Source organism: Rhodanobacter thiooxydans (assembly GCF_021545845.1).
Classification (GTDB): Bacteria; Pseudomonadota; Gammaproteobacteria; order Xanthomonadales; family Rhodanobacteraceae; genus Rhodanobacter.
The window spans coordinates 1,363,617-1,417,535 of sequence record NZ_CP088923.1 but is presented as its reverse complement, the minus strand read 5'-3'; the positions used below and the strand labels follow the sequence as shown (position 1 = coordinate 1,417,535).

Below are 53,919 nucleotides of genomic sequence, written 5' to 3'. Positions count from 1 at the left end.
TGACCGCCAGCACCGTGGATACTGTTGTCGTCAATGACACCAACACGCAACGCGCGCCCGGCTATGGCCTGGTCGACCTCGACGTGAACTACGCATTCATGCTGGATAGCGGCACTCGATTGCAGCTCAACGCACGCGTGGACAATGTCGCCAACCGCCGCTACATCGGTTCGGTCATCGTCAATGATGGCAATGACCGCTACTTCGAGCCCGGTCCCGATCGCACCTATATGCTGGGCGCGCGGCTTGCATTTCAGGAGCCTGCCGGGCTTGAGTCGGTCGCGTAGCCGAATTTGACCAGCTTCGCTGTTGTGAAGCTCCTCGCCTCGACCACTCAAGTCTGACAGGCTCCTACCATCCGCTCAGGGAGAACACCATGTCCGCATCCGCAACCATCACCAAGGTCACAGCCACTAACGCCGCCGAGGCACTCATCGAGCAGTTGCGGGAAAAGCACGGGCCGGTACTTTTCCACCAGTCCGGCGGTTGTTGCGACGGTTCGTCGCCGATGTGCTACCCACAGGACGATTTCATCGTCGGCGACCGCGACGTCAAGCTGGGCGAGATTGCCGGTGCACCGTTCTACATGAGTCCGTCGCAGTACGAATACTGGAAGCACACTCAGCTGATCATCGACGTGGTTGCAGGTCGTGGCGGCATGTTCTCGCTCGATAACGGCGAGGGCATGCGCTTCCTCACCCGCTCGCGCCTGTTCACCGACAGCGAAATCGAACAGCTGAAAAGGGAGGAGCGGTTTTGAGCGGCATGCGCAGCGAATGAGTTCCCACGCTAGCCGGTGTGGAAGCCGTGCAGATCCTGCTCCGGCAGGTCCTCGCGGCTGACCGTTTCGACCCGCGCCGCGGACGGTCCCTGGTGCAGCCAGCGTTCCAGCGCATCGAGCGCCTCCGCCGTGCCGCAGGCCAGCACCTCGACGCTGCCGTCCGGCCGGTTCCTCGCGTGTCCGGCCACCCCGAGCGCCAGCGCCTGTCCGTGGGTGCTGGCGCGATAGAACACGCCCTGCACCCGGCCGCTGACGATGAAGCGCGCGGTGGGCATCACTTGCCCCCGATGATCGCTTCCAGCGACGCCTCGGTCACCGGCCCCACGATGTGTTTCGCCACCTTGCCGTCGGGGTTGATCAGGTAGGTGGTGGGCAACCCGCGCGGCTCATCGAAATCCTTCAGCGGCTGGTCCAGGCTGACCTGGGCGATCGGATACACCACCGGGTGCTTGGCCAGGAACGCCTTGATGTCGGCCGGCTCGCTGTCCTCGTAGGCCAGGCCGATCGCGGTGGCGTTCTGGTGCGCGGCGACGAAGCGCGAGATGTCCGGCATCTCCTTGATGCACGGCACGCACCAGGTCGCCCAGTAGTTGACGATCACCCACTTGCCGCGCTGCGCGGCCAGGTCGAAGGTCCTGCCGTCCAGCGTGGTAACGTGCAGGGTCGGCTGCGCCGGCATGGCCGCCTGCACGGGTATGGCGAACGCGAGCGCGATGGCCAGCGCGGCGGCCGATCGGCACAGCGATGTGAACAGTGTCATGCAGGGAGTTCCTCGGGGTCGGCCGCCGGGTCGGCGGCAGGGGGATAGATCTCGTCGAGCCGCGCGCCCAGCTTCGCCCGCAGCACCGCGGCCAGTTCGGTCAGCATCGCCAGCAGCTCCGGCGGCAGCGCGATGCCCAGCGCGGCTGCCTCATTCTGCGGCTGCAGCGGCAGGCGGTAGTCGGTGTGCCGGTATACGCGCAGCAGGTCGGTGCTGTCCAGGCTGCGGCACAGCAGCCAGCCGCCGGTTTCGCCGCGCCGGATCAGCTCGGCCCGCTGCAGGTCGTCGAAGTAGTCGGCGATCAGCGCGCTGCGCAGGTACGGCTCGCTCGCACGCAGCTCGGCGGGATCCACGCAGCCGCCACGGCGTTGGGCCTCGACGAGGTGGCGCAGCACCACCAGCAAGCCGAGGAACTCGGCGCCTTCGGGCAGCGTCTGCATCGGCGCGTGGTATTCGAACGCGGAGGCGGCCGCAGCGACCGACGCGGCCAGGATCACGATCACCCACGACAGGTAGATCCACAGCAGGAAGATCGGGATCGCCGCCAGCACGCCGTAGATCTGCTGGTAGGTCTGCGCCTGCTGCACGAACTGGCCGAAGCCCCAGCGCGCGATCTCGAACAGCACCGCGCCGAGCAGCGCGCCGATCGCCGCGTCGCGGCGCGACACCTTGCAGTTCGGGATCACCGAATACATCAGCCACAGCGTGAAGAACGTCACCACGAACGGCAGCGTGCTCAACAGGCCTTGCGCGACCCCGCCGAGCTGGTCGGCGGCGCTGTGCAGCAGCGGCGCAGCGATCAGGTAGGAAGTCACCGCGATGCCGCCGACCACCAGGATCGGCCCCAGCGTCAACGCCGCCCAGTACAGCAGCAGCCGCGAACTCCAGCTGCGCGCCTGCTGCACGCGCCAGATCCGGTTCAGCCGGTCCTCGATGCTGATCATCATCGACAACGCGCTGAACAGCATCACCAGGATGCTGATGCCGGTGAGCTTGCTGGCGTTCGCCGCGAAGCCGAGCATGGTCGCCTGCACCGCCTCACCGGTCGACGGCACGAAGTTGCTGAACACGAAGTCGATCAGCGTGTCGCGCGCCGGCTGGAACACCGGGAACGCCGAGAACATCGCCAGCACCGCCACCGTCAGCGGCACCAGCGAGACCAGCGTGGTGTACGACAACGCGCCGGCCGTCTCGAAGCACTTGTCGTCGACGAAGCGCCGCCAGAGGAAACGGCCGAGGCTCTTCGTGCGGTCGCGGTTGAAACGCCGGATCATCGCTTTCCTGTCAGTGTCGGCATGGGCAAACCACCGACATCGTGGGTACCGGCCGGTACACTAGCGCACTGGCTGTGAATGCCTCAAACGCGCGGGTCGACGCCACATGAACCAAGAAATCCTGGTCCTCTACTACAGCCGCAGCGGCCACACTGCCCAATTGGCGCGGCTGGTCGCGCGCGGCATCGAGGAAGTGCCCGGCATGCGCGCGCGCCTGCGCCAGGTGCCGCCGGTGGCGCCGGTCACCGAGGTGGCCCAGCCGCCCGAGCCCGAGGACGGCGCGCCGTACGCGACGAAGCAGGACCTGCTCGACTGCGCCGGTCTGGCCATGGGCAGCCCTACCCGCTTCGGCAACATGGCTGCGCCGCTGAAACACTTCCTCGACACCACCGGCGCCGAATGGGCCAGCGGCGCGCTGGTCGGTAAGCCGGCGGCGCTGTTCACCTCCACCAGCACCATGCACGGCGGCCAGGAATCCACCCTGCTGTCGATGGCGCTGCCGCTGCTGCACCACGGCATGCTGCTGCTCGGCGTGCCGTACACCGAGCCGGCGCTGACCAGCACGCAAAGCGGCGGCACCCCCTACGGCGCCAGCCACGTCGCCGGCGCCAAGGGCGACAACCCGATCAGCGAACACGAACGCGAACTGGCCCGCGCACTGGGCCACCGCCTCGCCGATACCGCGCGCAAGCTGGCGGCCAGCGCATGAACGCACGCCCCGCCCTGCCGACCGAACAGCGCGTCGGCCTGTTCGCCTGGGCCGCGCTGGTCACGCTGCAGTTCGCCTGGCACGTCTGGCTGTTCCCGCCGAGGACCCTCCCGCTCTGGCTGGTGCTGGCGCTCGCCGTCGTCCCGCTGTTGCTGCCGCTGCTGGCCATCCGCGACGTGCGCCGCGCCCTGCTCTGGGTCGGCATCCTCAGCCTGTTCTACTTCTGCCACGGCGTGTCCGAAGCATGGAGTTCGGCCGGCGAGCGCTGGTTGGCGGTGACGGAAATCGTGCTGACCGTGCTGCTGATCGCGACGCTGGGGGCCGGGGTGCGGCGGCGGCGACCGGCGTCGCCGCCAACGCGCGATTGATCGACGGCGCCGCGCCTGACCATTGGTAAGTGAACCTGACCCCGTTCGGAAACGAATGCTGATCAGCGGGCGCGTTTGCGGCGGCTGCAACGGCTAAATGCGAGTCCGGCCAGGCCAAGGCCGAAAAGTACGGGTGTTGGTGGTTCGGGGACTGACACACCGCCGCCGCCGCCCGTAACGGTCTTACCGTTCGCCAACAGGCTGGAGAAGCCAGCAGGATAATCGGGGCCACCGTTGAAGTAGCTGGTTGTGAACCCTAGCGCAGCAAAAAAACCTGCCTGGTCATAGGCCTGATGGCTCCAGCACCTAATAGGGCTTGGCTGTGTGAAGCCATTCAAGGTCCCGGCGGCTGTGACTGTCTCGCCATCGCTGCAGCCTGAACCGCCCAGACCGCCGCCAAGACCGGAAACGTGCGCATTGCCGGCACCGCCGGCACCAACGGCAAAGTCCCATGCCACACCGCCGGTGTAGTTCTCGATCATCACCGTGCCGCCGGCTGTCAAGTAGGCGCTGATAGCCGCCTCGGCACCAGAAGCAGTGACCAAGCTGTCATCCTCAACACAACAACCACCGCCGGAGGAGATGAAGTACAGAGCGACATAATCACTCAAAGGCCCCGCAGCGGCCACGCTCGCGAAGTTCACGATAGAGTGAGTCCCCGAAGACAACGTGGCGCTGCCGATCGCAGCAATTGGTCTTGCATCGCTGCCTCCAATCGCTGTCCAAGTCTGATCGCGGTAGGCGACCGCATTTGGATCACCGAATCTAGAGTGGAGCCCGATCGCGTCGCTGCCTTCCAAGATGACGGTCGCGTTAGCCGGCTGAATCAGGGCGCCCGCAAGAATCAGAACAGCGGCGCCGACCCAAGTGCTCCTCAACACACCTCTTATGGTCTTCAACATGACATGGCTCCTTTAATTAAACAGTGAAACAGTGGAGAGCCGGGACAGGCGGGACCTCCACATGATCTCAAACCCAAACTGCTTATCAGGCTGGGATTTACATTTAGGAGGTTAGCGAGTGTCTCAGACGTTTTTTTACGTGAGCTACCTGGACCAATAGTCCCAAGCACCAATTTTTAGCATACTTCGTGCCATAGTATAAAATCTTGTTTTATCAATGATTTGCATTTATTTAACAAGTGATTTCAAGCGATTCTTGTAATCCCTTCCGACACTTTCGCAAAGCACTCCGGGAAACCGGAAGAAGGTGGCATGTTCCTGCCGTAACGATATGGTTCGGCTGGATCACCGCGCCGGATTGATCCGACGAACCTGAGTCGGGTCATGGAAAAGAAATGGGGCCTAGGAACGTGGGCGGTAGAAACCAAGCAGGCGAGGCAAAGCCGTTTTGAGCCAGCTTGCGTGACGGTTTGCCGGCCCATAGTGGTTCTATGGGCCAAAAATCGGCGCGGAAGGTGGCCAAAACAGCGCAGCCGCAGCCGCTTGTGTTTCTGCCGCCCACGCTCCTAGGCACCAGGTTCCGTGTGATTCTCTAGAGCAACGGGTCTGGCGTTTGAGCGCGGCCCGTGTGCGTTGAGCCAACTCTATCCGTACCTTGGAGCCTGAGACAGGCTGACCCTGCACCCTCTTGCCCGCACCACGCCGCGCACGATTTCGGTGCGCGCGCCGCACACGAAACACTCACCGCATCACCCAAACACCACCATGCTCTGCCGACTCAACGCCACCGGCTCGCCACCCGGCCCCCACAGCATCACGCTCTGGTTGGTATAGCCATCGCGTGCAGCAATCAGTTCGGCATCCACTCGCCAATCATCCAGGCCAAGGTCGTCGTAACGGTCGCGCAGCAGTTCGAGCATCCAGGTGAGCGAGCTGCCGGGGGTGGGGGCGGCGAACATCGACAGGGCGATCGGCGGGATGAAGTCGGCGAAGGCGAGGATGTGGGTTTCGTCGACGGGGCCTTCGTCGCGCAGCGAAAGCTGCAGCACGCTTTCGCGCTGATGGCCGCCGCTGAACGGCAGGTCGCCGCGCAGCCAGCGTGCGCGGAAGTGCTGGGTGAAGGCGGGCATGCGGCCTTCGACGTAGCGCAGCTCCGACGCTGCTGCATGTTCCACCGGCGATTGCACGGGCTGGAAATCCAGTATCGACGGCCGCGCGCTGCCGAACACGCCGAGCAGGCGGCACAGGATCTGCTCGCCGTCGCACAGGCTGGCCTCGACCTGGATCGCGCTGCGACCCGCGCGCAGGCGCTGTGCACGGATGCTCACCGTGCCGGCCGGCACCGGCGCCACGAAGGTGGTCTGCAGGCTGCGCAAGGGCATGTCCGCCGGCACCCATTCGCGCATGGCGCGCAGCGCCAGCGCCGCCTGCAGGCCGCCAAAGGCGCTGCGCCCCTGCAGCCAGTCTTCACTTACCGTGGCCTGCCAGCCATCGCCGTGGCGGGCGACCGTCTGCATCGCTTCGGAAAATCGCATGGGTGGCGCCTGCATCCGAGAAGGGCTTTCGATAATGCCAGCGCGGCGCATCGAACGCCGCACGCCTATACTTGACACCTCAACTCTGGACGGAGCGCGCCATGGCTTTCCTGCAGGATCCGCCGCAACTCCCCCATCCGTATCGCAGCGACCGCGTTCTGCTGGCCCTGCTCGATCGCGCACTGCCCGCCGACCGCCGCGCCGCGCTGGACGCCGACCTGGCCGCACTGGGCGATTACGCGCAGATGGCTTGGCGACGTGCGTGCACCACGACGCCGCGCAAGCCGGTACTGACGCCATGGGATGCATGGGGTCGCCGCATCGACCGTATCGAGCTGACGCCGGCGTGGCAGGATGGCGCGGCGATGACGACGCGGCACGCGGTGCTCGCCGCCGGCCACGCGGACAGCGAGCATGCGCGGCTGGAAGAGTTTGCCCGCGTCTATCTGTATCACCTCGCCAGCGAGTTCTACACCTGCCCGCTGGCGATGACCGACGGCGCGGCCACCGCGATCAAGGCCTCCGGCAACCGCGAGCTGATCGAGCGTGCGTTGCCGCGTTTCCTCAGCCGCGATACGGCCACGTTCTGGCTCAGCGGGCAATGGATGACCGAGAACGTCGGCGGTTCCGACGTGGGCCACACCGAAACCGTCGCGCGGCAGGATGCGAGCGGCCAGTGGCGGCTGTACGGGCGCAAGTGGTTCAGCTCGGCGGTGGTCGGCGAGGCCGCGCTGGCGCTGGCGCGACCGGAAGGCTCCGGCCAGGGCGGTGCCGCGCTGGCGCTGTTCTATGTCGAGACGATGGACGGCGAGCGACGCAAGCCAGAGCTGGTGATCGACCGCTTGAAGGACAAGCTCGGCACGCAGGAACTGCCCACCGCGGAGATCCATCTGGACGGCCTACCCGCGTGGCCGCTGGGCGAACTGGCCCACGGCGTGCGCCAGGTGACGCCGGTGCTCAACATCACGCGCACCTGGAACGCGGTCTGCGCGGTCGCCAGCATGGCGCGTGCGATCGGCCTGGCGCGCGACTTCGCCGAGCGCCGGCGCGCGTTTGGCCGTCCGTTGATCGAGCAGCCGCTGCACGCGCAGACGCTGGCCGACATGCAGGCGGAGTTCGAGGGCGCATTCGCGCTCGCGTTCGAGGTCACGCATCTGCTCGGCCGCGTCGAACAGGGCGCGGCCGCGCCGCACGAGGCGGCACTGCTGCGCCTGCTCACGCCACTGGCCAAGTTGTGGACCGGCAAACTGGCGGTGCAAATCTGCTCGGAAGCGATCGAATGTTTTGGCGGCGCCGGCTACATCGAGGACACCGGCCTGCCGCAACTGCTGCGCGACGCGCAGGTCTACCCGATCTGGGAAGGCACCACCAATGTGCTGTCGCTGGACAGCCTGCGCGCACTGGTTGGCGACGGCCTCGACGCGTTGCGCACGGCCTGCGCCGGCTGGCTGGACGGCAACGACGACATGCACGCGGCCAACGCGATCCGGCAGACGCTGGACGCGGCGGCGCGCTGGCTCGACCAGCATGCGACCGCGCGCGACACGCTGGAAGCCGGCGCACGCGGCCTCGCCTTCACCCTGGCGCGCTGCGCCGGGGCGGCGCTGCTGGCGCGCCAGGCGCGCTGGTCGAGCCGCCACGGCGACCGGCGACCGGCCGCGGCACTGCACCGCTTCGTCGGCCACGGCCTCGACCGGCTGGTCACGCCAGACACGGACAACACCGCATTGCTGCTGAGCTAGCGTATGGCGTAGGGCGGGCACCGCCCGCCGCCCTTCCACGCGCATCGCCACGAACCAGAATCAAAAGCCGGCGGGCCGTGCCCGCCCTACGAACTGCGCTGACAATTTTCGAAGTTGGGACGAGCACCACGGCCACGACCGGCCGCCACCGGATGCTCCAGGCCACCCCTGATTTTTCCAGGCCCCCGAAACCTGTAGGAGCCCGCTCGCGGGCGATGCTTCTGCTCTTGCGAATCCCGAATCCCGAATCCCGGCCTTCAAAGCATCGCCCGCCAGCGGGCTCCTACAAGAAAATGCTGCGGCAAGCGTTCCACATGCGCGCGGGCTAAAATGCCGCCATTCCCTCCACGGCCCACCGACATGCAGCATCTGACCATCGTCACCACCGGCGGCACCATCGACAAGATCTACTTCGACGACAAGTCGGACTACAAGATCGGTGCGCCGCAGATCGGCGAGATCCTCGGCCAGCTCGGGGTGGCGTTCCAGTTCGACGTGATTCCGATCCTGCGCAAGGACAGCCTGCACATGGGCGCCGAGGACCGCGCGCTGGTGCGCTCGACGATCGAGGCGCAGCCGCACCGCCACGTGCTGGTCACCCACGGCACCGACACCATGGTCGAGACCGCGCGCGAGCTGGCGAACATCGAGGGCAAGGTGATCGTGCTGACCGGCGCGCTGAACCCGGCGCGCTTCCAGGGCTCCGATGCGGTGTTCAACATCGGCTGCGCGGTGGCGGCGGTGCAGACCCTGCCCGACGGCGTCTACATCGCGATGAACGGCCGCGTGTGGGACCCGGCCAAGGTACGCAAGAACCGCGACGCCAACCGTTTCGAGGAAGTTACCGGCTGAGCCGCCCCATGAAAAGGGCCCGGTCGATCCGACCGGGCCCGGGGTGCAGCTCCTTGAGTAGAACGGCGAGCCGTCCCTGGTCCGTCAGGGGGCTTACCAGGTGGCTTTCAGCGACACGCCGGAGAACGACGAGTAGCCGCGCACCTTGATGTAGTACGTACCCGACGCCGCGGTGAACGAGCAGCTCTCGTTGTTGCCGGTCAGGTACGGGCGGCAGTCGTAGGTGGTGGTGGTCGGGGCCGAGCCCTTCCTCACGTACAGGTCGGCATCGCCGGTGCCGCTGGAGATCGCGATGGTCAGGTTGCTGCCCGTCGGCACGGTCACCGTGTAGCTCAGCTCCTGCCCGGCCGAGCCGGCCAGGCCGGTCACCGGTACGCCGTTCTGCAGGCCGCCGGTGCTGCCGCCGGTGCTGTAGGACGCCTTGACGGTGACGCCGGAGTACGCCGAATAGCCATGCACCTTGATGTAGTACTTGCCGGCGCTTGGCGCAGCCACGCTGCAGCTTTCCGCATTGCCGGTCTTGTACGGGCGGCAGTCGTAGCTGGTGGTGGTCGGCGCGCTGCCGAACTTGGTGTACAGGTCGGCGTCGCCGGTGCCGCCGGAGATCGACATCACCAGGTTGCTGGCGCCGGTCGGCACGGTGATGAAGTAGTCGTTGTCGCCGCCCGCGGCACCCGACACGCCGGTGACGCCGACGTTGTTCTGCAGCTCGGTGGTGGTGCTGCCGCCACCGCCTGCGCAGGCCACGCCCACGCCGGTGAACGCGGCGGTCACGTCGCTCTTGTTGTAGACCAGATCCTGGGCCGCCGACTCCACGCCGCAAGCGCCGGAGTTGAAGGTGGTGGTGGCGTTCCAGTAGACCTTGTTGGCCAGCGCAAAGACCTGGAAGGCCTTCTTGGTATCCCAGCCGGCGGTCTTGGCGAGCAGGCAGAACGCCTTGTTGTACACGCCGCTGCTGTAGTGCACGTCCATGGTGGAAGTGAAGTTGGCGGCGTTGTCGATCGAGCTGCCGTCCTGCGTCGGCGTGCACATCCAGCGCAGCGCGGTGCCGGTCTTCATGATGTCGGCGCCGACCAGCCAGTCGTTGCTGCCGCGGTCGTAGAACTCGGCCGCCTCGCCGGCGATGTCCGAATAAGCCTCGTTGATGCCGCCCGACTGCCCGGAGTACTGCAGCGCGGAATGCTGCTCGGTGTAGCCGTGGCTGATTTCGTGGCTGGTCACGTCCAGCGACACCAGCGGGTAGAAGGTGCTGGCGCCGTCGCCGAAGTACATCGCGGTACCGTTCCAGAACGCGTTCTCGTAGCTGGCCTTGTAGTGCACGTTCATCACCAGCTGGAAGGTCAGTGGTGCCACGCCGACGTAGGCCGTGTACATGTCGTGGGTCACGCCGCCGAAGTGGTGCGCGTCGTTGACCGGCGAATAGGCGCCGTTGATCGCGTCGGTGTCGCTGTTCGGGCAGGTGAAGCTGGCCACCGAGCCGGTGGTGCCCTGGTGCAGGTTGTTGGTCACGACGTCGGTGTTCTGCAGCGTGCAGGTGCTGCCGGACTGGGTCACGTTGAGCGCCGCGTAGTTGGTGCCGTAGACGTACCTGCCGGTCTTGGTGTTGCCGCCGGGACCGGTGGCGGAAGCATCGGTCAGGCCGTTCCAGCTCTGGATCACCTCGCCGGTGTTGGCATCGACGATCGCGGTCGGACGCGACGGATTCGCGCCGTCGACGAAGTAGGACACGCGGTAGACCAGGCGGGCCGCGCCATTCTCCTGCGGGTACACGAACAGGTCGGTCTGCTGGTTGCTGATGGTGGCGCCACCGATCAGGGTGGTGTGCGCGTGCGACTTCAGCGCCGAGATGGCACGGTCACCGCTCAGTCTGGGCGCAACCGAGGCCAAGCCAACCTGGTCTTCCTGCATCAGCTCACCGGTGGCGCGCAACGCGTTGCCATTGGCGTCCTGCACCACGGCAATGCTGCGGCCGTAGACCGGCACGCCGCGGTACATCTGCTGCTGGCGCACGACCTGGTGCCCGTTGGCAATGGCGGCCGCGCCACGCGGCGCCAGCGACATGTTCTGGCCAAGGTTGAGCTGGGCGGCCAGCGAGCTGACCGGTACCGCACCGAGATTCTGTGCATGCAAGGTCTTCGTGTTGGCAGCCGTGGCCACCGAGGCGGCAGCCATGCCGACGGCGGCCACCAGCAGCTTCAGACGGTAATGATTGGGCATTGAAAACTCCTAGACAATTTTCTCGGGACAAACGGGCCCGATGCGGCCACGTAGACCCCATGCAGAATTGCCGTGCAAGGCACGGCCCCTTATTTGGTGCTGTCTAGCGATCCCCAGATACGTCCGGATCGGCTGCCACCCCCTGGCATTCCGTTGCATGGGCAGCGCGTGGACGCGTAGTTGCAAGACGGCGATGACGCCGCCAAAGGATCATCCGTCAACCTCCCCGATGACGAATCCGCCTACGTTATTCCTTGCGGACCACCGCAACAATCTGACTTTTTCCTACGCCGGGTGATGGCAATCACAAGAACGCACGCTGGATGCGCCGCGGCACCAACGGTCGGCGGCACACATGCGCCGCGTGCCGGCGCTGTTTTTGCGCGTGGTGATGCGAACTTGCGTGCGGCGAAGCCGCGGAGCGCCGGCAACTACACGGCGCAAGAAGACGCGGCACAGAAGCCCGCAAGTGTTCCGACCAGTGCGCCGGCACCACGGCCGGCGGACGGATTCACAGCATGCCGGTCTCGAGCTTGGCCGCGTCGGACATCATCGAATGCGTCCATGGCGGGTCGAACACCAGGTCCACGTCGGCTTCGGCGATGGTGGGGATCATCTCCAGCTTGGTGCGCGCGTCGTCGACCAGGATGTCACCCATGCCGCAGCCGGGAGCGGTCAGGGTGAGCTTCACGTAGACCTTGCGCTCGCCGGACGCGGTCTGCTCCAGGCTGAGGTCGTAGACCAGGCCCAGCTCGACCACGTTCACCGGGATCTCCGGATCGAACACCGTGCGCAACTGGTCCCACGCCAGTTTCTCCACGTCCGCGTTGGTGGCGTCCGCCGGTACCTCGATCGGCGCCGGCCGTTCCTTGCCCAGCGCATCGGCATCGTCCCCGGCGATGCGGAACAGGTTGCCTTCCACGTAGACGGTGAAGCTGCCGCCCAGGGCCTGGGTGATGTAGCCGATCTGCCCGGCCGGCAGGGTGACCTCGTCGCCTTGCGGCACCATCACGGCGCTGCAGTCGCGCACCAGGGTGAAGGGTTCACTGCTTAGACTGAAACCGCTCATGCCAACGCCAATCCTGTCTCTGCGGGCACCGCCTTGCGCCGAGCCCAGGTTGCCTATTATGCCGCCGGCTGCGCGGGGCCGCTTGTCCCAGATCAGGGCGGAACCCGCCGAAGCCAAGGGGCGACACGTTATGATGGGCGCTTTATCCGGCGGAAGAACGCATGCGCCCTGCCCTCCCGATCCGTCGTTGCCGATGAGCGTGCGCACCGTCGCGCTGTCGGTGTTCGCGCTGTTCAGCGCCGTCATGCTGGGCCTGGCCGCCGGCGCCGTATGGATGGTGGTGGCGCTGTACCTGCGCCACCCACTGCCGTGGCTGGCGTTGCCGATCGGCGCGCTGCTGGCGTGGATCATCCGCGCCAGCGTGCGCCCGGCGGGCCGGTTCGCGGCGTCGCTGGCCGCGGGCGCCACCGCGCTGGCCGCGCTGTACGTCAACATGCTGGTCGCCGGCGTGCTGATCGCCGGCAACATGGGCATGGGCCTGATCGAAGCGATGCGCACCGCCGGCCTCGGCATGCTGTGGCAGCTGACCCGCATGGCGCTGTCGCCGGCGGACCTGGCCGGTGCCGCACTGGGCATGCTGCTGGCCGCATGGCTGGCCTGGCGCCGGCCGCGCCGGGGTTGATGACAAGGCGAAACGCGGCAGGCTCAACCGCGTAGGGCGGGCGCCGCCCGCCGCTCTTGCCGCATCCATCCAAAGGCCGGCGGGCAGTGCCCGCCCTACACCGCAACTCCGCAGGAAGCGCGCAGGTGCACCGCGCCTACCTCAGGCGTCGATTTCCTTCAGCGCCGCCACCAGTTCGCCCACCGCCGCCTGGCCGTCGCCGTACAGCATGCGGGTGTTGTCGGCGTAGAACAGCGCGTTCTCGATGCCGGCGAAACCGGTGCCCTTGCCGCGTTTGATCACGATCACGTGCTTGGCCGCGCTGACATCGAGGATCGGCATGCCGTAGATCGGCGAGGCCGGGTCGGTCTTGGCCAGCGGATTGACCACATCGTTGGCGCCGATCACCAGCGCCACGTCGGTGGCGGGGAACTCCGGGTTGATGTCGTCCATGTCGGCGATCAGGTCGTACGGCACGCCGGCCTCGGCCAGCAGCACGTTCATGTGGCCGGGCATGCGGCCGGCCACCGGGTGGATGGCGAACTTCACCTTCACCCCGCGCTTGATCAGCAGCTGGGCGAACTCCCACACCTTGTGCTGCGCCTGCGCCACCGCCAGGCCGTAGCCGGGCACGATCACCACGCGCTCGGCGTAGGCCATCATCACCGCCGCGTCGCTGGCGTCCACTGGCTTCTGCGCGCCGCTGATCGCCTGCGCCTCGCCGCCGGCCGCGCCGAAGCTGCCGAACAGCACGTTGCCGATCGAGCGGTTCATCGCCTTGGCCATCAGCTGGGTCAGCAGGGTGCCGGCCGCGCCGACCACCATGCCGGCGATGATCATCGCCTCGTTGCCCAGCACGAAACCCTCGAACGACACCGCCAGGCCGGTGAACGCGTTGTACAGCGAGATCACCACCGGCATGTCGGCGCCGCCGATCGGCAAGGTCATCATCAGGCCGAACAGCAGCGCCAGCGCGAAGAACGTCGCGATCAGCGCCGGGCTGGCATGGCCGGTGGCCAGCAGCACGCCCGCGACCACCGCCGCCGCCAGCAGCAACAGGTTCACCGCGCGCTGGCCGGGGAACACGAAGCGCTTGTCCATCCAGCCCTGCAGTTTGGCGAACGCGACCAGCGAGCCGGAGAAGCTCACCGCGCCGATCAGCGCGCCCAGCACACCCAGCGCCAGCTCGGTCGGCGACAGCGTCGGCGGCAGGCCGTTCACTGCCCAGGCTTCCGGCCGCAGCGGCGAGGTATCCGGCACCACATGCAGCAGCCCCGACGAACGCGCGTAGCCGATCAGCTCGACCGCGCCGATCGCCGCCGCCGCGCCGCCGCCCATGCCGTTGTACAGCGCCACCATCTGTGGCATCGCGGTCATCGCCACGCGCCGGCCGGTCCACCACGCGGCGCTGACGCCGATCAGCACCGCGGCAATGATCAGCCCGCGGTTGTGCATGTCCGGCAGGAAGAACGTGGCCAGCACCGCCAGCAGCATGCCGTAGCCGGCCCAGACGATGCCGCCGCGCGCGGTGCGCGGCGAGCTCATGCGTTTCAGGCCGAGGATGAACAGCAGCGCGGCGAGGAAGTAGCACGCCTTGATCACGGTGGGTAGCCAGCTCATCACTTGGCCCCCTTGCCGGCGTCCGGCTTGCTGGACTTGAACATCTCCAGCATCCGCTCGGTCACCACGTAGCCGCCGGCGGCGTTGCCGGCGCCCAGCAGCACGCCGATGAAGCCGATCGCGATCTCGAACGGGGTATTCGCGTGGCCTAGCGCGATCATCGCCCCGACCAGCACAATGCCGTGCACGAAGTTGGAGCCGGACATCAGCGGCGTGTGCAGGATCACCGGCACCCGCGCGATGATTTCATAGCCGGTGAACGCGGCCAGCATGAAGATGTACAGCGCCAGGAAACCGTCGATCATGAGCCCACTCCCCTTCAGAGCCGCCCGCCAGGGCGTCGAGTTCGCATCATACGGGTGCCGGTCAACCCGTGCGAGCCTGCCGCGTTGAACCACGGGAATCCACCGCTGGAGCCCGAGGATGCTTCACCCGATGCTGTGGCCGACGAATCCATGAACGGCGTGGCCGGCACGCTCGGCACGGACCTGCTGGGCGAGGCCCGCGAAACCCCTGCCACGCTGGACGCGTTCCTGGCGCAGGTCGAGCGGCGCGCGTTCCGCATGGCCGAGCTGCAGCTGCGCCACCGCGAGGACGCCATGGACGCGGTGCAGGACGCCATGCTGCGGCTGGTCAGGCATTACCGCGACAAGCCCGCCACGGAGTGGGCGCCGCTGTTCTGGGGCATCCTGCGCCGGCGCGTGGTCGACCTGCAGCGCCGCCGCAAGGTGCGTTCGATCGTGGTGGGCTGGCTCGGCGGCGGCCGCGACGACGACGGCGGCGAGCTGCCCGCCTGGGAGCCGGCCGATCCCGGCCAGGATCCGCTGGGCCGGCTGCACGACGTACAGTCGTATGCGGAACTGGTGGCCGCGATCCGGCAACTGCCGCAACGCCAGCGCGAAGCGTTCATGCTGCGCATACTGGAAGGGCTGGACGTGGCCGAAACCGCCCGCGCCATGGGCTGCTCCGAGGGCAGCGTGAAAACCCATCTGTCGCGCGCGATGCACCACCTGCGCGACCAACTGGAGGATTGGCGATGAACTCGCCCGATAGCAGCAGGCCCGATAACAGCAGACACGACAACGGCGGGCCCGACCGGCAGCTCGAACAGCACGCCCGCAAACTCTGGCGCGAGGCTGCGCAGCGCATCGACCCGGGCACGGCCGGACGCCTGCGCGCGGCACGGCGACAGGCGCTGGAAACTGCGCAGACCCCGGCGCGCCGCGCCGTGCGCTGGCTGATCCCCACCGGTGCGTTCGCCGTGATCGCGCTGGCGGCGGTGATGGTGTGGCAGCAGCCCTTGCCGCAGCACACCCCCACCACGCTGCACGCCGCCGGCAGCATCGACGAGGTGGACACCGAACTGCCGCCTGACGCCGACAAGGCCGACCCGAACCTCTACCAGAACCTCGATTTCTATGGCTGGCTGGCCTCCACCGGTAACCATACGGCGGCCCGCTGAGCCATGATCCGAATTCTCCGCCCGCTCCTGCCGCTGCTGCTGGCCGCCCTGCTCGGCGGCGTTGCGACGCCATCGCTGCATGCGCAGGAGGCGCCAGTATCGCCGCCGCCCGCTGGCGACATGCCGGCGCCGCGCCCGTGGAGCAGCCTCGACTCAAGCCAGCACGAGGTGCTGGCGCCGCTGCAGAAAACCTGGGACAGCATGTCGCCACGCAAGCAGTCGCGCATGCTCCAGCGCGCCGAGCACTGGGTTACCCTGCCGCCGGAACGGCGCGAGGAAATCCGCCAGCACATCACCCGCTGGCAGCAGATGACGCCGGACGAACGGCGCCAGGCACGCGAGAACATGCACAAGTTCCACCAGTTGCCGCCGCAGCAGCGCGAGCGGCTGCACGCCACCTTCGAGCATTTCCAGCAGCTGCCGCCCGATCAACGCGAGAAACTGATCCGCGAATGGCACGCGCTGCCGCCCGCCGAACGCCTGCACTGGGACGAGCACCACGGCCACGACCGGCCGCCACCGGGTGCTCCAGGCCACCCCTGATTTTTCCAGGCCCCCCGAACCCTGTAGGAGCCCGCTCGCGGGCGATGCTTCCGCTCTTGCGAATCCCGAATCCCGAATCCCGAATCCCGGCCTTCAAGGCATCGCCCGCGAGCGGGCTCCTACACACCGGTTCGGGCGCTGCCCCTACGGTGCCGCGAAGCACGTAGGGCGGGCACTGCCCGCCGGCATGTGACGGCAAGAGCGGCGAGCCGTGCCCGCCCTACGAAACGGTGAAACGCGTCTCGCCGGCGTGGGTGAGGCAGCTCTTCGCCACCAGCTCGTCGTCGAAATCCGGCTTCAACGCGCCGTCGTGCAGCAGCAGTTCCAGGAAGTTGAACACGTTGCGCGCGTACATCTCCGATGCATGCAGCGGCGCCCCGGCCGGCAGGTTGAGCGGGCCCAGGATCACCACGCCGCCGTGCTCGACGCGCTCGCCCGGCCGGGTCAGCTCGCAGTTGCCGCCGCTCTCGGCGGCCAGGTCGACGATCAGCGCACCCGGCTTCATGCCCTCGACCATCGCCGTGCCGAGGATCTTCGGTGCCGGCCGCCCCGGCACCGCCGCGGTGCTGACCACCACGTCGAACGATTTCAGGTGCTCGGCCAGCGCCTGCTGCTGCGCGGCGCGTTCCTCCGCCGACAGCTCGCGCGCGTAACCGCCGCTGCCGGCGGCGCTGACGCCAAGATCGAGGAACTTCGCGCCCAGCGATTCCACCTGCTCGCGCGTTTCCGGGCGTACGTCGTAGCCCTCGGTCTGCGCGCCGAGCCGGCGCGCGGTGGCGATCGCCTGCAGGCCGGCCACACCGGCGCCGATCACCAGCACCTTCGACGGCCGGATGGTACCGGCGGCGGTGGTCAGCATCGGGAAAAACTTTGGCGAGGCCTCGGCCGCGATCAGCATGGCGCGGTAACCGGCCACCGCCGCCTGCGAGCTCAAGACGTCCATCGCCTGGGCGCGGGTGGTGCGCGGCAGCAGCTCCAGCGAGAACGCGGTGAGCTTGCGTGCGGTCAGCGCGGCGATGCGGGCGGTCGCGCCGTAAGGACGCAACTGGCCGACCACCACGCTGCCTTCACGCAGGCCGGCGAATACCGCATCGTCCGGCGGCAGCACGCAGGCCAGCACGTCGGCCTGCGCCAGCACACTGGCGGCATCGGCGAACTCGGCCTCGGCATAGCTGGCGTCAGGAAAACCCGCGGCACGCCCGGCGTCGTGTTCCAGCAGCACGCGCAGGCCCTTGCCGCGCAGTTTCTTCGCCATCTCGGGCGTGATCGCCACGCGCCGCTCCCCGGCGGCGGTCTCACGCAGGGCGGCTACAGTGATCGGCATGGTGCTGTCCCCTCGGCAGTGGTCCGGCCATCTTAGCGGCAGTGGCGGCCTTTGATCCGAACCGATCCGAAAGAGTAAGCTGGCCCGCCGGCAGCGACTGGCCGGGGTCATCGCCGGAGATCCCGATGCCCGCCATGCCCGACGCTTTCCACGACCTGCTGGCCCTGGCGCGCAGCGCGCGCGAACAGGCCTATGCGCCGTATTCGAACTTCCTGGTCGGCGCCGCCCTGCTGACCCGCGACGGCCGCCGCTTCAGCGGCTGCAACGTGGAAAACGCCTCCTACGGCCTGTGCAACTGCGCCGAGCGCACCGCCCTGTGCAATGCCATCGCCGCCGGCTGCCGCCCCGGCGACTTCGCCGCCATCGCGGTGATCGCCGACAGCGATGCGCCGGTCAGCCCCTGCGGCGCCTGCCGCCAGGTGATGGCCGAACTGTGCGGCGACGCCATGCCGGTGCTGCTGGCGAACCTGCACGGCGATACCGAGCAGACCAGCGTGGCCGCCCTGCTGCCCGGCTCGTTCAAGTTGCCGTTGTCGGCCTGACGGTTCGCGCGGAACGGCCGCGCCGGCTAGCATGGGCATTCCCCGGCGAAAGTACCGCTCCATGTCCGCTGCCCTGTCCCTGCTTCAGCAACGCCATTCCGTACCCTCGCGCCAGCTCGGCGAGCCGGCGCCGGACGAGGTCACCCTGCACGAGTTGCTGGCAACGGCGATCCGCGTGCCCGACCACGGCAGGCTGGTGCCGTTCCGGCTGATCCGCCTTGAAGGCGCGGCGAAGCTGGCGTTCGGCGAGCGGCTGGCGGCGATCGCCATCCGCAATCACCCGGAGATGTCCGAAGCCAAGCTGGAGAAGGAGCGCACCCGCTATATCTTCGCGCCACTGGTGATCGCGGTGGTCGCACGCCTGCACGCCGACAGCACGGTGCCCGAGATCGAGCAGAAGCTGTGCGCCGGCAACGTCGCCTACAACATCCTGCTCGGCACCTATGCGCTGGGCTACGGCGGCCAATGGCTGACCGGTTGGGCCGCCTACGACCGCGAGGTCGCCGGCGTCCTCGGTCTGGCCGACAACGAGCACGTGGTCGGCTTCGTCCACCTCGGCACGCCGCAGATCGACGTGCCCGATCGCGAGCGCCCGGCGCTGGAGGAGTTGCTCTCCACGTGGGCACCGTGAGCGCGCCGGTGAACGGACGTCCAGCCGTCCATCTGATTGATGGCAGCATGTACGTTTTCCGCGCCTGGCACTCGATGCCGGACGAGTTCTTCGACGCCGACGGCCACCCGGTCAACGCAGTGCACGGCTACACCCGCTTCCTGTGCGAACTGCTGGAACGCGTGCAGCCCGAACACGTCGCGGTGGCGTTCGACGCCTCGCTAACCAGCTCGTTCCGCAACGCGATCTACCCGCCGTACAAAGCCAACCGCGAATTGCCGCCGCCCGACCTGGAGCGGCAGTTCGTGCAGTGCCGCGCGATCACCGAGGCGCTCGGCGTGCACCTGATGATCGACCACAGTTTCGAGGCCGACGACCTGATCGGCAGCACCGTGTGGAACCTGCGCGCGCAGGGCTGGCGCAGCGTGATCGTTTCCGCCGACAAGGACTTCGGCCAGCTGCTGGGCGAGCACGACGAGCAATGGGACTACGCCCGCGGCCTACGCTGGGGGCCGGCCGGCGTGCACGAGAAACTCGGCGTGCACCCGCACCAGGTGGCCGACTACCTGGCGCTGTGCGGCGACAGCGTGGACAACATCCCCGGCGTGCCCGGCGTCGGCGCCAAGACCGCCGCCGCCCTGCTCAGCCACTTCGGCAGTCTCGACGCCCTGCTCGACCGCGTCGACGAAGTCGCCTTCCTGCGCCTGCGCGGCGCCGCCACCTGCGCCGCGAAGCTGCGCGAGCACGCCGAACAGGCGCGGCTGTATCGCCGACTCACCCGCATTGCGCTGGATGCTCCGGGGGCCAGCACTGTCGAAACGCTGCAGCGCCAACCTCGCCAACCCGACCAGCTCGAAGCCCTGTGCGAACAACTCCGCCTCGGCGCCTTCACCCGCAGCCGCCTGCGCGCGCTGCTGCGCTGACGCTTTTCCCCACCAGGTAGGGCGGGCACCGCCCGCCAGCTCTCCACCTGGCCATGCGCCCCGACAGCGGCGGCGGGCGGTGCCCGCCCTACGAAACTAACCGCAAGTCCAGAAGAGCACCCCCACCCAACCTTCCCCTGCGGTGCAGGGGGAGGGGCCAAACCCCTGCAACCTTGCTCCCTCCCCTGCATCGCAGGGGAGGGTTGTGACCGAAGGGAATCCCTTGCGGAGGGTGGGGCGCTTTTGATCCTGTCATGCTCCACAAAAAAAGCGCTCGGACGAGCTACGCCTCGTCGGCAGGATTTGCCGTAAGCATCTCGCGCACAGCGGACTCCAGGGGTGGGAGGTGTTGCTGCACCACCATCAACACAGTCTGCGCATCGATGTCACCCAGATAGTTGTGCACCAGGATGTTGCGAAAACTGCTTCCAGGGAATGGCCGGATATTGGGCCTTGACGACCTCGGGCAACTGCTGGGTGGCTTCCGACAAGGTTTGCAGATTGCGCAGACTGGCGTCGTACAGCACCTCGTCACGCGTCAGGTCACCGCGCTGCTGGATACGGTCGATTTTTCCGATGGTATCCAGAATATGTCTGGCATAGGCCTGTCATGCCTTACTCACAGATCGACCGCCTCTTGCAGCACGCGCGCCCGAATATGGCGGTTCAACTCGTGCTCGGGAATGACGTCCAACTGGCGCCCGGTAATCTCGGCCAATCGCTCGGCCAGCGGCAGGCGCTGTGCGAACAAGTCATAACCCCGGGGAAAATCGACCAGGAAATCGATGTCGCTGTCCGGCCGCTCCTCGCCCCGAGCCACTGAACCAAACACACGAATCCGCCGCGCACCATATTGACAGCACGCGGCATGGATCGCGTCCTTCTGTGCGTGCAGCGCATCGAGCAACATGACTGACGTTCCTGTAACCAAGGCTTGGCCCGTGCAACGGCCTTGATCGTACTGCATGCCTTCCGCCACCTGCCAGTCGTCGCATGAGGGAAGGCCCAGGCAGGAGAAGCCAACCTGAAGCCGCACGCCTTGCTCCCTCCCCTGCATCGCAGGGGAGGGTTGGGGTGGGGTGCTCTTGACCTTCTTCGCCAGCCCGGAGCCACCCCCTCCTAACCTTCCCCTGCCTTGCAGGGGGAGGAACCGAGAACCTGCATCGCCGCGGCCTTGCTCCCTCCCCTGCATCGCAGGGGAGGGCTGGGGTGGGGTGCTCTTGATCTTCTTCGCCAGCCCCGGGGCCACCCCCTCCTAACCTCCCCCTGCCTTGCAGGGGGAGGAACCGAGAACCTGCATCGCCGCGGCTTTGCTCCCTCCCCTGCATCGCAGGGGAGGGCTGGGGTGGGGTGCTCTTGATCTTCCCGCCAGCCCGGAGCCACCCCCTCCTAACCTCCCCCTGCCTTGCAGGGAGAGGAACCAAGAATCTGCATCGCCGCGGCCTTGCTCCCTCCCCTGCATCGCAGGGGAGGGTTGGGGTGGGGTGCTCTTGATCTTCTTCGCCAGCCCGGAGCCACCCCCTCCTAACCTCCCCCTGCCTTGCAGGGGGAGGAACCGAGAACCTGCATCGCCGCGGCTTTGCTCCCTCCCCTGCATCGCAGGGGAGGGCTGGGGTGGGGTGCTCTTGATCTTCTTCGCCAGCCCGGGGCCACCCCCTCCTAACCTCCCCCTGCCTTGCAGGGGGAGGAACAAAAACGGCGGCTCGGAGGCCGCCGTTTTCATCAACACCACCTCGCTCAGTGCGAGGCGGCTTTCGGAGCGTTCTTCGCCGTCCACTGCTTCAGCCAGGCGTTCACCGCGTCGTGCCACTGCACGCTGTTGTGCGGCTTCAGTACCCAGTGGTTCTCGTCGGGGAAGTGCAGCAGCTGGCTGGGGATGCCGCGGCGCTGCAGCGCGGTGAACGCGCCCAGGCCCTGGGTGTCGGGGATGCGGAAATCCTTCGCCGAGTGGATCACCAGCATCGGCACGCGCCAGTCCTTGACGTGGTTGAGCGGATTGAACTTCTCGTAGTTCTCCGGGTGCTCGTACTGGGTGCCGCCGTTCTCGCGCTCCTCGAACCACAGCTCCTCGGTGTCGTAGTACATGGCGCGGGTGTCGAACACGCCGTCGTGGTCGATCAGGCACTTCCACGGCTGGTTCCACACGCCGGCGATCCAGTAGGTCATGTAGCCGCCGTAGCTGGCGCCGAGCGCGCAGGCGCGGTCGCCGTCGAGGAAGCTGTATTTGTCCAGCGCAGCCTTCCAGCCCAGCTTCAGGTCTTCCAGCGGCTTGCCGCCCCAGTCGCCGGAGATCGAGTCGGTGAACGCCTGACCATAGCCGGTAGAGCCGTGGAAGTTCACCGTCACCACCGCGAAGCCCTGGCCGGCGTAGGTCTGCGGGTTCCAGCGATAGCTCCAGCCGTTGCTCATCGCGCCCTGCGGGCCGCCGTGGATGATGAAGGCGACCGGGTAGGTCTGCCCTGCCTTGTAGTCGACCGGCTTCACCACGTAGCCCTGCACGGTCTCGTTGTTCCAGCCCTTGAAGGTGAAGAACTCGGCGTCGCCCACTTTCGCGTTTTTCAGGTCCGCCGCATTGAAACGGGTGACCTGCTTCAGACCGCTACCGTCGGCGGCGGCAAGATAGACGTCGGCCGGTCGCTTCAGGTCGTCGCGGCTCAGCAGCAGCTTGCCGGCGGCCAGCGAGAAGCCGCCCACCGTGCCCTCGCCGACCAGCTGGCTGACCTTGCCGCTGGCCGTGTCGATCGCGAACAGCGGGTGCTGGCCGTTGTCGTCGGCAGTGGCGTACAGGGTCTTGCCGTCGGCGGAAATCGCCAGGCCGCCGGGCGAGCGGTCCCAGTGCGGATCGACTTCGTGGCGACTGCCGCTGGCCAGGTCCAGCGCCATGATTGCGAAGCGGTCGGCCTCGAAGCCCGGGGTCTTCATCGCCAGGTAGTACAGCGTCTTGCCATCCGGCGAGGCCACCGGGTAGGCGTCCCAGGCCTTGTTGTCGGCGGTGAGGTTCTTCGGTGCAGCCGAACCATCTACCGGCACGCTGTACACGTCGAAGTTGGTCGACCACGGCTCGCTGCGGCCGGCGATGCGCACGTTGAGGTACACGGTCTTGCCATCCGGCGCGAAGCTGAACTCGCCCTCATCGCCGAACGGCTTGCTCGGCACGTCGCCATCGAGGCCGCGGCTCAGCAGCTTCGGCTCACCGGAAAGCTGGCCCTTGCCGTCGAAGCGGGCCACGAACAGCTGGTTGCGCCGGCCGTCGGCCCAGGTATCCCAGTGCCGCACGAACAGCTTGTCGTACAGCGTGCCGCTGGCCTTGTCTTTCGTGCGCGCGTCGACGCGCTGCTGGGTGCATGCCAGCGTGGCGCAGTCGGTGAACACCTCATACGACAGCAGCACCTGCTTGCCGTCCGGCGACAGCTTGTAGCCGCCCAGGTCCAGCACGCCGTGACTGACCTGCACCGGCGTGGCGTGCGTCGCCAGGTTCAACCCGCCCTTGCCGCCCAGGTCCACCCGCCACAACTGCGCCACGTCCTTGGCCGGCGCCACGAAATACAGGCTGCGCCCATCCGCCGACCAGCGCGCCGAGCCGCCCTTCTCCACCACCTTCACCGGCTGGCCGCCTTTGGCCAAGTCCAGCACGTAGACCGCATTGACACCCTTGTTCGCCGCGTAGTCGGTGCTGCGCACGCCGAACGCCGCGTAGCGCCCGTCCGGCGACAGCTGCGGGTCGCTGACCCGATCCATCATCACCAGGTCGCGCACGTTGAAGGCGTGCGTGCCCTCGGCCTTGACGAAAGTGGTGTCCACGACGTCGCCCGCCAGCGCAGGCGCCGCTACCAGCGCGAGCAGCAGCGCGGCAATCAGAGGTCTCATGGGGTGGTTCCTTGGGTGGTCAAAGCGGTGACGGTAAGCGCCAGAGTTTTCTCAGGCAAGTTTTGTCCAGGTAATCACCGGCAGGAACCCGTCTTTTGCGTGGTGAATTCCCCTCCACTTCAAAGCAGCCCCCGGTAACGATCCCAAAACCCGTCGCCGGGAGGCCCGAGACTCCCGCGCATCTACGATCAAACCGGCTCATGCCGACGGTCCCCTTGCCATGTCTAACGGTTGCGCCAGCGCAGTCCGCAGTTCCCTGATCACGTCGGCCAAGTCCGGCGCGTCCAGCCGATTCTTTCGCAGAAATGCCTGCCATTGGCGCTGCTTGCCCGCATCGGTCGCAAAGAGGTCGCTCAGCCCCGCCGGCCAACCGTCCGGCAAGGCCGTGCCGCGGCGCCCGAACGTGGCAGCGATCGCACGCCCCAGCAACGAGGTATCCAGACTGCCCTCGCCCAGCAGCAGCCACAGGTCGAAATAGTCCTTCAGGCGCGTATTGGCCATGCCGAGCACGCACAGTGCCTGCAGCTTCTCGGCACACACCGTGTACTTCGGGTAGGCACGCAGCTGCGGTGCAGGCAAGTCATCCAGCAGCACCGGGTATGTCACCGCCAATGCGGCCGGCGTCACCACATCGCCAAAGCCGACATCGACCTGCAGGCTCAGCACGGCAGCATCCAGCGTGGCCTGTATCTCGATCCGCACCCCGCTGTAACCGGCCTGCTTGCGGATCACCTCGCCACGAATCGAGCGGGTATCGAAGCGCATGCCGTCATCGCAGGCCACCGCGCAGACCTGACGGAATACGGCCACCACCGGATCGACATCGGCGTCGCCAAAGCCGAGCAGGTCTGCGTCACGGGTAGGCCGATGCGGCAGCTCATGCCACAGCAGGAACAGCAACGCCCCCTTGAGCAGAAAATTCGGCGCGTGCGGCGACACCGACAATCGGTACAGCAGCCGCTCCAGTCCGTAGCGCGTCAGCAGCAGGTTGTAATCCTCTTGCGTGGCGTCGGCCCGGTTTTTCAGCCGGGCACGTACCGAGGCGGCCACGTTTCGGCTCATGCACACCGCCCCATGCCGCCTGGCTTACGCATCCAGCGCCTCCAGATACGGCCGCATCACGTTGTGCACGCGGTCGATAGTGGCGTAGTGCCACAGCTCGTCCATCGTTACCCGGCGCGCGCGCCAGGCCTCACCCAGCGCCTCCAGCGCCACATCCAGACCGATCTTGTTGCGGTACTTGAAGCAGTCCGCCACCGTCTTGCCCAGGTTGAACACCGACACGGCGACACCATCCACGTCGACCTGCTCGATTCCCTCGCTCAACGCACTACCCGACATGCGCACTACCCTCAGCGCCGGCTGCTTCAGCCGCGGCGTCGGCATGGTTTGCGGGATAGCCAGCCACACCTCGAACGGTGCCTGGGTGCCGATCCCGTGCAGGCGCAGCGCCGACAGCAGACACACCACCCCGCGCGGCACGCGAATTGCCACCTCGGCCAGTGAACGGTGCGCGCTGATCGCGCGTTGCGGCAGGCTGTATACCCCGCGCGCCACCCGTTGCAGCTTGCCAGCCGCCACCAGCCGGCTCAGCGTCATCGTGGGCAGCCCATGTGCCGCCAGATCGCGCGCGCGCAGCAGAGGCTGCTTGCGTGCCAGCGCCAGTATCTGTTTTTCGTGATTGAGCGGAGGCTTGGTCATGGACGGCAGCATGTTGTGTTATTTATGCAAATGTCAACGCTTATAGCGCATTTGCAACACGACAGACCCCAGCCGGCACCGCGGCAGACCCCATCGTGCATCCGCCACCATCCGTGGTCAGTCACTGACCCGGCGCCACCTTGGCCATGTCAGAGTTGTGGAACTTTTTGGCAGCGGCGCACTCGATCCCAACCTGTGCCGTCTTGCTGGCCCGTTGCATCCTTCTGGTGGACAATGTGGCCTATAGCTTCAGGCCACAGAGGTCCCATGATGTCCATCGAACAAACGATTGCCGTCTTGGCACGCTACCCCGACATCGAACTGGCCATCGTGTTCGGTTCGGTGGCCCGTGGCGAGGCGCGCCGCGACAGCGACCTGGACATCGCCATACAGAAACGCGCTCCGTTGAACGCCTCCGAGAAAATGCAGTTGGCTGCCGACCTCGCCGTCGCCACTGGTCGCCCCGTGGACCTGATCGACCTGCATACCGTAGGCGAGCCGCTGCTCGGGCAGATACTCAAGCACGGCAGAATGATCCGCGGCGAAGCGGCCGGAATGACCGGACTCATGCAGCGGCATGTGTACGCCATGGAAGATTTCATCCCCTACGTCGAACGGACGCTCGGCGAGCGCCGACACGCATGGATCGGCTGATCGTCACACGCAAACTCGATTCGCTCCGCTGCTGCCTGGTCCGGGTGCGCGAACGGTGCCCTGCCGATGTGGCTACCCGGCCGGCAATCCCGGTCTGCAGGACATTGTCGTGTTCAACTTGAGCCGTGCCGTACAGATCAGTGTGGATCTTGCCATGCACGCGTTGTCGCCGGGCAATCGCCTGGAAGCACTCAAGGGTGACCGCTCAGGACAGCACAGCATTCGCGTGAACGATCGGTTCCGCCTCTGCTTCCGCTGGAAGAGCGGTGATGCCTACGACGTCGAAATCACCGACTATCACTAAAGAGACAACGACAACGGCCTCCACCTTGCTGCCCCCCGTCCACCCCGGCGAAATCCTCCGTGAGGAATTCATGTTGCCGCTGGCGCTTTCCAGCAACGCGCTCGCCCGTGCCATCGGCGTCACGCCGGCACGCGTCAACGACATCGCCAACGAGAAGCGCGGCATCACCGCAGACACCGCCCTGCGCCTCGCTCGCTACTTCGGCACGACAGCGGACGTATGGATCAACCTGCAAAAGCGGTTCGAGCTGGAAACAGCACGCCGCGAACTCGGCGACGCACTGGCCCGCATCCACCCGCGCGCAGCGTGATCTCCACTGAAAAGCTTCAGCCGTGATGCTTTTCAGCCCGAAGGGAAGCCAGCGGCCCGTGCCCATCTGGCACGACCAACGCACCCGGCGTTGGCGGCGGCCACCATGTCGCATATTCGCGACACATGCCGTCAAATGTCCTATATTCGCGACATGATGAAAGACGCACCATTCGCACGACTTGCGCGCCAACTCGGCGCAAGCTTGCGTGCCCAGCGCAAGCAGCTGGGCCTGACCCAGATCGAAGTGGCCCATCGCGCCGGCATTGGCCGACAGAAACTGATCCAGGTCGAACAGGGCAAACCGGGTGTGGCGCTGGCTGCCTATGCCGCAACCATGGATGCGCTCGACCTGGTACCGACGGTCAAGCCGGCCGAGGTCCGGATTGCGGAGTATCCCCAACTCATGCGGCTGACCTGGAACCGGCCCGGCGCGGACATGATTGCCGAGCGCGATGCGCTGGCACTCTACGAGCGCCATTGGGACCTGGTCGACGCCGATCAGATGACCGCACACGAACGCAGCCTGCTGCAGCGGCTGGTGGGCAAGTACGGACAAGGAATCCTGCATGTTTGAGCGGCCGCACCATCAGAAGATTGCGAAGCTCCTTCGCGCCATGGACGGCGACCTGCTGGCGCGGGCGAAGTGCTACTTCGGCGGCGGCACCGCCATCGCGCTCAAGCTGGGCGAATACCGTGAGTCGGTCGACGTCGACTTCCTGTGTTCTGACAAGGCTGGCTACCGGCTGCTACGCAATGCCATCACGCCACCCACGCTGGGCACGGTCCTCCGCTCTCCGGTAAAGCATCTGCGCGACGTGCGCACGCAACGGGACAAGATTTCCACGTTCCTGGAAATCGATGACGCGCCTGTAAGGGTCGAGTTCGTTCTGGAGGGGCGCATCGACGTGGATGGCGCGCTCGATCCCGAGCTGTCCGTGCCCGTGCTCCATCGTGACGACATGTATGCCGAAAAGCTGCTCGCCAACACTGACCGCGCGTTGGACCGCTCGCAGATGAGCCGCGACCTGATCGACCTGGCCATGATGATCAAGGCCTGGGGTCCGATACCGTCGACGGCTCTGGAAAAAGCGGAAGGCGCCTACGGCCGGTCCATCTATGACTACTTCGACCGGGGACTGGCGTTACTGCACGATGATCGGTATCGCGACGAATGCCTGCAAGCCATGGCGATGGCACCCGACCTGGGCGCCGGCATCATTGCCACGCTCGATGCGCATCGCCCGCAACCCTCCCTGGGCGACGCAGTGCCACCGACGACAAGTCGCTCTCATTGAGAGGTAACAACCTTAGCCTGCACCTTGCTGCCTGCCTGGATTGCCGAGCTCGCCGCCGCCACCGGTCGCCCCGTGGACTTGATCGACCTGCACGCCGTGGGCGAACCGCTGCTTGGCCAGATCCTCAAGCACGGCAAGATGATCCGTGGCGATGCGGCCGGAATGACCGGACTCATGCAGCGGCACGTGTACGCCATGGAAGACTTCGTCCCCTATGTCGAACGCACGCTCGCCGAGCGGCGACGCGCAGGGATCGGCTGATCGTCACGCGCAAGCTCGACTCGCTGCGGCGCTGCCTGGCCCGCGTGCGCGAGCGGTGCCCTGCCGACGTGGCCACCCTGGCCGACAACCCCGACCTGCAGGACAACATCGTCGTGCTCAACCTGAGCCGCGCCGTGCAAATCAGTGTCGACCTCGCCCTGCATGCGCTGTCGAGCATGCAGCAGGCCGCCCCCTACACCATGGGTGAGGCATTCGACCAGTTGGCACAAGCCGACTTCATCCCGGCCGAGCTGGCGCTGCGCCTGCGCAAAGCGGTTGGCTTCCGCAACATCGCCGTGCACAGCTACAGCAGCATGGATTGGCAATCGTGCACGCGATCGCCACCCACCATCTCGGCGATTTCGAGGATTTCGCCCGCCAGATGAATCCGGACCCGGGTTGAACAAAGCACCAAGCCCAACAGGCTCCCTTCAGAGAAGCCGAGGGGCGTTGCGCCGAGCCGTGACGCCCCGCACACTCCGTCTTCACATCTGGTACAAAACGTGCCTGTCCCCGGTGTACTCACAGGGGAGTTCACCATGTTGCGCCAGCGCATTTCCGCCGGTTTTACCTTGATCGAACTGATGGTCGTCGTGGCGATCATCGCGATCCTTGCTGCCATCGCCATCCCCGCGTATCAGGACTACCTGATCCGGGCGCAGGTCACCGAGGGCATGAGCCTGGCGGACGGAGCCAAGTCCGCGGTATGGGATTTCGTCTCCAACACCGGGCGGTTCCCATCAAACAACCAGTCTGCAGGCCTCGCCAAAAATACATCGATTGGGGGCAGTTATGTATCCAACGTAGACGTGACGGGTGGCGCCATCAAGGTGCTCTATCAGGGAACCAAAGCCAACACCCATATCAACGGCGGCGGCATATACCTGCTGCTTTCACCCGTCACCCACGCCGGCAGCATCGCCTGGTCTTGCTCAGCCAGTACGCTGGATCCGAAGTACCTACCCTCTTCCTGCCGCCAGTAGCCGCAAGCACGAATCGCCACAGCACATACATAAACTGACAACCAACGTCACTTTCGGCCTGTTCGGGACAGGCCGGCATCGCAGCACATGGATCACAATTTTCGAATCCACGAGGGCATCCTCGGCACTGCTTGCGGGCTTTCGTGACGACGGGCACAATCCCAGCGCCTACATGTATGAGGGAATACACCCGCGGCAAACGTGGCATACAAGCTGCTTGACTTGGCCGCGAGCTTCCTGGTCGTTCCGACCATGCGAATGGGGTCCGTTCCCGCCTAGGGGGATAAAGGGACTGGGGCTCAGGGGGCACCACACGGTTAGCTAACCAAAACAGAGGAACCACCATGAAGAGTATGCAGAAAGGCTTTACCCTGATCGAACTGATGATCGTGGTCGCGATCATCGCGATCCTCGCCGCTATCGCCATTCCGGCCTATCAGGACTACCTGATCCGCACGCAGGTTTCTGAAGGCGCTGTTCTTGCCGATGGCGCCAAGACCGCGGTAGCCGAGTTCTTCAGCAACACGGGCAGAATGCCTGCCGCTAACCAGTCGGTTGGTCTCGCCACGCCCCACAGCATCACCGGTAGCTATGTCGGCAGCGTTACGGTCGGAACCAATGGCCTTATCACCGTCAAGTATGGTACCGATGGCGGTGCCGCTGGAACCGGTGCCAAGGCTAATTCGAAAATCGTCGGTAATACGCTTCTGCTTTCCGCGCAAACCAACACCGGCAGTATCTCGTGGGCTTGTAAGTCCGCTTCTGTGGATAAAAAGTACCTGCCGACTTCGTGCCGTTGATACTAATCTGACTGTCACGAATTACTTGAAGGGCCGCCACAGGCGGCCCTTCCCTTTTCTGGGTGTCAGACATGCACAGTCGCATTGCGGCGAACTCGACAATCGCGGTGCTCTCGCTTCTGATACTCACAGGGCTCGCCTACTGGCATGGCCTGTTCGGCGATTTCCTTTTCGATGATTTCACTAACCTCCCTGCACTAGGAGCATCTGGCCCCATCGACAACTGGCCAGCATTCTGGCGCTACATCACCTCCGGCACCGCCGATCCGACGGGGCGCCCACTGACGCTGCTGACGTTCCTGCTCGACGCGCACGACTGGCCCGCGGATCCGTTCCCGTTCAAGCGCGGCAACCTGATCCTGCACCTGCTCAACGGGGTCCTGCTCTACGCCTTGCTGGCCCGGCTGGGCCGGCTGCTGAGGCATGACGATCGGCGCCGCCGAACTGCTGCCCTCCTGGGAACCACCCTCTGGCTGCTGCATCCGCTGCTGGTCTCCACCACGCTGTACATCGTGCAGCGCGAGGCCATGCTGCCCGCCACCTACACCCTGGCCGGCCTGCTGCTCTGGCTGCATGGCCGCCAACTGTTGGCCCAAGGCAGAACCGCGGTAGGCCTGGGCTGGAGTGTGCTGGGTCTTGGGGGCTTCACCGTGCTGGGCGTGCTGGCCAAGGCCAACGGCGCCTTGCTGCCGCTGTTCGCCCTGCTGATTGAGGAGATCGTGCTAGCACCACGGCACCCCGTGCCGGACAACAAGCCGCGACTGGCGCATCGTTTCGCGCTGTTTGCATTCGGCGTCGTTCCCGCCGTCGCCATCCTCGGCTACCTGCTCCGCACCGGTCTCCTGGGCGTGCTGGACGGCGGCCCGGTGGGCTTTCGCCCGTGGAGTGTCGGCCAGCGCCTGCTCACCGAGCCGCGCGTGCTGCTGGACTACCTGCAACTGCTGTGGCTGCCGCGCCCGTTCTCCAGTGGCCTGTTCAACGACCAGTACGTCGCCTCGATCTCGTGGCTGCAGCCAATCACCACTCTACCCGCCATGTTGGCCGTGTTCGGCTTGATCGGACTGGCTTGGTGGCAACGCCGGCGATATCCCGCACTCGCCTTGGCGATACTGTTCTACTTCGCCGGCCAGTTGCTGGAATCCACCTCGATACCGCTGGAGCTCTATTTCGAGCACCGCAACTACCTGCCTGCCTTGCTGATGTTCTGGCCACTCGGCCTGTGGCTGGCCAATGCGCGCAAGCTGCGACTACTCAAGTACACCCTGATGCTGGCTCTGCCGCTAGGCTTGGCCTGGATTACCCACACCCGCGCCGAGCTGTGGGGCAACGTGCATAGCCAGGCTTTGCTCTGGGCCACGATCAACCCCAATTCAGCGCGCGCCCAGACCAATGCCGCGCAGATCGAGATGCGGGCCGGACAACCGCAAGCCGCCGTACGTCGCCTGGAAAAACTGCTCGTAGATCAGCCAAACCAGGTGCAACTCGCTTTCAACCTGATCGGTGCGCGCTGCATGATCGGCGGCATCACGGCTGACGATCTCGACGCAGCGAAGCTCGCCATGCAGGGCACGCCAAATACCGGCACCCTGTTCGCCAACTGGTTCGAACGCACCCTGCCGGCGGCGATGTCGGGTGGATGCCCTGGGCTGACCGCACAAGGCCTGCAGCAACTGATCGACACCGGGCTGGATAACCCAAAACTGTCCGCCGCCGGCCCTCAACAGGATCTGACCTACTTGCGTGGCAAGATCGCACTCGCGCAGGGCCGACCGGACGAGGCCCTGGCCGATTTCACCCGTGCGCTCAACCTGCAGGTGCGGCCTGGCATGGCCCTCGAAGCCGCTGCGACCTTGGGGCGTGCTGGCTACCCGTCGCACGGTTTGCGTCTGCTCGACCACTACGAAACGGTTCGCGGGAATGCCATGAAGCCCGGCTTCGGCATGCCATGGCTGCACGCCTGGGTACTCGAACATCAGCACTACTGGCCCCACGAGCTGGATCACCTGCGCCGACAACTCGCGCTCGACGCCAGGGCGGACTCCATGAATACTTCCGGCCACACCTCTCCAGCAGGCACGTCAGATTGATGGACCTCCTTCGCCGCCCGCCGTGGCGCCTCCTGACACTGCTTGGCGCCTTCGCCATCACCCTGGCCATCTACTGGCCGGGACTCTCCGGCGGCTTCCTGTTCGACGACTACCCCAACATCGTCGACAACAAGGGCGTGCAGCCGCACGACGCCAGCATCCCGTCGCTGGTCGGTGCTGCACTTTCCTCACCGGCGAGTGACTTCAAACGGCCACTGGCCTCGCTGAGCTTTGCCGTCAACTACTTGACCACCGGCCTCGATCCGTACTGGATGAAGCTGACCAACCTGCTGATCCACCTGCTGAACGGCTGGCTGGTGTATCTGCTGTCGATGGCGCTGCTGCGATCCGATCCCTCCGGCCGGCATCTGCGCACTCCGCTCATTGCGGCACTGATCGCCACTGGCTGGATGCTGTTGCCGATCAACCTCACCGCCGTGCTGTACGTGGTGCAGCGCATGGAAAGCATGGCCAACCTGTTCGTGCTGCTGGGGTTGCTCGGCTACGTGGCGGGCCGCCGCCGCATGCTCGGCTACCTCTCGGATCGTGCAGGCGGCGAAACCTGGAGAGGCTTCATCCTGTGCGCAGCGAGCATCACGATACCGACAGCCCTCGGTATCCTCGCCAAGGAAACCGCGGTGATGCTTCCCCTGTACGCACTCCTGGTCGAATGGGCGCTGTTTCGTTTCGGCAGGCCAATACAGGCACAGCATGATGCGTCGTCGCCGCAACGCGCCGACCTGCGCGTGATCGGCCTGTTCCTGCTGGTGCTCGCCCTGCCCATGATCGCGGGACTGGCCTGGCTCCTGCCCGGTGTGCTGAGACCAGAAACCTGGGCCGCGCGCGATTTCACCTTGGGCACCCGCCTGCTCAGCGAAGCACGCATTGTCGTCGACTACATCGCGTGGACCCTGCTGCCCACACCGAGCGCCCTGTCGTTCTATCACGACGACTTCCGGGTTTCGACCGGGTTGCTCTCCCCCTGGAGCACGTTGGTCAGCATCGTTTTTCTTGCTGCCTTGGTCGCACTGATGCTGTGGCTGCGCCCCTGCAGACCGCTGGCGGCACTCGGTATCGCACTGTTTCTCAGCTGCCAGTTGCTCACCGGCACCATCCTGCCGCTGGAGCTGATCTACGAGCATCGCAACTACTTCGCAAGCTTCGGTCTACTGCTGGCGACCGTGCCGCTACTCGCCATGCCGCAATCGTCCCTGTTCGCGTTGCCGCGATATGTGCTGCTGGCCGGGCTGATGCTTTGCTGGACCGTCTTGGCGGCCCTTACCGCCTACGCTTGGGGCAACCCGCTGCGCCTGGCGGAAGACCTCGCCGTGCGCGCACCACAGTCGCCGCGGGCCCAGTACGAACTGGGGCGCACCTACATCATCTACTCGCACTACGATCCCGCTTCACCTTTCACAAAACTGGCCTACGCACCGCTGGAAAAAGCTGCCGCGCTGCCGAACTCATCGATTCTTCCGGAGCAGGCGCTGATTTTCATGAATGCGCGCATGGGGCTGCCGATCAAGGAGGCGTGGTGGGACAGCATGATCATCAAGCTCAGGACCCATAAGCCAGGCGTCCAGGATGAAAGTTCGTTAGGGGCGCTGACCCAGTGCATGAATGAGCGCCGCTGCAATCTGTCTCCCGCGCGGATGACCGCCACCTTCCTCGCCGCCCTGTCACATGACCACTCCAGCGCTCGCCTGTTGGCCACGTATGGCGACTACGCATGGAACGCGCTTGGGGATCATGTGCTGGGCGAGCGGATGACTGAGGAAGCGGTGAAGACCAGCCCGAACGAACCCGCCTATCAGATCACCTTGATTCGTATGCTGGCCGCGCGGGGCCGCAAGACCGAAGCCGAAAAAGCCTTGGAACGATTGGATCGGTTGAATATCGGCGGTCGCCTGACCAACACTCTGGACCAATTGCGTACGCAACTATCCGATTTGTCCGCACCCGTCCCATCAATGAGCACCCATTGAAAGGCCCACTCGCGCGCAGCAGTCTGCAGACCAGCGTCATGCTCGGGCTGCGGGTAATGACCCAGGCGGTGGTCCTGGTTCTGCTTACGCGATTGCTCGGACCGCGTGCTTACGGGAGCTTCGCCGCCGCTGCTTCACTGGCCGTGGTGCTGGGCCTGCTGCCCAATTTCGGCGCCGGCTTCGTGATGTTGGCCCGGAACGCGCACGACGCCAACGGCACGGCCGCCGTATGGCGTTATGCGTGGCCGATGACGGTATTGTTCGGACTGCTGTTGCTGGCCTTCTATATCGTCGTTGCCAGCTTTGTTACCCGGCCGGCGCTTCCACTGCACGTCCTGCTAGCGATGGGTGCGGCCGAGTTGCTGTTGACGCCGTTCACCATGTTGCTGAGTTTCGCCTTGCAGGCGCGCGAACGGGTACCGTTGAGTCAATGCGTGCAATGGCTGCCGCTGGGCCTAAGAGTGCTTGCGGTATTGCCTTGCTTCCTCTTGCCAGATGGACAACGGCTTTCGGCCTATGTCTTCTTCCAGCTGCTCGCGTCGCTGCTCGGCTTGCTGCTGGGCTTGTGGATCACCAGCCGTCTCGTGACACTGGATTGGCGCCCACGCCGTGCCACCCGAGAGGAGCTGAGCGACGGCGCCTCGTATGCGGCAATGAATCTGGTTGCGGCGAACCCCTCCGAATTGGACAAGATCATTGCTGTTCGCCTGGTTGGTGCACACGACGCGGGCATCTACGCGGCCACGGCACGCGTTATGGCGGCCACGGTGATGCCAGTGACTGCCATGTTGCTGGCATCGCTGCCCCGATTGTTTCGACACGCGCACACACCCACCCGGGAAGGGCAGCGGCTGATCGGCCTGATCGCCTTGCTGGCACTGGCCTGGGGCCTCGCCAGTGGACTGTTGTTGGCACTATGCAGTCCGTTACTGCCGTGGTTGTTCGGCACGTCGTTCGTGGCCATGGCCCAGTTGATGCCGTGGCTGGCCGCGGTTGCACCCTTGCTCTCGCTGCGACTGGCTGCTGGTGCCGTGCTGGTTGCATTGGGCAAGCCGCTGGAGCGTATGGCGTTCGAGCTCTCCGGCATCCTGCTTCTGGTCGGCAGCATGCTGGCGCTGGCGCCGCATTATGGTATCCGCGGACTGGCCGTGGCTCTCGTCATCGCCGAAACAAGCATGGCGCTGATTGGCTGGTGGCTGGTACACCGCCGCCTCGCAAACCACGTGGCAATGGGCGGGATTTTCTAGCGACGTCCTGATGCTATCCGTACGCCATGCCACAAAGCCTTGCACGGCACCAGCGAACGGAAGCGGATCGAGCGGATCGCCCCGCGCGCCACCAGCATGCACGTGCGGGATGCCAGCAGGATGCCTGTCTCCACCCGATTTCGTGCAAGCTTGCGTGCCAGGATCAGGTGCGCGGCGACCATGTGCATCTCGTAGAACGCGGACCCCAGTCCGCTGCTCGCCGAGCCGTCATGCTCGACCAGTGTTTCGTGCACATACGCCATCGCATCCGGCAACTGAGCGAGCCGCCAACCCAGCTCCCAGTCCTCGCCGTACATGAAGAAGTCCTCGTCGAACAGCGGCAAAGCGACCCGCTCGATAGCCACCAGCAGGCAACAACCGCTTGCATAGGGAAAGTAGCCGCGGCGCGCCCGCCACGACAGCAGGCCGGTCAACCGATGGCAGTATGCCGGGCCCAGAACACGCCCAGCATGGTCGATATCGGGATAGGCGATCCTCGCGTTGCTATTCGCAACAAGCGCATCGACAAGCTTGGTCAGCCCACCCGGCAGCAAGCGGGCATCGTTGTTGATCAACAGCACCCAGGCGCCCGGATACCGTTGGCGACAATGCTCCAGTCCGCGGTTGACCCCTGCCGCGAACCCGAGGTTGGCAGCACTCACATGCAGATCGACACGCGCATCATGAACAAATGCGGCAGCGATCGCCGCCGCAGAGGTTCCTCCATCGGCCGAGTTGTCCCATACGACAACATGCTGGATACCCTGCCCGAGCAGCGAATGGATGCAGCTAATGCTACGCACGGCATCGCGGTAGTTGAGCAAAAGCCCGGTAATCTGCCTGCCCATCAGCATGGCTTGCGGGCAGTGATGACCAATTCTTCGCCGGCAGTCGCTGACAAGGACGCCATCAAATCCACCACGCCCGGCGGCAATCCTCGAGCATCACTCCTTTTACGCCGGGCCAATTCACGGGATGCGCGGAGGATGTATGCGGCACCGCGTCCGCGACGATGGAAGCGGATATCCGTGAAGCCAACTTTCGTCAGCAAGCCACGCAACGCCTGTGCGGAAAATACGACGAGATGCCGAGGCGGCTCCAGGCCACGCCAGGCACGCCCGAACCACCTGTGCCCCATGCTCTGTACGTTAGGCGTGGCGAGCCAGATGGTTCCGTCGGTGCGCAACAGATCAAACATGCGTTTCAGGAGCGCTCGCGGCTCGTGCACATGTTCGATCACATGAGATGACGTGATCACATCGAATCGTTGCGCATCGCAAAAGGAATCCAGTGTTCCCTCGAAAACGTCCAAACCGTCCAGGCGTGCAGTCGCTACAGCCAGTGGATCCGGCTCAACCCCGGCAACATTCCAGCCAGCCGCTCTGGCCCGCAGCAGGAACACGCCGTTGCCGCAACCCACATCAAGCAGGCGCCCCTTGACGCGGGGCAAGCCCCGATAGAAGAAGTCGAGCTGCTGTCGCAGCGCAGGTATCAGCGGAATCATGAAACGGCCTGCAGCGATTGCAGGCAACCGCTGCGGCCCATAGCGCGCATTCATGTAACCGTTAGCAAGCCTCCAGAGCAACGAATGACCATTGTCATCCTCATACGTCGTCGCACCCGAACGATGCGTGTAATACGACGCGTATGCCTTGCCTATGGCTTGCGGCGTAGGCCTGGGATCAAGGAACAGGCTGCCGCAGCCGCGGCAATCTCGTAGGGACCACTCGCCAGGCACGCTTTCGAGATAGTCATGCAATTGCTGGTATCGGTATTCACCCGGTGCGGCACCGCATGCAGGGCATGTGGCCACTGTTTGCAGCTCGTCGATACGCCATTCACTCGCCATGAGCCGATCATTCACAAAGCAGACCCTTTATCAAGCACAGATCGATAAACATTTGCATAGGCTGCAATTGCCCTGGCCTCTCCGAAACATTCGACCGCGCGCCGACGCCCTGCCGCGCCCAGCTGCGCGCATAGCGACGAGTTCTGCGCCAGCTGTTTCGCATAACGAACCAATTGATCAAGATCGTCTACTGGCGCCAGCAAAGCCGTCTTCCCATGCTGGCAGACTTCGGCCGTACCGGAGCTGGCAAATCCGACAACCGGCAAGCCACACGCCATTGCTTCGAGGGCAACGTAACCAAACGCCTCATAGCGCGTAGGTACCAACGCTGCGTCCACCGACTGGTAGATGGCGGGCATCTTTGCTGGTTCCACGCGCGGCAGTAGCTTCACGTTTCTTGGTAATTCCTCGACATTGAATCCTGTACGCAGTCCACTGATGCAATGAATCTCAAATCCAGACCCGAGCTTTGACGCAATCGCGGGGAGTAAATCGGCGCCTTTCCAGCGCGAAGGGTTGCCCACAAAAAGCAGCTTGAACGGTTGCCCTGCCACCGCACGCCCTGTCTCCCCCTCAGCTGTGGTGCACGCAGGCGAAAACAGTTCGGTGTCAACCCAGTTATGAATGACCGTGATGGGCTTGACCATATCAACTCGCATGGCAGCAGCACAGTATTTACTGACGGTCACGACAGCATCGGCTGCCTGGTAAGACTGCCTGGCCCAGCGCTCACAGAAAGCACGGTGATAAAGCGCTTGTGGCAAACTGCGATACGGTGCAAACGCCGGATTGGCGACATATTGATGCTCGGTCACTACCAGCGGAATTCCGGAACGTTTGAACGAGAAACCCTGCCAGCTACCGGCATGCACCAAATCGATGCCCAGTGGGGCCTCTACTCGCTTCAAACGCCAAGGCATCAACTCGTAACTATGATCAAACCACTGCAGCAGAGGTTCATGTCCCGCCCTTTCCAGTGCGTCAGCCAATCGCAACGTGAACACATCAGCGCCGCTTCCGGCACAAATTGCAGGAAGCCAGACCCTCAATCCTCTTTTTTTTTCTGGTGCGGTTGTCATAGCCAGAACCGGTAGATCAGGGTCGGGATGATCCGACGCCAAGGCATCAACAATCCATCTGGGATGCTACGCAGCACGCTTGTCGCCGCTGACTGGGGGCGTTCGATCTCGAACGTGGCCCGCAATGCGTCAACACAGAGATTGCGATATCTGAAGCCGGCATCTGCGAGCAGCTTCTCCAGCTGTCCCAGCCGTAGCGGCTCGCAGTCATAGATTTCGCCCTTACCCATCGCACGCAAATACTGCGTGCGCCACGCATGTGGCAGCCAGCTGAGAAAGACCAGCTTGTAGTGCGGTTCGACCAGCATCCAGCGGTTGGGTACAGCGAGGTAACCCACGCCATCAGAGCGCACCACGCGGCGCAGTTCCGCCAAGTGGGCGCGCTGCGCCTGTTCGTCACCCACATGTTCGATGACATGATTGCTCAACACGACGTCGAAGGACTGGTTGGCGAATGGCAGTCCAGTGTCGTGCACTTGGTGGTAGCGGTACCCCTCAGCGACCAGGCGGTTGTCATGGACGTCCACGGCATCCACCTCGCAGCGCAACTGTGGATGTGTGCCAAAGTAATGGGCGATGCCGCCTGAGCCCGTACCGACTTCAAGCATACGTATCGGCTGCGCACGATTGGCCAAATCCAGCAGACGTTCGATCTTCAGGCCTTTGAAGCGCCGCGATGGAAGGTCGAGCACGGCGTGGGGCTGGCGCACCGCTGGTGTGCTGTGACCAGCCTCCTGGGTTTGGTCACTGGATGAAGCCTCAGACATACGGTGTACCCAGGAGGCTGCGCGTACGTTCATCGAAAATCGACCATGCCTTGCCAGCTGCAAACTCGCGACAGGCAGCAATAGTCGCACTTTCGCGCGTCTGGGCAAGTTGCCATATCACCGCTTCACCCAGCGCGACATAATTGCCAGGTTCGACCAGGATACCGGTCTGCCCGTCATGCACGGCATCGGGCACCCCACCGACCGCAAAGGCAACGGTAGGCAAGCCGTGTGCTGCCGATTCCAGCGCTACCATGCCAAAGCCCTCCACATCGCCAGGCAGGTCACGCACGGGAAAGATATGCATATCGGCGGCCTGATACGCCGCGCCGAGGGTTGCCTCATCGCAGCGACCGAGGAAATGCAGGTTTTGCTCGACGCCAGCGATCCGGGCCGCAGCAAGAATGCGTTCGCGCTCCGAGCCCGCCCGTGCATGCAGCGCATCGCTGGCTTCGTCGCCAATCACCGTCAGCAACGCATTGGGATACCTGGCAACAATCGCGGGCAAGGCTTTCGCCACGAATTCCACCAACCCCTTGCGCTCGGTCAGCCGACCGACAGAAAGCAGCAGAGGGCGCTGTGCGAAACCGTGGCGCTGACGGAAATCGCTGGCCGCGGCAGCATCCAGCGTCGGCAAATCGGTGCCCGGATGCAGCACGCGCAATTTACCAGCTGCCACGCCGCGACCTGTCGCCAGCCGCGCCGTGTTGGCGCTGTTGACCAGGACGAGGTCGCAGCGCCGAATGAAGGGTAGCCAAAGCCGCTGGTACGCCCGGCTCGGCGCCACGATGTCGAGCCCATGCAGGTAGACGATCGCCCTGCCACCGACACACTTCGCCGCCAACCAGGCGATTGGTGCGGTGAGGCCACTTCCGGCAATGACCCATTCCGGCTTGCAGCGCCATGCCAACCGGACGGCGCGCCATAAAGTCGCTGCCAAAAATATCGGCAGCGGCTTGACCCTGCTTTCTATCACTTCGGTCTGTGATGGGGCATACCCGGCGCATCCAGACGGTCCGCACAGTGCCGTGCGCCAAACCGGCTGCAGTGCAGCCAGCAGATGCTGATTCACCTTCTCCATCCCACCGAGCAGCGGTGGAAAGTTTCGCGTCACCAGCAACGCCACTCGGCGCGGATCGCTGCCGTCATGCATCACGTCGGTACGTCAGCGCCGTGATCTGCTCCGACACCAGCCCGATCAGGAACACGATCACTGCCGCGCTCCACATCAGCGTGCTGCCGTTGGTGAGGCGGCCTTCGTGCACGAAGGTCCAGGCGTAGTTGGCGCAGCCAAGCAAAAAGAACAGCCCGCTCGCCGGCACGAACAGCTTCAGCGGCGAATACAGCGTGGCGATCTTGAAGATGATCAGCAGAAAGCGGATGCCGTCCTTGATCGGCCTGATGTGGCTCTTGCCGACGCGCTGGGCGGCCTTGATCGGAATGTAGGCCACCGGGTAGGCACTGCGGAAGAAGGCCATGGTGCTGGTGGTGGGGTAGCTGAAGCCGTTCGGCAGCAGGTGCAGGAATTCGCGGAACTTGTCCGCGCGCACGGCGCGGAAGCCGGAGGTGAGGTCCAGCACCGGGTGACCGGTCATGCGGGTAGCCAGCCAGTTGTACAGGGTGTTGGCGAGGCCGCGACCCACACCGGCTTGGCTGCCCCAGTCGCGGGCGCCGACCACCATGTCGTAGCCCTCGTCGAGTTTCGCCAGCAGGCGGGCAACGTCGGCCGGATCGTGCTGGCCGTCGCCGTCCATGAACACCAGGATGTCGCCGGTGGCGGCGCGGGCGCCGCGCTTGATCGCCGCGCCGTTGCCCATCGAGTACGGTGAGGACAGGCACTGCACGCCGCCGTTCTCGCAGATGCCGCGGGTGTCGTCGGTGGAACCGTCATCGACCACGATGATCTCGGCCTCCGGGTGCGTGGCACGCAAGCGCGGCAGCAGTGTGGTCAGCGCGGGCGCCTCGTTCTTGGCGGGCAGGATGATGCTCAGGCGGTTCAACAGGCGGCTCCCCCGGATGGAGAGGGGATCATAGCGTGAAGGCCGGGCGTGGGTTGCGGACGGGGTTGGGGTTTCGGGGCTTCATCGAGGCGCGGCTTGGTGGCGGGCGGTGCCCGCCCTGCACCCCCGATTCACAGGGCGGACACTGTCCGCCGCTCTTGCTGCGCGCTCGCCATGAAACCGGAGCTGGCGGGCGGTGCCCGCCCTACTGTGCTGGTGCCGTATTGGGCAATAAGGAGCGCCCTTTCAAGAGACGCCGTGCATGCCTGGACGATGCATCGTCTTTTTTGACGTATGCTTTTGACCGCAGATTCGATCTGGAAGCTGGCCGATGAAACCCTCCGATATTGTCCGACTCCGACGCGATGAGATTCGAAGCGTGGTCGCCGCACACCGGGCGGTCAACCCGCGGCTGTTCGGTTCGGCCATGCGCGGCGAGGATACGGAGGGCAGCGATCTGGATCTACTGATCGACCCGACACCGGAAACCACGCTGCTGGATATGGGCGCCATCCAGTTTGTGCTGCAGTCATCCCTGGGGGTTGTCGTGGATGTGGTGACGCCCGGTGATCTTCCACCGCGCTTCCGCGACAAGGTGGTCAGCGAAGCGGTTCCACTGTGACTGCTGCGAGTTTTCGGCAACATGACTATATAAGCCACATGATCGAGGCTATTGCACTCGCGCGCAGCTACGTCGAAGGCATGGACAAGGCAACCTTTCTTGCCGATCGACGCACGCAGCAAGCCGTGATCATGAACATCCTGGTCATTGGTGAAGCTGCAACGAAGCTTGCTGATAGATATCCGGGATTTACGCTGACGCACCCGCAGATCGCGTGGAACAGCATGCGCGGCATGCGCAACCGGCTGGCACATGGCTATTTCGACATCAACATGGATGTCGTATGGGAAACGCTGGAACGCGACCTCCCCGGACTGCAGAAATCGCTGACTGAGCTGAGCCAGCAGATCTTGCGCGACAACTGACGGCTTTACACAGCTAAAGCGGCGTGCAGTGGCTGCCCTACACCCGCGATTCGTAGGGCGGACACTGTCCGCCGCTCTTGCCGCGCGCTTGCCATGAAACCGGAGCCGGCAGGCGGTGCCCGCCCTACACCCGCAGCCGGCCATCCGGCCAGACCTCAGGTCATCAGGCGCATGCCCGCATGTTTCGCGGCACCGCGGTCGAAGGTCATGGTGTGTTCGCAGCCGGCAGACGTGGCGGCGCATGCGATCAGGCAATCGGCGAAATCGGCTGTGGAGCCGCGGTAAATGCGCACCGCTTTCCAGACGACCTCGGCACGCTCCACGATCAACTCCCTGGTGCGCAGCAGGGCTTCCAGTGCTTCGGTGAGCTGGGCGCGATCCAGACCATACGCCGCACCCAGCACCCAGACCAATTCGATCACGGACACCATCGAAATCCAGCCGGGCGCCTCGACGGTCAGCGCGTCGAGCAGGGTCGAGGCTTTGGCCGACTGCGCTGCATCGTCCTGCATGATGTAACGCACCAGGACATGGGTATCCAGGCCGATCATTTCGCCGCTGCACCCGCTGCAGCGATCACGGCGTTCATTTGCTCGATCGATACCGGTTTGGACGCCTTGCCGAACATGCCCTTGAGTGCGGTGGCGGGGTGCGTGGCGGCGACGAACTCATACCGGCCCGGCTCGATTTCCACGAACTCCACCCGATCCCCCGCACGCACGTGCATGGCCTCACGCACGGCAACCGGGATCGTGATCTGGCCTTTGCTGGTAACGCTGGCGGTGGTCATGGTCTTCTCCTTCAAGATCCTTACTTCGTTGCAAGGAAGGTTCGTTGCGCGAGCAAGGCGGTTTGGCCGGGCGTATCGGCTGCGCCGCATGGCGTGGAATGTGCGGATCCTGGAAATCAGCTGGTGGCGTGATGGCCGCACGCCGTTGGTGTTGCTGGGGAGGTTTGCGGGGGCTTGGGGTGGGAGATCAAGAGCCTTACCCCCTCCTGACCTCCCCCTGCAAGCAGGGGGAGGAACCGGGCGTGGAGTGCTTGCACGCAGGGGAGGAGCCGGGCGCGGGAGGAATCGAGCGTGGAGTGCTTGCGCACAGGGGGAGGAGCCGAGTTTGGCGGCCCCACGCAAACCTAAGGAGGGAACCGGCTTGCGGAGTTGTTGTGCATTGCACCACCATGCCGGACCAAGCCTGCAGGGAATGGGTGACCTGCGCGCCAGACTGCGGTAGATTCAACCACATACAGGGGCTAGGTCGAGTCGTTTATGTCATCTCAATTGCAGCCGTCACTTGTGGGCCTGTCCGGCATGGCCCGCCGGTTGGTCTCCGAGGGCGTGATGCCCGAGGACGTGGTCCGCAAGGCCATGCTCGACAGCAACCAGCAGAAGGCCTCGCTGAGTGCCTGGCTGCTGGACCACAACCTGGTCGACAGCACCGAACTGACCCGGGTCGCCTCGGCCGAATTCGGCATGCCGATGATGGACGTGGCCGTACTGAACCCTGCCACGATGCCGCTGGACCTGATTAGCGAGGCGCTGATCACCAAGCACCAGGCGTTGCCGCTGTTCCGTCGCGGCAAGCGCTTGTTCGTGGGCATCGCCGACCCGATGCAGTCGCATGCGCTGGACGAGATCAAGTTCCACTCCAACTGCATGGTGGAACCGATCCTGGTGGAGCGCGACTCGCTGCAGCGGGTGATCGAGAGCCTGCTCAACAATATGCGCAACACCATGCCCGACATGGGTGGCGGCGAGCTGGACGAGCTGGATATCGAGGGCGGCGAGGACGAGGGTGAGTCGAGCAGCGGCATCGACGCGAACGCGAACGACGACGCGCCGGTGGTGAAGTTCGTCAACAAGATCCTGATCGACGCCATCCGCCGCGGCGCCTCGGACATCCATTTTGAGCCGTTCGAGACGCAGTACCGGGTGCGCCTGCGCATGGACGGCATCCTCAAGGCGGTGTCCAGCCCGCCGATGAAGATGGCCAACCGCATCTCCTCGCGCATCAAGGTGATGGCGCAGTTGGACATCGCCGAGAAGCGCGTGCCGCAGGACGGCCGCATCAAGCTCAACCTGTCCAAGACCCGCGCCATCGACTTCCGCGTGAGCACGCTGCCCACATTGTTCGGCGAGAAGATCGTGCTGCGCATCCTGGACGGCTCCTCGGCCCGCATGGGCATCGAGAAGCTGGGCTACGAGCCGGACCAGCAGAAGCTCTACGTCGACGCGATCCACAAGCCGTACGGCATGGTGCTGGTCACCGGCCCCACCGGCTCGGGCAAGACGGTGTCGCTGTACACCGGCCTGAACATGCTCAACACCGCCGAGCGCAATATCTCGACGGTGGAGGACCCGGTGGAAATCCGCGTCGAGGGCATCAACCAGGTGCAGCAGAACGTGAAGCGCGGCATGACCTTCGCCAGCGCGCTGCGCTCGTTCCTGCGCCAGGACCCGGACGTGATCATGGTCGGCGAGATCCGCGACCTGGAAACCGCCGAGATCGCGATCAAGGCGGCGCAGACCGGCCACATGGTGCTCTCCACCCTGCACACCAACGACGCTGCGCAGACCGTTTCGCGCCTGATGAACATGGGCATTGCGCCGTACAACATCACCTCGTCGGTGAGCCTGATCATCGCCCAGCGCCTGGCGCGACGCCTGCACGACTGCAAGAAGCCGGTCGAGCTGCCGCCCAAGGTGCTGCTGGACGCCGGCTTCACCCAGGCCGACATCGACGCCGGATTGACCATCTACGAGGCCGTCGGCTGCGACAGCTGCAACGAGGGCTACAAGGGCCGCGTGGGCATCTACCAGGTGATGCCGATGCTGGAGGAGATCCAGAAGATCATCCTGCAGGGCGGCAACGCGCTGCAGATCGCCGAGGTGGCCAGGGCCGCCGGCATCAACGACTTGCGCGCATCGGCCCTGCTCAAGGTGAAGCAGGGCCTGACCAGCCTGATCGAGATCGACCGCGTCACCAAGGAATGAGCGGCGGTTCCGGAGCCTCCGTCGCGCCAAACTTGCGTCCGCCGCCACGGTTTGGTGCCGCCAAATTGGCATAAGCTGTACCAAATACCTTGTCTGCTGCCCGCACGGGGCGGCTCCGGGACTGGATCACTGGGGGAAGATGCGCATGGCCACGGCTACCGCAACCAACATCAACAAGGCGCGCGAGCTCGGTGCCCAGCGGGCCGAAGTCAGCAAGCTGACCACCTACGAGTGGGTTGCGCTGGACAAGCGCGGCAAGCGCATGAAGGGCGACATGCCGGCGAAGAACGCCACGCTGGTCAAGGCCGAGCTGCGCCGCCAGGGCATGAACCCGCAGACCGTGCGCGAGCGCGCCAAACCGCTGTTCGGTTCCACCGGCAGCACCATCAAGCCGGGCGACGTGGCCATCTTCAGCCGCCAGATCGCCACCATGATGGCGTCCGGCGTGCCGATGATCCAGGCCTTCGACATCATCGCCGACGGCCAGAAGAACATCCGCTTCAAGAACGTCCTCATTGACGTCAAGCAGAACATCGAGGGAGGTTCGTCGCTGCATGAAGCGCTCGGCCGCTACCCGGTGCAGTTCGACGAGCTGTACTGCAACCTGGTGAAGGCCGGCGAGGCCTCCGGCGTGCTCGACACCGTGCTGGACACCGTCGCGACCTACAAGGAACGCACCGAGGCGATCAAGAAGAAGATCAAGAAGGCGTTGTTCTACCCGATGATGGTGCTGGCAGTGGTGTTCATAGTCGTGCTGATCATGCTGCTGTTCGTGGTGCCGGTGTTCGCCAAGACCTTCCAGGACGCCGGCGCGCAGCTGCCGGCCCCCACCCAGCTGCTGGTGACCGCCTCGGAGTTCATGCAGAGCTACTGGTTCATCGTCGTCGGCCTGATCGGCGGCGGCATCGCCGCGATCGTCATTGCCAAGAAACGCTCGGTGAAGTTCGCCCACTTCCTCGACCGCATGTCGCTGAAGATGCCGGTGATGGGCAGCATCGTGCGCAACTCGGCAATCGCCCGCTTCGCCCGCACGCTGGGCGTGACCTTCCGCGCCGGCGTGCCGCTGGTGGAGGCGATGGACGCGGTAGCCGGCGCCACCGGCAGCGTGGTCTATGGCGACGCGGTCAAGCAGATGCGCGACGACATCTCGGTCGGCCACCAGTTGCAGCTGGCGATGAAGCAGACCGGCCTGTTCCCGAACATGGTGGTGCAGATGACCGCGATCGGCGAGGAATCCGGCGCGCTGGACAACATGCTGTTCAAGGTGGCCGAGTTCTACGAGGAAGAGGTGAGCAACGCCGTCGACACCCTCTCCACCTTGCTCGAACCGATCATCATGGTGGTGCTGGGCACCCTGGTCGGCGGCATGGTGGTAGCCCTGTACCTGCCGATCTTCAAGCTCGCCGGCACGTTCTGATTCCTGGCGTTGCTGACGCCTGGGAGTTGAGCATCGCCGCGAACCCGCACCCTCTCCCCCACCCCTCTCCCAAAGGGAGAGGGGCTTTCAGAAACCCCGCACCTGCTTTGGAGGGGCTTTCGGAAATCCCACACCCGCTTTGGAGCCCCTCTCCCCTCGAATCGGAAATCCCGCACCCGCTTCGGAGCCCCTCTCCCCTCGAATCGGAAATCCCGCACCCGCTTTGGAGCCCCTCTCCCCTCGAGTCGGAAATCCCGCACCCGCTTTGGAGCCCCTCTCCCCTCGAGTCGGAAATCCCGCACCCGCTTTGGAGCCCCTCTCCCATCGGGAGAGGGGTTGGGGAGAGGGTACGCTCGAGCGATGAATCCCAAGCCGCCACTACCCACGCGCACGCTCAATACGGCGAAGTCGCTGCGAACCGCAGGCACCGATGCGGAACACAAGCTGTGGTACCACCTGCGCGCGCGACGTCTGGGCGGATTCAAGTTTCGCCGTCAACATCCCATACCGCCCTACGTCGTGGACTTCTACTGCGACGAACTCGAACTGGTCATCGAACTCGATGGCTCGCAACACAGCGAAGAAATCGACAGGACGCGCACGCAGGCCCTCGAACGCCAGGGTTTGCTTGTCCTGAGATTCTGGGACAATCAGGCGTTGCAGGAAATCGACGCGGTGCTTGAGGCGATTTTGACGGTCGCGCGGGACCGTACCCTCTCCCCCAACCCCTCCCCCAACGGGGGAGGGGCTTTAAAGGCCGACCATGCCCGAACTTCCCTTTGCCCTGTGGATCGCCCTGGCCGGCGTACTCGGCCTGCTGGTGGGCAGCTTTCTCAACGTGGTGATCCTGCGCCTGCCCGAGCGGATGGCGGCGGCGTGGCGGCAGGAAGCGCGCGACGTGCTGGAGCTGCAGGCCGATGCCACGCCGCTGCCGCCGGGTATCGTGCGCGAGCCGTCGCACTGTCCGCACTGCAAGCACCGGTTGTCGGCGCGGGACAACATACCGCTGTTCGGCTGGCTGCTGCTGCGCGGGCGCTGCCGCTACTGCCAGGCCAAGATCTCGCTGCAGTACCCGCTGGTGGAACTGCTCAGCGGCGTGCTGAGTGCGGTGATCGTGTGGAAGTTCGGCCCCTCGTGGGCCGCGCTGGCCGGGCTGGTGCTGACCTGGACGCTGATCGCGCTGGCCGGCATCGACTTCCGCACCCAGCTGCTGCCCGACCAGCTCACCCTGCCGTTGCTGTGGCTGGGCCTGCTGCTGTCGCTGCTGCCGATGTTCGTCACCGCGCCGGCGTCGATCCTGGCCGCGGCGATCGGCTACCTGAGCCTGTGGAGCGTGTACTGGGCGTTCAAGCTGCTGACCGGCAAGGAAGGCATGGGCCACGGCGACTTCAAGCTGCTTGCCGCACTGGGCGCATGGATGGGGCCGGTGTCGCTGCTGCCGATCATCCTGCTGTCCTCGCTGATCGGCGCGCTGGTCGGTGGCACCCTGATTGCGCTGCGCCGACACGAGCGCGCGATCCCGATGCCGTTCGGCCCGTTCCTCGCCGCCGCCGGCTGGGTCTGGTTCGTGGCGGGTGCGGACCTGTTGCAGGGCTACATGCAACTGACCGGTCTGCGATGACCCAGCGTCCGCACGCGATGGTGGTTGCCCTGACCGGCGGCGTCGCTGCCGGCAAGACCGCGGTGACGCGGCGTTTCGAGACGCTGGGCGTGCACGTGCACGATGCCGACGTGGCCGCCCGTGAGGTGATCGAGCCGGGCACGCCCGGACTGGCCGCGGTGGTCGACGCCTTCGGTGCCGGCGTACTCGACGACGCGGGTCGGCTGGATCGCGCGGCGATGCGCCGGCATGTGTTCGCCGATCCCGCCGCGCGCCGGACGCTGGAGGCGATCATCCACCCGCTCGTACGCCATTGGCTGCATCAACGCGCGCTGGCCGAACGCGGGCCGTATTGCCTGCTGGCGATTCCCTTGCTGGCCGAGAACATCGAGCACTATCGCTGGGTCGACCGCGTGCTGCTGGTCGACGCCCCCGAACCGGTGCAGCTCGCGCGCCTGATCGACCGCGACGGCATCGACGAAGCCCTGGCCCGCCGCATGCTGGCGCACCAGGCCAGCCGCGCCGAGCGCCGGGCGCTGGCCGACGACGTGATCGAGAACAACGGCGACGAAAGTGCGCTGGACCACGCTGTCGCCGAGCTGCACCGCCGCTACCTGGCCCTGGCACAACACCGGTAGGAGCCCGCTGGCGGGCGATGCTTTTAAAGCCGGGATTCGGGATTCGGAAGAGCATCGCCCGCAAGCGGGCTCCTACTCACCGGTGCTCTGCGGTGCGGCGCGCCTGAATCAAGGTTTGCAGGATCGGCCGGTCCGCCGGGGTGAGGATGGCCACGTCCACCAGGGCGGGAAATTGCCATTGCAGCGCCTGCCCTTCCAGCGGGCGCGGCTCGCCGAGCCACGCCTCGACCCGCCAGGCATCCAGCAGCAATTCGCGCTCGCCGTAATTCCACGGCAGCGCGATCAGCGGTTCGGCGTGCTGCAGGGTGACGCCCAGCTCCTCGCGCAACTCGCGCGCCAGCGCCGCCAGCGGCGTCTCGCCCGGCTCACGCTTGCCACCGGGGAATTCCCATATCCCGGCCAGGTGCTTGCCGGGCGGACGCTGCGCCAGCAGCACGCGGCCGTCGGCGTCGCGCAGCAACCCGGCCATCACGTGCATCACCGCGCATGGCACGGAAGCAGGCATCAGGCGCTGCGCAGATACTCGACCATGTCGAAGTCGTAGGCGTGTTTGGCATCGGCCTTGTGGTGCACGCGGGAAACCTCGGTCCAGTCGCTGAAGTGCACGCCCGGGAAGAATGCGTCGGCGCCGTCGACCGCGGCGCCGACCCAGGTGAGGTACATGCGGCGTGCGCGCGGCAGCGCCTCGGCAAACACCATGCCCCCGCCGATCACCATCAGGCCGGTATTGTCGCAGCGCGCCTGCGCTTCTTCGATCGAGCGCACGGTGATCTGGCCCGGGTACGGCGCCTCGTGGCGCCGCGTCAGCACCAGGTTGACCCGGTCCGGCAAGGCGCGGCCGATCGACAACGCGGTGTGGTAGCCCATCAGCACGTTCCTGCCGGTGGTCAACTGCTTGAACCAGCGCAGGTCGTCGGGCAGGTGCCAGGGCAGCTGACCCTTGCGGCCGATTGCGAAGTTTTCGTCGAGTGCGGCGATCAGCGAAATGGCCATGGCGAATCCTTGGAAGGCTGGATGGTCAGTGGGACAGCCAGCGTCCGCGAATGACGCCGCCGTCGACGCCCGATCTTAACAGGCGGGCCGAGGTGCCGGCGCCGCACGTTCCTGCGCCGTGGCTACACGGCCACGGCCGCCTTGATCGCCGGATGCGCGCGGTAGCCCTCGATCGCGATGTCCTCGTAGCGGAAATCGAAGACCGAGCGCACCGCCGGATTGAGTTCGAGCCGCGGCAGCGGCAACGGTTCGCGGCCCAGCTGCAGTCGCGCCTGCTCCAGATGGTTGTTGTACAGGTGGGCATCGCCCAGCGTGTGCACGAAGTCGCCCACGCCCAGGCCACAGACCTGCGCGATCATGTGGGTGAGCAGCGCGTAGCTGGCGATGTTGAACGGCACGCCGAGGAAGATGTCGCCCGAGCGCTGGTACAGCTGGCAGCTGAGTTTTCCGTCTGCCACGTAGAACTGGAACATGGTGTGGCACGGCATCAGCGCCATCTTCGGCAGCTCGCCCACGTTCCACGCGCTGACGATCAGCCGGCGCGAGTCCGGGTTGCGCCGGATCTCGTCGACCACCCAGGCGATCTGGTCCACCGCCTTGCCGTCGGCGGTGGGCCAGGCGCGCCACTGCCGGCCGTAGACCGGGCCGAGCTCGCCATGCGCATCGGCCCATTCCTCCCAGATGCGCACGCCGTGTTCTTTCAGGTAGGCGATGTTGGTGTCGCCGCGCAGGAACCAGATCAGCTCGTGCACGATCGACTTGAGGTGCAGCTTCTTGGTGGTGACCAGCGGAAAACCTTCGCTGAGGTCGAAACGCATCTGCCAGCCGAACACGCTGCGCGTGCCGGTGCCGGTGCGATCGGTCTTTTCGGTGCCGTGGTCGAGCACATGGCGGAGCAGGTCGAGATAAGCGCGCATCCGCTTAGTATAGGTAGGAGCGCACCCTGTGCGCGATGCTCTTCCGCCACGTGACGAAGAGCCATCGCGCACGACCGAAGGAAGTCCCTTGTGGACAGGGTGCGCTCCTACAGATCAAACGTGCGCCAGCGGCAGCGTGGGCGCGCGCCGCGACATCGCAAGCAGCACCAGCCCCACCGCAATCAGCGGCAGCGACTGCATCTGCCCCATCGTCACCCATGAGGTGCCGAACAGGTAGCCGAGCTGCGAGTCGGGTACGCGCACGAATTCCACCGCGAAACGGAAGCAGCCGTACAGCAACGCGAACAGGCCGGATACCAGGTAGCGCGGCCGCGGCTTCAGCGAGACCAGCCATAACACCACGAACATCACCACGCCCTCCAGCAGCATCTCGTACAGCTGCGAGGGGTGCCGCGGCAACCGGTCCGGCGCGTTCGGGAACACCATCGCCCACGGCACGTCGGCCGGCCTGCCCCACAGCTCGCCGTTGATGAAGTTGCCGAGCCGGCCCAGGCCCAGCCCGATCGGCACCAGCGGCGCCACGAAGTCGATGGTGTCGAAGAAGTGCAGCTTTTGCCGGCGCGACCACCACCAGCCGGCGGCCAGCACGCCGAGCAGGCCGCCGTGGAAGCTCATGCCGCCGTCCCATACCTTGAACAGCACCAGCGGATCGCGCCAGATCCAGCCGATGCCGCCTTCGTAATAGAACAGCATGTACCACACGCGCCCGCCCACGATCACGCCAAGCATGCCGTAGAACAGCAGGTCGCCCAGCGCATCGCGGCTGACCGGCAGACGCCCCTGCCTGCGCCGGTATTCACCCAGCACTGCGACGAAGAAAAAGCCGAGCAGGTACATCAGGCCGTACCAGTGCACCTGGATCGGGCCGAGCTGGAAGGCGACGGGATTGAAATCGACGACGTAAGGCTGGGACATGGCGACCAGACTGGCGGACAAAGGCCAAGTGTAGCGGGACACCGGCTACCTGAAGTGGGGCACCCGCATCCAGCAGAACCTGATCGACGATGTGAAGTGGGCGATCGCGGAAGCAAATCGGGGCGCAGCTACCTGAACATGGTGATCGGCAGGGACGACGCCGACCTCGACGCCAATTCGCCCGCCAGGCTGGCCGGCAGGATCACGCAGCGGCGTTTTCTCAGAGCAGCACCGGTCGATCCGGCAGCTCGTCGGGGTTGGCCCTGCCATCGCTTGGGAAGTGCCGCGTCAGCAGCGCGTGCGCGGCGGCGATGCCTTCGAGGCTGCCCTCGCGCCATTGCCCGCGCGCGTAGCCGTCGCGCATGCGGGCGCAGATCGCCTCCCACTCGCCCGTCGCCACTTTCGCCGCGATGCCGCGATCGGCGACGATCTCGATGCGGCGTTCGGCCATCAGCACATAGAACAGCACGCCGCTGTTGTGTTCGGTATCCCACACGCGCAGCTGGGCGAACACCTGGCGCGCGCGGATCGCGGCATCGAGACCCTCCAGCACGGCCAGCGGCGCCAGCCGCGATTCGACCGCGAAGCGGATCTCGCCCAGGTGGGTGCGCTCGCCTGTGGCGATCGCTGCGGCCATCTCGTCCAGCACGCCGGCCGGAAAGCGCCGCGACAGCTGGAACCAGCCACCGCAGAGATTCGCCCACAGTCGCCGCATGCGCGCCATCACCAGCTCCCCGAAGAACCGCCGCCGCCGAAGCTGCCGCCGCCACCGCTGAAACCGCCGCCGCCAAAGCCACCGCCGCTGCCGCCACCCCAGCCACCGCCGCCGAAACCGCCCCAGCCGCCACCGCCGATCGAGCGGCCGGCGCCGCCGGGCAGCAGCATCAGCACGCCACCGACCAGCGCGCCGAGGATGCCGGCGCCCATCGAGACCAGCAGCCACAGCAGGCCGCCAACCAGCACGGCGCCCAATGGCCCCCTGACCAGGGCCGGCGTGCGCCCGAAGATGCCGCGCAGGAACAGCGCCACGAACACGGCGATCATCAGGCCCTGCTCCAGCCCGAGCCCGGAACGCCCGTCGTCGGGCGCGCCACGCACCGGCGGCGGCAGCGCTTCGCCGTTGATCAGCTGGGTCAGCGCGCCGACCGCGTCGCTGATGCCACCGAAGTAGTCGTTGCCGCGGAATTTCGGCGCGATGTATTCGCGGATGATCCGTGCGGTGGCGGCGTCGGGAATGGCGCCTTCCAGGCCGTAACCCACCTCGATGCGCACGCGGCGGTCGTTCTTGGCCACCAGCAGCAGCACGCCGTCGTCGGTACCCTTGCGGCCCACCTTGTTGGCTTCGGCCACCGCCAGCGAGTAGCCCTCGAGGTCCTGCTCGCCGGTGCTGCCGACCATCAGCACCACCAGCTGCGCGCCCTTGGCCTTTTCCAGCGCCACCAGCTGTGCATCGAGCTGGTCGACCTGCGGCGCGGTCAGCGTGCCGGTGAGGTCGGTGACGTGCCGCGCCAGTTTCGGCACGGCATCGGCCGCCAGCAGCAGCGCCGGCAACAGCAGCGCCAGCAGCAGCCAGTGGCGCGGAAAGCGCCCGGGCATCATCAATGCGTCGCGGCAGGCGCCGGCGCCGTGGTGCCGAAATCCACCTTCGGCGCGGTGGAGATCGCCTGCTCGTTCTCGACCGAGAAGTTCGGCTTCACCTTGTAGCCGAAGATCTTCGCGGTGAGGTTGTTCGGGAAGGTGCGGATCATCCCGTTGTAGGTCTGCACCGCCTGCACGTAGCGGTTGCGCGCCACGGTGACCCGGTTCTCGGTGCCCTCCAGCTGCGCCTGCAGGTTCTGGAACAAGCCGTCGGCCTTGAGCTGCGGGTAGTTCTCGCTGACCACCATCAGCCGCGACAGCGCGTTGCCCAGCTCGCCCTGGGCGGCCTGGAACTGCTGCAGCTTCTGCGGATCGTTCAGCGAATCGGCATTGACCTGCAGGCTGCCCACCTTGGCACGCGCCGCGGTGACCTCGGTGAACACCTTCTCCTCGTGCTGGGCGTAGCCCTTGACCGTGTTGACCAGGTTCGGCACCAGGTCGGCGCGGCGCTGGTACTGGTTGAGCACCTCGGACCAGGCCGCCTTGACCGCCTCGTCCTGCTTCTGGATGGCGTTGTAGCCGCAGCCGCTCAGGCCGAGGGCCAGCAGCACCAGCACGAGGTTGCGCAGAAGTTTCATGGGCTTGCTCCGATCCGGTGGAAGGCCATTCCATCATCTCGCGGCGCTTCCCGCAATCGCGCCAGCGGCGTGGGCGCGGTCAGACGAACAGGCGCGGCCCGAGGATCAGCGCCCAGCTCAGCACCACCAGCACCAGCAGCACGAACACCGCCGCCGAGCCCATGTCCTTGGCGCGCCCGGCCAGTTCGTGGAACTCCG

General features: G+C 65.5%; 61 protein-coding genes and 2 pseudogenes (2 of these 63 running past the window's edge). 32 read left to right on the top strand and 31 right to left on the bottom strand.

Annotation, left to right across the window (positions count from 1 at the left end; translation table 11 throughout):
• On the top strand, positions 1 to 287 hold the 3' end of the coding sequence (locus LRK53_RS06185) for a TonB-dependent receptor family protein (protein ID WP_235642564.1). 1,138 nt of this gene lie to the left of the window's left edge; 287 of the gene's 1,425 nt are visible here — the last part of the coding sequence; its start codon lies beyond the left edge, outside the window; its stop codon occupies positions 285 to 287.
• A gap of 89 nt (positions 288 to 376) precedes the next feature.
• Positions 377 to 760 (top strand): DUF779 domain-containing protein, encoded by a 384-nt coding sequence (locus LRK53_RS06180; protein ID WP_027493518.1) that lies wholly within the window; start codon positions 377 to 379, stop codon positions 758 to 760.
• A 29-nt stretch (positions 761 to 789) separates the two neighbouring features.
• Here the strand turns inward: LRK53_RS06180 and LRK53_RS06175 are convergent, their stop codons facing one another.
• From LRK53_RS06175 to LRK53_RS06165, 3 genes are read right to left on the bottom strand one after another with little or no spacing between them, the layout of a single operon-like run.
• Entirely contained in the window at positions 790 to 1,056 is a 267-nt protein-coding gene (locus tag LRK53_RS06175; protein WP_027493519.1) for an acylphosphatase, read from the bottom strand.
• Positions 1,056 to 1,541, bottom strand: a complete 486-nt coding sequence (locus LRK53_RS06170) for a TlpA family protein disulfide reductase (protein WP_027493520.1) — start codon at positions 1,539 to 1,541, stop codon at positions 1,056 to 1,058. Before LRK53_RS06170 ends, LRK53_RS06175 begins: the two co-directional genes overlap by 1 nt.
• A complete protein-coding gene (locus LRK53_RS06165; protein WP_027493521.1) occupies positions 1,538 to 2,815 on the bottom strand; it encodes a YihY family inner membrane protein in 1,278 nt (425 codons plus the stop codon). Before LRK53_RS06165 ends, LRK53_RS06170 begins: the two co-directional genes overlap by 4 nt.
• A 106-nt stretch (positions 2,816 to 2,921) precedes the next feature.
• On the opposite strand from LRK53_RS06165, the gene wrbA reads away from it, so the two are divergent.
• Entirely contained in the window at positions 2,922 to 3,524 is a 603-nt protein-coding gene (gene wrbA, locus LRK53_RS06160; RefSeq protein WP_027493522.1) for an NAD(P)H:quinone oxidoreductase, read from the top strand.
• Positions 3,521 to 3,892, top strand: coding sequence for a DUF2069 domain-containing protein (locus LRK53_RS06155; RefSeq protein ID WP_027493523.1), 372 nt, complete (start codon positions 3,521 to 3,523; stop codon positions 3,890 to 3,892). Before wrbA ends, LRK53_RS06155 begins: the two co-directional genes overlap by 4 nt.
• A gap of 62 nt (positions 3,893 to 3,954) precedes the next feature.
• Here the strand turns inward: LRK53_RS06155 and LRK53_RS06150 are convergent, their stop codons facing one another.
• Complete coding sequence (locus LRK53_RS06150; RefSeq protein ID WP_081666660.1) at positions 3,955 to 4,794, bottom strand: PEP-CTERM sorting domain-containing protein; 840 nt, start codon at positions 4,792 to 4,794, stop codon at positions 3,955 to 3,957.
• Between the two features lie 749 nt (positions 4,795 to 5,543).
• Entirely contained in the window at positions 5,544 to 6,329 is a 786-nt protein-coding gene (locus tag LRK53_RS06145; RefSeq protein WP_027493524.1) for an acyl-CoA thioesterase, read from the bottom strand.
• Positions 6,330 to 6,430: 101 nt separating this feature from the next.
• On the opposite strand from LRK53_RS06145, the gene LRK53_RS06140 reads away from it, so the two are divergent.
• Positions 6,431 to 8,071 (top strand): acyl-CoA dehydrogenase family protein, encoded by a 1,641-nt coding sequence (locus LRK53_RS06140; protein WP_027493525.1) that lies wholly within the window; start codon positions 6,431 to 6,433, stop codon positions 8,069 to 8,071.
• Between the two features lie 360 nt (positions 8,072 to 8,431).
• Positions 8,432 to 8,923: an asparaginase domain-containing protein gene (locus tag LRK53_RS06135; protein ID WP_027493526.1), complete on the top strand. Its 492-nt coding sequence runs from the start codon at positions 8,432 to 8,434 to the stop codon at positions 8,921 to 8,923.
• Positions 8,924 to 9,016: 93 nt separating this feature from the next.
• Here the strand turns inward: LRK53_RS06135 and LRK53_RS06130 are convergent, their stop codons facing one another.
• Together LRK53_RS06130 and sufT are read right to left on the bottom strand one after the other, a co-directional pair.
• Positions 9,017 to 11,140, bottom strand: coding sequence for a M4 family metallopeptidase (locus LRK53_RS06130; protein WP_027493527.1), 2,124 nt, complete (start codon positions 11,138 to 11,140; stop codon positions 9,017 to 9,019).
• A 511-nt stretch (positions 11,141 to 11,651) separates the two neighbouring features.
• Positions 11,652 to 12,209, bottom strand: a complete 558-nt coding sequence (gene sufT, locus LRK53_RS06125) for a putative Fe-S cluster assembly protein SufT (protein ID WP_027493528.1) — start codon at positions 12,207 to 12,209, stop codon at positions 11,652 to 11,654.
• Between the two features lie 193 nt (positions 12,210 to 12,402).
• Here sufT and LRK53_RS06120 point away from each other — a divergent pair, with 193 nt between their 5' ends.
• A complete protein-coding gene (locus LRK53_RS06120) occupies positions 12,403 to 12,831 on the top strand; it encodes a hypothetical protein (RefSeq protein ID WP_027493529.1) in 429 nt (142 codons plus the stop codon).
• A gap of 141 nt (positions 12,832 to 12,972) precedes the next feature.
• Here the strand turns inward: LRK53_RS06120 and LRK53_RS06115 are convergent, their stop codons facing one another.
• Positions 12,973 to 14,430 carry an NAD(P)(+) transhydrogenase (Re/Si-specific) subunit beta gene (locus LRK53_RS06115; RefSeq protein WP_027493530.1) on the bottom strand — a complete coding sequence of 486 codons (1,458 nt, stop codon included), beginning with the start codon at positions 14,428 to 14,430 and terminating at the stop codon, positions 12,973 to 12,975.
• Positions 14,430 to 14,735, bottom strand: coding sequence for an NAD(P) transhydrogenase subunit alpha part 2 (locus LRK53_RS06110; protein ID WP_027493531.1), 306 nt, complete (start codon positions 14,733 to 14,735; stop codon positions 14,430 to 14,432). The genes LRK53_RS06115 and LRK53_RS06110 overlap by 1 nt, the downstream gene beginning before the upstream one ends.
• Positions 14,736 to 14,885: 150 nt before the next feature.
• Here LRK53_RS06110 and LRK53_RS06105 point away from each other — a divergent pair, with 150 nt between their 5' ends.
• Genes LRK53_RS06105 through LRK53_RS06095 form a run of 3 tightly spaced genes read left to right on the top strand, consistent with a single transcriptional unit; the run spans position 14,886 to position 16,435 of the window.
• A complete protein-coding gene (locus LRK53_RS06105; RefSeq protein WP_027493532.1) occupies positions 14,886 to 15,470 on the top strand; it encodes an RNA polymerase sigma factor in 585 nt (194 codons plus the stop codon).
• Positions 15,467 to 15,892: a hypothetical protein gene (locus LRK53_RS06100; protein ID WP_027493533.1), complete on the top strand. Its 426-nt coding sequence runs from the start codon at positions 15,467 to 15,469 to the stop codon at positions 15,890 to 15,892. Before LRK53_RS06105 ends, LRK53_RS06100 begins: the two co-directional genes overlap by 4 nt.
• Positions 15,893 to 15,895: 3 nt before the next feature.
• Positions 15,896 to 16,435 carry a DUF3106 domain-containing protein gene (locus LRK53_RS06095; RefSeq protein ID WP_027493534.1) on the top strand — a complete coding sequence of 180 codons (540 nt, stop codon included), beginning with the start codon at positions 15,896 to 15,898 and terminating at the stop codon, positions 16,433 to 16,435.
• A 220-nt stretch (positions 16,436 to 16,655) separates the two neighbouring features.
• Here LRK53_RS06095 and LRK53_RS06090 read toward each other — a convergent pair whose 3' ends face one another.
• Positions 16,656 to 17,759, bottom strand: a complete 1,104-nt coding sequence (locus LRK53_RS06090) for an NAD(P) transhydrogenase subunit alpha (RefSeq protein WP_027493535.1) — start codon at positions 17,757 to 17,759, stop codon at positions 16,656 to 16,658.
• 125 nt (positions 17,760 to 17,884) lie between these two features.
• Between LRK53_RS06090 and cdd the strand changes: the two genes are divergently transcribed.
• From cdd to LRK53_RS06075, 3 genes are all read left to right on the top strand, one after another.
• The gene (gene cdd, locus LRK53_RS06085) at positions 17,885 to 18,301 is read left to right on the top strand and encodes a cytidine deaminase (protein WP_027493536.1); all 417 of its coding nucleotides are present in this window, start codon (positions 17,885 to 17,887) and stop codon (positions 18,299 to 18,301) included.
• A 61-nt stretch (positions 18,302 to 18,362) separates the two neighbouring features.
• The gene (locus LRK53_RS06080; RefSeq protein WP_027493537.1) at positions 18,363 to 18,932 is read left to right on the top strand and encodes a nitroreductase family protein; all 570 of its coding nucleotides are present in this window, start codon (positions 18,363 to 18,365) and stop codon (positions 18,930 to 18,932) included.
• Between the two features lie 47 nt (positions 18,933 to 18,979).
• The gene (locus LRK53_RS06075; protein ID WP_051257627.1) at positions 18,980 to 19,834 is read left to right on the top strand and encodes a 5'-3' exonuclease; all 855 of its coding nucleotides are present in this window, start codon (positions 18,980 to 18,982) and stop codon (positions 19,832 to 19,834) included.
• A gap of 283 nt (positions 19,835 to 20,117) precedes the next feature.
• On the opposite strand, the pseudogene LRK53_RS19400 reads toward LRK53_RS06075, so the two are convergent.
• From LRK53_RS19400 to LRK53_RS06055, 5 genes and pseudogenes are all read right to left on the bottom strand, one after another.
• Positions 20,118 to 20,376, bottom strand: a pseudogene (locus tag LRK53_RS19400) (HepT-like ribonuclease domain-containing protein).
• 77 nt (positions 20,377 to 20,453) lie between these two features.
• Positions 20,454 to 20,870 (bottom strand): nucleotidyltransferase family protein, encoded by a 417-nt coding sequence (locus tag LRK53_RS06070; RefSeq protein WP_235642563.1) that lies wholly within the window; start codon positions 20,868 to 20,870, stop codon positions 20,454 to 20,456.
• 701 nt (positions 20,871 to 21,571) lie between these two features.
• The gene (locus LRK53_RS06065; RefSeq protein WP_027493012.1) at positions 21,572 to 23,701 is read right to left on the bottom strand and encodes an alpha/beta hydrolase family protein; all 2,130 of its coding nucleotides are present in this window, start codon (positions 23,699 to 23,701) and stop codon (positions 21,572 to 21,574) included.
• Between the two features lie 198 nt (positions 23,702 to 23,899).
• The gene (locus LRK53_RS06060; protein WP_037089858.1) at positions 23,900 to 24,763 is read right to left on the bottom strand and encodes a nucleotidyl transferase AbiEii/AbiGii toxin family protein; all 864 of its coding nucleotides are present in this window, start codon (positions 24,761 to 24,763) and stop codon (positions 23,900 to 23,902) included.
• A 24-nt stretch (positions 24,764 to 24,787) separates the two neighbouring features.
• A complete protein-coding gene (locus tag LRK53_RS06055; protein WP_027493013.1) occupies positions 24,788 to 25,402 on the bottom strand; it encodes a type IV toxin-antitoxin system AbiEi family antitoxin domain-containing protein in 615 nt (204 codons plus the stop codon).
• 267 nt (positions 25,403 to 25,669) lie between these two features.
• Between LRK53_RS06055 and mntA the strand changes: the two genes are divergently transcribed.
• From mntA to LRK53_RS05995, 12 genes are all read left to right on the top strand, one after another.
• Positions 25,670 to 26,056, top strand: coding sequence for a type VII toxin-antitoxin system MntA family adenylyltransferase antitoxin (gene mntA, locus LRK53_RS06050; RefSeq protein WP_037089861.1), 387 nt, complete (start codon positions 25,670 to 25,672; stop codon positions 26,054 to 26,056).
• 109 nt (positions 26,057 to 26,165) lie between these two features.
• Complete coding sequence (locus LRK53_RS06045) at positions 26,166 to 26,360, top strand: type II toxin-antitoxin system RelE/ParE family toxin (protein ID WP_037089862.1); 195 nt, start codon at positions 26,166 to 26,168, stop codon at positions 26,358 to 26,360.
• Positions 26,326 to 26,670: a HigA family addiction module antitoxin gene (locus tag LRK53_RS06040; protein ID WP_081666623.1), complete on the top strand. Its 345-nt coding sequence runs from the start codon at positions 26,326 to 26,328 to the stop codon at positions 26,668 to 26,670. The genes LRK53_RS06045 and LRK53_RS06040 overlap by 35 nt, the downstream gene beginning before the upstream one ends.
• Before the next feature lie 105 nt (positions 26,671 to 26,775).
• Complete coding sequence (locus LRK53_RS06035) at positions 26,776 to 27,246, top strand: helix-turn-helix domain-containing protein (RefSeq protein WP_235642562.1); 471 nt, start codon at positions 26,776 to 26,778, stop codon at positions 27,244 to 27,246.
• Positions 27,239 to 27,967 (top strand): nucleotidyl transferase AbiEii/AbiGii toxin family protein, encoded by a 729-nt coding sequence (locus tag LRK53_RS06030; RefSeq protein ID WP_051257585.1) that lies wholly within the window; start codon positions 27,239 to 27,241, stop codon positions 27,965 to 27,967. The genes LRK53_RS06035 and LRK53_RS06030 overlap by 8 nt, the downstream gene beginning before the upstream one ends.
• Before the next feature lie 24 nt (positions 27,968 to 27,991).
• On the top strand, positions 27,992 to 28,228 hold the full coding sequence (locus LRK53_RS06025) for a nucleotidyltransferase domain-containing protein (RefSeq protein ID WP_235642561.1): 237 nt from the start codon (positions 27,992 to 27,994) through the stop codon (positions 28,226 to 28,228).
• Between the two features lie 68 nt (positions 28,229 to 28,296).
• Positions 28,297 to 28,614, top strand: coding sequence for a type VII toxin-antitoxin system HepT family RNase toxin (gene hepT, locus LRK53_RS06020; RefSeq protein WP_185754656.1), 318 nt, complete (start codon positions 28,297 to 28,299; stop codon positions 28,612 to 28,614).
• A gap of 153 nt (positions 28,615 to 28,767) precedes the next feature.
• Entirely contained in the window at positions 28,768 to 29,211 is a 444-nt protein-coding gene (locus tag LRK53_RS06015; RefSeq protein ID WP_027493017.1) for a pilin, read from the top strand.
• Positions 29,212 to 29,555: 344 nt separating this feature from the next.
• On the top strand, positions 29,556 to 30,011 hold the full coding sequence (locus tag LRK53_RS06010; RefSeq protein ID WP_027493018.1) for a pilin: 456 nt from the start codon (positions 29,556 to 29,558) through the stop codon (positions 30,009 to 30,011).
• 71 nt (positions 30,012 to 30,082) lie between these two features.
• Positions 30,083 to 32,098 carry a tetratricopeptide repeat protein gene (locus LRK53_RS06005; protein ID WP_235642652.1) on the top strand — a complete coding sequence of 672 codons (2,016 nt, stop codon included), beginning with the start codon at positions 30,083 to 30,085 and terminating at the stop codon, positions 32,096 to 32,098.
• Complete coding sequence (locus tag LRK53_RS06000) at positions 32,098 to 34,083, top strand: tetratricopeptide repeat protein (RefSeq protein ID WP_051257586.1); 1,986 nt, start codon at positions 32,098 to 32,100, stop codon at positions 34,081 to 34,083. The genes LRK53_RS06005 and LRK53_RS06000 overlap by 1 nt, the downstream gene beginning before the upstream one ends.
• Positions 34,080 to 35,330, top strand: coding sequence for a lipopolysaccharide biosynthesis protein (locus tag LRK53_RS05995; protein ID WP_051257587.1), 1,251 nt, complete (start codon positions 34,080 to 34,082; stop codon positions 35,328 to 35,330). Before LRK53_RS06000 ends, LRK53_RS05995 begins: the two co-directional genes overlap by 4 nt.
• Here LRK53_RS05995 and LRK53_RS05990 read toward each other — a convergent pair.
• The 6 genes from LRK53_RS05990 to LRK53_RS05965 are packed head-to-tail and all read right to left on the bottom strand — an operon-like array spanning position 35,327 to position 41,025.
• Positions 35,327 to 36,178, bottom strand: a complete 852-nt coding sequence (locus LRK53_RS05990) for a glycosyltransferase family 2 protein (RefSeq protein ID WP_185754653.1) — start codon at positions 36,176 to 36,178, stop codon at positions 35,327 to 35,329. The two genes, LRK53_RS05995 and LRK53_RS05990, sit on opposite strands and share 4 nt — an antisense overlap.
• Entirely contained in the window at positions 36,178 to 37,179 is a 1,002-nt protein-coding gene (locus LRK53_RS05985; protein ID WP_037089869.1) for a class I SAM-dependent methyltransferase, read from the bottom strand. Before LRK53_RS05985 ends, LRK53_RS05990 begins: the two co-directional genes overlap by 1 nt.
• 11 nt (positions 37,180 to 37,190) lie before the next feature.
• Positions 37,191 to 38,258, bottom strand: coding sequence for a glycosyltransferase family 4 protein (locus LRK53_RS05980; protein WP_081666624.1), 1,068 nt, complete (start codon positions 38,256 to 38,258; stop codon positions 37,191 to 37,193).
• Positions 38,255 to 39,025: a class I SAM-dependent methyltransferase gene (locus LRK53_RS05975; protein ID WP_081666625.1), complete on the bottom strand. Its 771-nt coding sequence runs from the start codon at positions 39,023 to 39,025 to the stop codon at positions 38,255 to 38,257. The genes LRK53_RS05980 and LRK53_RS05975 overlap by 4 nt, the downstream gene beginning before the upstream one ends.
• Positions 39,018 to 40,178: a glycosyltransferase family 4 protein gene (locus tag LRK53_RS05970; protein WP_027493022.1), complete on the bottom strand. Its 1,161-nt coding sequence runs from the start codon at positions 40,176 to 40,178 to the stop codon at positions 39,018 to 39,020. The genes LRK53_RS05975 and LRK53_RS05970 overlap by 8 nt, the downstream gene beginning before the upstream one ends.
• Positions 40,171 to 41,025 (bottom strand): glycosyltransferase family 2 protein, encoded by an 855-nt coding sequence (locus LRK53_RS05965; protein ID WP_027493023.1) that lies wholly within the window; start codon positions 41,023 to 41,025, stop codon positions 40,171 to 40,173. Before LRK53_RS05965 ends, LRK53_RS05970 begins: the two co-directional genes overlap by 8 nt.
• 331 nt (positions 41,026 to 41,356) lie before the next feature.
• On the opposite strand from LRK53_RS05965, the gene LRK53_RS05960 reads away from it, so the two are divergent.
• Together LRK53_RS05960 and LRK53_RS05955 are read left to right on the top strand one after the other, a co-directional pair.
• Positions 41,357 to 41,647: a nucleotidyltransferase family protein gene (locus LRK53_RS05960; RefSeq protein WP_027493024.1), complete on the top strand. Its 291-nt coding sequence runs from the start codon at positions 41,357 to 41,359 to the stop codon at positions 41,645 to 41,647.
• A gap of 38 nt (positions 41,648 to 41,685) precedes the next feature.
• Positions 41,686 to 42,012, top strand: a complete 327-nt coding sequence (locus LRK53_RS05955; protein WP_051257590.1) for a HepT-like ribonuclease domain-containing protein — start codon at positions 41,686 to 41,688, stop codon at positions 42,010 to 42,012.
• Positions 42,013 to 42,167: 155 nt separating this feature from the next.
• Here the strand turns inward: LRK53_RS05955 and LRK53_RS05950 are convergent, their stop codons facing one another.
• Both LRK53_RS05950 and LRK53_RS05945 read right to left on the bottom strand, forming a co-directional pair.
• Complete coding sequence (locus LRK53_RS05950) at positions 42,168 to 42,563, bottom strand: type II toxin-antitoxin system VapC family toxin (RefSeq protein ID WP_027493026.1); 396 nt, start codon at positions 42,561 to 42,563, stop codon at positions 42,168 to 42,170.
• The gene (locus tag LRK53_RS05945; RefSeq protein WP_027493027.1) at positions 42,560 to 42,802 is read right to left on the bottom strand and encodes an AbrB/MazE/SpoVT family DNA-binding domain-containing protein; all 243 of its coding nucleotides are present in this window, start codon (positions 42,800 to 42,802) and stop codon (positions 42,560 to 42,562) included. The genes LRK53_RS05950 and LRK53_RS05945 overlap by 4 nt, the downstream gene beginning before the upstream one ends.
• Positions 42,803 to 43,279: 477 nt before the next feature.
• Here LRK53_RS05945 and pilB point away from each other — a divergent pair, with 477 nt between their 5' ends.
• From pilB to coaE, 5 genes and pseudogenes are all read left to right on the top strand, one after another.
• Entirely contained in the window at positions 43,280 to 45,004 is a 1,725-nt protein-coding gene (gene pilB, locus LRK53_RS05940) for a type IV-A pilus assembly ATPase PilB (protein ID WP_027493028.1), read from the top strand.
• Positions 45,005 to 45,149: 145 nt separating this feature from the next.
• Positions 45,150 to 46,421 carry a type II secretion system F family protein gene (locus tag LRK53_RS05935; RefSeq protein ID WP_027493029.1) on the top strand — a complete coding sequence of 424 codons (1,272 nt, stop codon included), beginning with the start codon at positions 45,150 to 45,152 and terminating at the stop codon, positions 46,419 to 46,421.
• Between the two features lie 360 nt (positions 46,422 to 46,781).
• A pseudogene (locus tag LRK53_RS05930) lies at positions 46,782 to 47,060 on the top strand (endonuclease domain-containing protein); the annotation flags it as partial.
• A 124-nt stretch (positions 47,061 to 47,184) separates the two neighbouring features.
• Positions 47,185 to 48,042, top strand: a complete 858-nt coding sequence (locus LRK53_RS05925; RefSeq protein WP_027493031.1) for a prepilin peptidase — start codon at positions 47,185 to 47,187, stop codon at positions 48,040 to 48,042.
• Entirely contained in the window at positions 48,039 to 48,659 is a 621-nt protein-coding gene (coaE, locus tag LRK53_RS05920; RefSeq protein WP_027493032.1) for a dephospho-CoA kinase, read from the top strand. Before LRK53_RS05925 ends, coaE begins: the two co-directional genes overlap by 4 nt.
• A 76-nt stretch (positions 48,660 to 48,735) precedes the next feature.
• Here the strand turns inward: coaE and LRK53_RS05915 are convergent, their stop codons facing one another.
• From LRK53_RS05915 to LRK53_RS05880, 8 genes are all read right to left on the bottom strand, one after another.
• On the bottom strand, positions 48,736 to 49,164 hold the full coding sequence (locus LRK53_RS05915; protein ID WP_027493033.1) for an NUDIX domain-containing protein: 429 nt from the start codon (positions 49,162 to 49,164) through the stop codon (positions 48,736 to 48,738).
• The gene (locus tag LRK53_RS05910) at positions 49,164 to 49,652 is read right to left on the bottom strand and encodes a dihydrofolate reductase (protein ID WP_008438579.1); all 489 of its coding nucleotides are present in this window, start codon (positions 49,650 to 49,652) and stop codon (positions 49,164 to 49,166) included. Before LRK53_RS05910 ends, LRK53_RS05915 begins: the two co-directional genes overlap by 1 nt.
• Positions 49,653 to 49,774: 122 nt before the next feature.
• Positions 49,775 to 50,569, bottom strand: a complete 795-nt coding sequence (locus LRK53_RS05905) for a thymidylate synthase (RefSeq protein ID WP_027493034.1) — start codon at positions 50,567 to 50,569, stop codon at positions 49,775 to 49,777.
• 114 nt (positions 50,570 to 50,683) lie between these two features.
• Positions 50,684 to 51,505, bottom strand: coding sequence for a prolipoprotein diacylglyceryl transferase (lgt, locus tag LRK53_RS05900; protein ID WP_027493035.1), 822 nt, complete (start codon positions 51,503 to 51,505; stop codon positions 50,684 to 50,686).
• A 220-nt stretch (positions 51,506 to 51,725) separates the two neighbouring features.
• Complete coding sequence (locus tag LRK53_RS05895) at positions 51,726 to 52,229, bottom strand: TPM domain-containing protein (RefSeq protein ID WP_027493036.1); 504 nt, start codon at positions 52,227 to 52,229, stop codon at positions 51,726 to 51,728.
• Complete coding sequence (locus LRK53_RS05890; protein WP_027493037.1) at positions 52,229 to 53,104, bottom strand: TPM domain-containing protein; 876 nt, start codon at positions 53,102 to 53,104, stop codon at positions 52,229 to 52,231. The genes LRK53_RS05895 and LRK53_RS05890 overlap by 1 nt, the downstream gene beginning before the upstream one ends.
• A complete protein-coding gene (locus LRK53_RS05885; RefSeq protein WP_027493038.1) occupies positions 53,104 to 53,721 on the bottom strand; it encodes a LemA family protein in 618 nt (205 codons plus the stop codon). Before LRK53_RS05885 ends, LRK53_RS05890 begins: the two co-directional genes overlap by 1 nt.
• A 79-nt stretch (positions 53,722 to 53,800) precedes the next feature.
• Positions 53,801 to 53,919 carry the 3' portion of a diacylglycerol kinase gene (locus LRK53_RS05880; RefSeq protein WP_027493039.1) on the bottom strand. Its footprint extends 256 nt past the window's final position, so only the last 119 of its 375 coding nucleotides appear in the window; its start codon lies off the right edge, out of view — the gene reads right to left on this strand; its stop codon occupies positions 53,801 to 53,803.

Excerpts from the sequence above, each read along its gene's own strand:
- LRK53_RS05895 (WP_027493036.1), bottom strand. The coding sequence starts at position 52,229 with ATGGCGCGCATGCGGCGACTGTGGGCGAATCTCTGCGGTGGCTGGTTC.
- LRK53_RS05975 (WP_081666625.1), bottom strand. The coding sequence starts at position 39,025 with ATGTCTGAGGCTTCATCCAGTGACCAAACCCAGGAGGCTGGTCACAGC.
- LRK53_RS05985 (WP_037089869.1), bottom strand. The coding sequence starts at position 37,179 with ATGGCGAGTGAATGGCGTATCGACGAGCTGCAAACAGTGGCCACATGC.
- LRK53_RS05955 (WP_051257590.1), top strand. The coding sequence starts at position 41,686 with ATGATCGAGGCTATTGCACTCGCGCGCAGCTACGTCGAAGGCATGGAC.
- LRK53_RS05960 (WP_027493024.1), top strand. The coding sequence starts at position 41,357 with ATGAAACCCTCCGATATTGTCCGACTCCGACGCGATGAGATTCGAAGC.
- LRK53_RS06075 (WP_051257627.1), top strand. The coding sequence starts at position 18,980 with ATGTACGTTTTCCGCGCCTGGCACTCGATGCCGGACGAGTTCTTCGAC.
- mntA (WP_037089861.1), top strand. The coding sequence starts at position 25,670 with ATGATGTCCATCGAACAAACGATTGCCGTCTTGGCACGCTACCCCGAC.
- LRK53_RS05950 (WP_027493026.1), bottom strand. The coding sequence starts at position 42,563 with ATGATCGGCCTGGATACCCATGTCCTGGTGCGTTACATCATGCAGGAC.
- LRK53_RS05990 (WP_185754653.1), bottom strand. The coding sequence starts at position 36,178 with ATGGGCAGGCAGATTACCGGGCTTTTGCTCAACTACCGCGATGCCGTG.
- LRK53_RS06065 (WP_027493012.1), bottom strand. The coding sequence starts at position 23,701 with ATGAGACCTCTGATTGCCGCGCTGCTGCTCGCGCTGGTAGCGGCGCCT.
- lgt (WP_027493035.1), bottom strand. The coding sequence starts at position 51,505 with ATGTCCCAGCCTTACGTCGTCGATTTCAATCCCGTCGCCTTCCAGCTC.
- LRK53_RS05980 (WP_081666624.1), bottom strand. The coding sequence starts at position 38,258 with ATGACAACCGCACCAGAAAAAAAAAGAGGATTGAGGGTCTGGCTTCCT.
- coaE (WP_027493032.1), top strand. The coding sequence starts at position 48,039 with ATGACCCAGCGTCCGCACGCGATGGTGGTTGCCCTGACCGGCGGCGTC.
- LRK53_RS06180 (WP_027493518.1), top strand. The coding sequence starts at position 377 with ATGTCCGCATCCGCAACCATCACCAAGGTCACAGCCACTAACGCCGCC.
- LRK53_RS06015 (WP_027493017.1), top strand. The coding sequence starts at position 28,768 with ATGTTGCGCCAGCGCATTTCCGCCGGTTTTACCTTGATCGAACTGATG.
- LRK53_RS06010 (WP_027493018.1), top strand. The coding sequence starts at position 29,556 with ATGAAGAGTATGCAGAAAGGCTTTACCCTGATCGAACTGATGATCGTG.
- LRK53_RS06145 (WP_027493524.1), bottom strand. The coding sequence starts at position 6,329 with ATGCGATTTTCCGAAGCGATGCAGACGGTCGCCCGCCACGGCGATGGC.
- LRK53_RS06105 (WP_027493532.1), top strand. The coding sequence starts at position 14,886 with ATGAACGGCGTGGCCGGCACGCTCGGCACGGACCTGCTGGGCGAGGCC.
- LRK53_RS05905 (WP_027493034.1), bottom strand. The coding sequence starts at position 50,569 with ATGCGCGCTTATCTCGACCTGCTCCGCCATGTGCTCGACCACGGCACC.
- LRK53_RS05935 (WP_027493029.1), top strand. The coding sequence starts at position 45,150 with ATGGCCACGGCTACCGCAACCAACATCAACAAGGCGCGCGAGCTCGGT.
- LRK53_RS06100 (WP_027493533.1), top strand. The coding sequence starts at position 15,467 with ATGAACTCGCCCGATAGCAGCAGGCCCGATAACAGCAGACACGACAAC.
- sufT (WP_027493528.1), bottom strand. The coding sequence starts at position 12,209 with ATGAGCGGTTTCAGTCTAAGCAGTGAACCCTTCACCCTGGTGCGCGAC.
- LRK53_RS06095 (WP_027493534.1), top strand. The coding sequence starts at position 15,896 with ATGATCCGAATTCTCCGCCCGCTCCTGCCGCTGCTGCTGGCCGCCCTG.
- LRK53_RS06080 (WP_027493537.1), top strand. The coding sequence starts at position 18,363 with ATGTCCGCTGCCCTGTCCCTGCTTCAGCAACGCCATTCCGTACCCTCG.
- cdd (WP_027493536.1), top strand. The coding sequence starts at position 17,885 with ATGCCCGCCATGCCCGACGCTTTCCACGACCTGCTGGCCCTGGCGCGC.
- LRK53_RS06000 (WP_051257586.1), top strand. The coding sequence starts at position 32,098 with ATGGACCTCCTTCGCCGCCCGCCGTGGCGCCTCCTGACACTGCTTGGC.
- LRK53_RS05925 (WP_027493031.1), top strand. The coding sequence starts at position 47,185 with ATGCCCGAACTTCCCTTTGCCCTGTGGATCGCCCTGGCCGGCGTACTC.
- LRK53_RS06130 (WP_027493527.1), bottom strand. The coding sequence starts at position 11,140 with ATGCCCAATCATTACCGTCTGAAGCTGCTGGTGGCCGCCGTCGGCATG.
- LRK53_RS06140 (WP_027493525.1), top strand. The coding sequence starts at position 6,431 with ATGGCTTTCCTGCAGGATCCGCCGCAACTCCCCCATCCGTATCGCAGC.
- LRK53_RS06030 (WP_051257585.1), top strand. The coding sequence starts at position 27,239 with ATGTTTGAGCGGCCGCACCATCAGAAGATTGCGAAGCTCCTTCGCGCC.
- LRK53_RS06150 (WP_081666660.1), bottom strand. The coding sequence starts at position 4,794 with ATGTTGAAGACCATAAGAGGTGTGTTGAGGAGCACTTGGGTCGGCGCC.
- LRK53_RS06170 (WP_027493520.1), bottom strand. The coding sequence starts at position 1,541 with ATGACACTGTTCACATCGCTGTGCCGATCGGCCGCCGCGCTGGCCATC.
- LRK53_RS06035 (WP_235642562.1), top strand. The coding sequence starts at position 26,776 with ATGTCGCATATTCGCGACACATGCCGTCAAATGTCCTATATTCGCGAC.
- LRK53_RS06120 (WP_027493529.1), top strand. The coding sequence starts at position 12,403 with ATGAGCGTGCGCACCGTCGCGCTGTCGGTGTTCGCGCTGTTCAGCGCC.
- LRK53_RS06005 (WP_235642652.1), top strand. The coding sequence starts at position 30,083 with ATGCACAGTCGCATTGCGGCGAACTCGACAATCGCGGTGCTCTCGCTT.
- LRK53_RS06155 (WP_027493523.1), top strand. The coding sequence starts at position 3,521 with ATGAACGCACGCCCCGCCCTGCCGACCGAACAGCGCGTCGGCCTGTTC.
- LRK53_RS05915 (WP_027493033.1), bottom strand. The coding sequence starts at position 49,164 with ATGCCTGCTTCCGTGCCATGCGCGGTGATGCACGTGATGGCCGGGTTG.
- wrbA (WP_027493522.1), top strand. The coding sequence starts at position 2,922 with ATGAACCAAGAAATCCTGGTCCTCTACTACAGCCGCAGCGGCCACACT.
- LRK53_RS06055 (WP_027493013.1), bottom strand. The coding sequence starts at position 25,402 with ATGACCAAGCCTCCGCTCAATCACGAAAAACAGATACTGGCGCTGGCA.
- LRK53_RS06090 (WP_027493535.1), bottom strand. The coding sequence starts at position 17,759 with ATGCCGATCACTGTAGCCGCCCTGCGTGAGACCGCCGCCGGGGAGCGG.
- LRK53_RS05945 (WP_027493027.1), bottom strand. The coding sequence starts at position 42,802 with ATGACCACCGCCAGCGTTACCAGCAAAGGCCAGATCACGATCCCGGTT.
- LRK53_RS05885 (WP_027493038.1), bottom strand. The coding sequence starts at position 53,721 with ATGAAACTTCTGCGCAACCTCGTGCTGGTGCTGCTGGCCCTCGGCCTG.
- pilB (WP_027493028.1), top strand. The coding sequence starts at position 43,280 with ATGTCATCTCAATTGCAGCCGTCACTTGTGGGCCTGTCCGGCATGGCC.
- LRK53_RS05970 (WP_027493022.1), bottom strand. The coding sequence starts at position 40,178 with ATGCATGACGGCAGCGATCCGCGCCGAGTGGCGTTGCTGGTGACGCGA.
- LRK53_RS05890 (WP_027493037.1), bottom strand. The coding sequence starts at position 53,104 with ATGATGCCCGGGCGCTTTCCGCGCCACTGGCTGCTGCTGGCGCTGCTG.
- LRK53_RS06115 (WP_027493530.1), bottom strand. The coding sequence starts at position 14,430 with ATGAGCTGGCTACCCACCGTGATCAAGGCGTGCTACTTCCTCGCCGCG.
- LRK53_RS06060 (WP_037089858.1), bottom strand. The coding sequence starts at position 24,763 with ATGAGCCGAAACGTGGCCGCCTCGGTACGTGCCCGGCTGAAAAACCGG.
- LRK53_RS06110 (WP_027493531.1), bottom strand. The coding sequence starts at position 14,735 with ATGATCGACGGTTTCCTGGCGCTGTACATCTTCATGCTGGCCGCGTTC.
- LRK53_RS06135 (WP_027493526.1), top strand. The coding sequence starts at position 8,432 with ATGCAGCATCTGACCATCGTCACCACCGGCGGCACCATCGACAAGATC.
- LRK53_RS05910 (WP_008438579.1), bottom strand. The coding sequence starts at position 49,652 with ATGGCCATTTCGCTGATCGCCGCACTCGACGAAAACTTCGCAATCGGC.
- LRK53_RS06165 (WP_027493521.1), bottom strand. The coding sequence starts at position 2,815 with ATGATCCGGCGTTTCAACCGCGACCGCACGAAGAGCCTCGGCCGTTTC.
- LRK53_RS06175 (WP_027493519.1), bottom strand. The coding sequence starts at position 1,056 with ATGCCCACCGCGCGCTTCATCGTCAGCGGCCGGGTGCAGGGCGTGTTC.
- LRK53_RS06040 (WP_081666623.1), top strand. The coding sequence starts at position 26,326 with ATGCCTACGACGTCGAAATCACCGACTATCACTAAAGAGACAACGACA.